This window comes from Bradyrhizobium lablabi (assembly GCF_001440475.1).
In the GTDB taxonomy this organism is placed as follows: domain Bacteria; phylum Pseudomonadota; class Alphaproteobacteria; order Rhizobiales; family Xanthobacteraceae; genus Bradyrhizobium; species Bradyrhizobium lablabi.
In genome coordinates, this window is record NZ_LLYB01000081.1 from 224,515 (window position 1) to 280,540 (window position 56,026).

Here is a 56,026-nt window from a genome sequence, read left to right on the forward strand (position 1 = left end):
CGGATTCATCGCCAACTCCCGAGGACCGGCTGCTGCTCTTTGAGGAGGAAGAGCGTCGCGCTGCCCTCGTCGCCGCCATCAATGCGGCAGCGGAAAAGCTTCCTTCCGATGAACGATTGTACCTTCAGATTGTATTTTCGGCCAATGAGCCGTTGCCAGCACGTGGCATTGCGCGGCTGATGGGTTGTCCGGTCGAGGACGTCTATCGTTTGAAGCAGCGCAGCCAGAAATGGTTAAAAGAAATTACGGTGCAATTGGAAAAGAATTCCGATATGTCCGTCTAAACATGGGTATTGGAATTTTACCCGATGATCGAACGCCCCAGTCACGAACCGGCGTCAGCGCACGCCGAGGACGACGGCCGCTCCGACCGGCTACAGACGCTTGAGCTGCTTCGCGCGAAACTGTCGCGGACCATTTCCGAGGGGGTGGGGCAAGGCTCCGTTGCAGCAGGTCAATGGGGGGAGATCGACAACGCAGAGATCGCCGCGTTTCTCGACGGTTCCCTGCCGCGGGCAGAGTGGGATGCTGTCGCCACGAGACTTGTCAACGACCCGGCGGCCCGCGCGGAGTTGGCCGCGGCGGCGGACCTGCTGGACGAAATCCAGGCGCGGCCTGCGACAGTTCCTGCGGGCTTGATGGTGCAGGCGGCCGATGTTCTTGCTGCGCCGGAACAGAACCGGCCGCAGGTTTCGGCCGTGTCGGTCGCTCCGGTCGCTTGGTACCGACGTTCGGTTGCGTGGTCCGGCGTCGCTCTCGCCGCTCTGGCTGTGATCGCGATCCCGGCTGTCATGAAGATGGTTGGAGACGGCGCACCGATCGCGGTCAGGCCGGACGACGCCGGCGATGCGATGGGCCGCGGAATCGTGGCGACTCCGTCCAGTCCGGCCAAGAAGAAAGATGCTCAGTCGTGCGTTGACGCGAACGAACAGGCCAGGAAGTCGACACCCGATAACACGGGAAGCGACCGCGGTACTGTAACCGAGCATCCTCGAGGCGAGGCGCCCACCAAAGACAATGATCCATGCGGGCCAAAGCCGGTGGGCGCCGACAAGCAAGAGCGCCCCGCTTCCGCAAGACCGAACTGACCTGAACTCGACGCTTCAAGTCGTCCGGACCGCATCTCGGTTATGGCCGGTAGGTTGTGATCCGATCACAAGGACGAGAGGGAGACGTCGCAATCGTTGGCGACGGACCAAAAGTGAAAGTCTGTCCGTCTGCTCCAGTGTTGCGTCCAAACTCACACCTTGCAAAGGAGAAAAATTAATGCGCCACACAACGACGAAAGGTGCGATCAGCTCACGCTTGAGTATGCGCGGAGCGCTGCCGATGTTGCATGCGGCAGGTGCTGTTCTGCTCGTCATTGCCGTCGCCGGGCCTGCACGTGCGCAGAGCACCGGTATCGCTGCCTGCGACGACTTCTTGACAAAATACGATACCTGCGTGACGTCGAAACTTCCGGAGGCGCAACGTGCGACCTACAAGGCGCAACTCGACCAGACGCGCAAGACGTGGCTCGACATGGCCAAGAACCCGTCAACGAAGCCAGCCATGGAACAGAGCTGCAAGCAGACGATGGACGCGATGAAGGCATCGCTGCAAACCTTCGGCTGCACGTTCTGATGTAGCTGCACAAGAAGGCGTGGGGCATCCGTTCGTCCCATCCTTCGATGGCCTGGAGGTCATCCCACTAGAGCACGATCCGAAAACACCCGCCCCGCACTTTGTTGCGGGGTGGGATATTGGTTTTCCCTTGCGAGAATTGCGGTTGCGCGGAGATCACGCTCAGGCAGCAAGCCAAAGCGTGATGACAATCCTGAATCCGCCGCGCTATTGGTGCAAGATGAGACGAGTGCTTCCGACGAACGGTCTCGAAAGCAGGGGCGTGCGCAGGGAAATGTTACGACCGTGATGGTCGCGACTGCAGCGACTATCTCGCTTATCGCGATTTGATTTCCCGGCAGCGGGCCGCGCGCAGTCCTGTCAAGGCGTCGCGCTGCAGCAGTATCGGACAAGCATTGCCAAGGTAATAGCTCTCGCCGGCCTCGCGCGCGACCTGCGCTACTACTGCGGTGCCGAGTGTGTTCCAGCAAGCTTCCGTGAGCGCTCCCGCTGCCTTGGCCTCATTCCAATCGGGGGGGCGGCCGAGCGCGGCAATGACGGCGTCCGTCAGGTCCGGATCCGCACAGACCGCCGCATTCGCTTCGGCCGGCGCCTCGATCGCGATGGCGAAAAATGGCGTGGCGGCGGAGCGGTTGAGCTTGCGTCCGACGAGACGGGCGGCGTCACGCGCGAGGTCGACGCGCACCATACCAACGTTCTTGGGCGTTGTGCGCACGAAGCTCTCCAGTTGCCGGCGGCAATCGGCGGCGTAGGCCTGCTCAAGGCAGTCGCCGAACGCGGACAGGCCGATCGACGTGCGCAGGGCCAGGAATTTCGGGTTGTCGTTCAGGATCGGAAAGGTCGTGGCATAGTGCTCGAGCGCCGCAAGCCGATCGTCAAATGGATGCGGCGACGTTGCAAGCGGAGTTAATTCGCCGATCGCGGCTTGCTCGGCCAACGAAGCCCAATGGGCGTCGCGCGCCGTCGGCCTCACCTTTGTCAGGTGGCCGCGGAGCTCGCTCCAGCTCTTCGCGGCCGCCAGCGCGTCAAGCTCGGCGGTCTCAGGATCGGCCGGGGAAGCCGGCACTGCCTCGGTGGCGCGCTTGTCGACGTCGGAGAGCAGAGCCGTGGTCTGTGGTGGCGGTGGGTCGGCAGGTGTGAGGCGTCCGCTTGCGTTGAGCACGATTTCGCCAACAACCTGATCGTAGTAGGCCGGCGTTTGGTCGCGACCAACGCTCGCCGCCAGCTGCCGGACCTCGAGTTGCAGGCGCTTGGCAATCTGCACCAGCGTCAGGTCCTTCTCCGCCAGCCGGAGTATCAGGTTGCGCGTGAACACGGAGTTTGAGGCGCGCTCGGTGCTGGATAGCCGGTCAAGCGCGGTCTGCTTGGCGCCGGCGGAGAACATGATGAACACGCCTTCGGCGGGCGTCATCGCGGCGAGGCCGCCGCTGCCCTTGAGCCCGCGTCCGCCCGGCCGCTCGAACGGATTGTTACGGCAAGCGTCGAGCACGAGCACCACGGTGCGGGCGCCGCGCCCCTGCAGCCGGTCGATGATCCGGCCGGCTGGAATTGCGGAATCGCGGATCAGCTCTTCCTGTCCCTCGCGGACCTCCGGGATGTCCGTCGGCAGCAGGTAGTTCTGGCCCTGGATCTCGAAGCCGTGTCCAGCGAAGAAGAACAGCGCGGTGTCGCCAGGCTCGATCGCCTTGTCGAAGGCGAGCATGGCCTCGCTCATGGCACGGCGCGACTGGTTCTCTACGGAAATCACCGAGAAGCCGAGCTTGCGCAGTGCGGTGCCGACCGCGCGCGCGTCGTTGACGGCGGTCTGCAGCCTTGGAATGTTCTCATAGGCGTTATTGCCGACCAGCAGGGCAACGCGTTTCTCCGCGCGCGCGGTTGTGGCGAAACCTATCGCGACGCTCAGCGCGAGGATCGCAAGGCACAGGTGTGTTCTTGGCATGAATGTTCTCGTCGATGCTGTGGCGGGCTCATGGAGCGGCGGTCTGGTCCGGTTGGCTAAACTGTTTGGTGGTTGAGCGCCATCATCCGTCAACTCATTGTTGGTGAGCTCTGTGGCCGGATGATGTGCATGCTCCGGGTCGGCATGCTGGCCGCGAACTTCATCATGGGCCCGTAACGGACGTTGAGCACAGCAAGTAATGAAAATGGTCCAGATTGCTGATGGTCACGCTGATGACGAGCCGAGACGCCCCCACCGGCAGGCAAGGGGCGCGATGCGTTCAAGATGAATCGTCATCGCGCCCTAGCTTATTGTTGAGCATGATCTTTTCGGAAAATCGGTACCAATCGGGGTCCGACGGGCGTGATTTTCCGGATCATGCTCTAGGCGATACGATAGAGAAACGTAGCGACGATCGTCCATAGGCCGAGAACGATCGCGGCATAACCGAGCACGGTTTGATAGGGGACAATGGCAGCGCGAATCTGCTCGCCGCGCTGTGCCGCTTCAACGCTGCGGTTGAGAATGTACTTCGTCAGCAAGGCATAGCCGAGCAGCAGGCCGAGCGAGGCAATCAGCAGGCCGGTCGCGAGGTAGGTCAACCACCAGACAGGCACATAGCTGAACCAGTTCAGGTTGATGATCGCGCTGATGATGATCCAGGCGCCCCAGAGGCAGGTTATGAATCCGAACCATCCCTGGTAAGGTACCATCATTTCGATATAGGCCTTCGCGTCCGGACGCCTCGCGACGATGCTCGAAGCAGCCGCAAGGGCGCCGAGCGCAAGCAAAACCAGCCCAGTAATCAGACCCGACATTGGATTCCTCTCTTTCTTGACAAGATAGCGCACCAAATTGCGGTGATATTTCAAGACAGCCTGCGGCCGTCGCCACCACATCACGATAGAGAGACGGACCGGCGTAGATTTTTCTCCGCGTCGGCTGCTGTAAATTTGTGCCCCAGGTAAAAGATTCAGCTACAGGAGGTCACCGATCGCAGACTTGAGGCGCGCCGAGGATGGCCGCCCTGTAACCGCCTCCTTCGCCTTGACCTCCACGATCAGCGCGTCGTCCGCCAGCTTGACGTCAACCTGGTCGGCGTCGCGGATGACGACGCGCCGCAATTTCGCCGCGATGATCTCGCGTGCGATCGGTGAGGTGAGCATCTGCTCCAGCGTGCTTCCGGTGACCGCGATTGCGTCCGCCATGGCGGACCAAGCGGCGGAGTCATCGGACAGGCGCGGCGCGTCGAGCGAGATCGTGAGCGCCGGGGCGCCCGCGCCCCTGAGCTTGCGCCCGAGGGACTCGGCCTCGGTCTCGGCCTGCTCCTTCGTTGCCTTCTTGACGACGAGCGGCTCGGCTTCCTGGTCGCGATACGCGTCGGCCGAACCGCCCGACAATTTGTCGCTGAATACCAGGATGCGGCCCGTTTCGTAGATCCGAAGAACCGAGACGCCGTCATCGCGCTTGAGGGTGATCGAATTGTATGGAGCCGGCTCGGCGGTCACGGCCAGGATTTCGTCGGAGCCGTCGAAGCGCAGCTTGATCGGCGTTCCCATGCGGTCGATCACAAAGCCCATCAATCCGGTGCCGGTGCTGTAATGGCCGATGCGAAGCTGTGGGCCGTTCTCTGCGGCGAGGTCGCCGTGGCTGATGATCAAGGTGAGGGCGGCGCCGACGATCATTCGGAAACGTCCGGACATGGTGGACCTCACAGCATCACGACAATCCGCGGGATGCGGTATTGCTGATAAGCGCAGGGAGAAGTGAGAAATAAATGCGGAGTTTTTGCGGCCGACACTCACGTTGAGTAGGGCGCATTCATTGTTCAAAATGCTTCAATCAAGATGCATCACTCCAGGTGCTGCGATGACGCAGGAAAATCGCCGCCACTGTCCGTCTATCCCTAGGTCAGTCACAATGGCCGGACGCCGTGCTCGCACGGGATGCGCGCATGTACATCTAATTCGGAGTTGGCAGCTATGAATATCCACGTCGGTCTCGCCCTCGTCGGGCTCACGATCCTCTCCTCGGTAGCGTTTGCGCAATCGCTCAAGGACAAGGAGTATTTCGCGGACCAGGAGAAGTATCTCACGGGAGAAGCCACCACCACCAACGAGCGGTGCGGCAACAGTCTCACAGCGAAGTTCGATTGGTCGAAGCCGCCGACGCCGGAAGATCGGAAGACCTACAGCGCCTACGGTTACTGCGGCGTAGCTCTCGAAGCCGTGCGGCGCGTCTGTGACTCCCAGGCCGGCAAGGAAGCCGTCAAACAGAAGATCAAAAGCCTGACTTGCCGTTTTGGAACGCAGCGCACGGTTGCGCTCAAGGATGGCACGATCGAGTACGAGGTCAATTTCAATTCGAGCAACGACGCCGACTACGTGTTCGAGTATCTACAAAACAATTTGTAAGCGCCTTCGAGTCCTGGTGCGCCCAACAACCATTGCTGGATCGGGGGCGAGCCGCCCCCGATGTTGCGCCGCCCCGATTTGAAGCCAGAGTTTGCCAAGACGATCAGGCGTCGGTCGGACGATCAAGCAGCCCATCCAGTTCGCCGAGCGCCTGTCGCATTGTTTCCACCAGATCCAAAGCAACAGGCGAGGGGCTGCGTTGTGCAGGAAAAACGGCAGCAAATTCGAAATCGATGCGCGGCAGGAAGCGACGCACGACGACGCTGCGCGTTGCGAACTCTTGAGCGGTGAAGGGATCGCAGATCGCAACCCCGAGCCCGGACGATACCAACCCGCACATGATCTCCGACAGCGCGGTCTCGACTCGCAGCACGCGGCGGACATCGTCGCGATTGAAGGCCTGGTCGATCAGGTGCCGGCCGGTTGAGCCAGCCGATAGCGAAATAAATGTTTCGCCCTCGAAATCGCGCGGCTGCAAAACCTCCTTTGCCGAGAGGCGATGTCCGGCGGGCAGAACCGCGACGCGTGCCGGCGCCGGCAGTCGCAGGCTGGACAGGCCGGAATGGGCGATCGGCACTTCGGCGAAGCCGACGTCGCACTGGTCGTTCAGCACCCAGTCGACGACAATCGGCGAGATCACGCCGAAGAAGGCGAGGTTGAGGTTGGGCCGTTCCTTGAGGAAGTGCCCGGCGAGGCGCGGCAGATAACCGTTTGCGAGCGCCGGCAATGCTGCGATCCGCAAGGTGCCGGTGCGGCGGCCACGGATCTCTTCGGCCGCCGCCGAAATGCGTTCGAGGCCCACAAAGGAGCGCTCCACTTCCGTGTAGAGTGCGATGGCCGCGGCGGTCGGCACCAGTCCAGTGCCGCGCCGCTCGAACAATTCCATCTTCAACAGCGCCTGGAAGTCACGCAGCAACCGGCTCACCGCCGGCTGCGTCACTGCGATTAACTTCGCCGCCTCGGTCACGCTGCCGGTCAGCATCACCGCGCGAAAGGCTTCCACCTGCCGCGAATTAATCCGCGCCATTCCCCGACCCCGTTCATAACATTCAGGCATGTAGAACGTGCCATTATTCATTGGACGACGGAAGGGTTCGTTGCGATCTTTTTCATCAACGCTGGAGACAGCCCGTTTTTTCGGCAGATTGGGATCAGAAGCCCCTTGGCCGCAAAGGCGGATGTGCTTCAGCGGCAAGATCGTCAGCCTTGCCCCGGTATTGGAGATCGGTCACCCCATGAAATCTCTCAGCGTTCTGACAGCGGTCAGCATCGCGGCGCTCCTCGCGGTTCCGTCGGTCGTCTCGGCCCAGCAAAAGACCCTCTATGTCGCCGGTTATGGCGGTTCGTTCGAGAAGACGATCCGCGACGAGGTGATCCCGGCGTTCGAAAAGGCGAACGGCGGCGTCAAGGTTGAATATGTCGCCGGTAATTCGACCGACACGCTGGCCAAGCTGCAGGCGCAGAAGGGCAACCAGCAGATCGATGTCGCCATCGTCGACGACGGTCCGATGTACCAGGCTATTCAGCTCGGCTTCTGCGGCAAGCTCGATGGCCTGTCCGCCGACCTCTACGATACGGCGCGTTACAAGGATGATCGCGCGGTCGCGATCGGCATCGTCGCCACCGGCTTGATGTACAACACCAAGGTGTTCGCCGAGAAAGGCTGGGCGCCGCCGACCTCCTGGAACGATCTCAAGGATCCGAAGTACCAGAAGCAGCTCGTCATACCGCCCATCAACAACACCTACGGCCTGGAAGCGCTGTTGATGCTTGCCCGGATGAACGGCGGCAGCGAGGCCAATGTCGACGCCGGCTTCAAGATCTTCAAGAATGAGATCAATCCGAACGTGCTGGCCTATGAGCCGTCGCCGGGCAAGATGACCGAGTTGTTCCAGTCCGGCCAGGCGGTGCTGGCGGTCTGGGGCACGGGCCGCGTGCAGAGTTTTGCCAACACCGGCTTCCCCGTCGACTTCGTCTATCCGAAGGAAGGCGCGGCCACGCTGCTGGCCAGCGCATGCCCGGTCGCCAAGCCCAACGCCTCGCCGCTGGCATCGAGCTTCGTCAAGGCGCTGCTCGATCCGAAGATCCAGCTCGTGTTGCTGAAGGATTATGGCTACGGCCCGGTGCTGAAGTCCGTCGTGGTCCCGCCGGAGCTCGGCAAGATGGCGCCGATCGGCGAGCGCGCGGCGAAGCTCTATAATCCCGACTGGACGGTCATCAACGAGAAGCGCGAGGAATGGACCAAGCGCTGGAATCGCGAGGTCGAACGCTAGCTGATCGTAGCACCGGAACAGCACCATGGCCTATCTCGAGCTCGATCGCGTCGCAAAACAGTTCGGGGCGCAGACTGTCGTCGACGACTTCAGCCTTGCGGTCGGCAAGGGCGAGTTCGTCTCCTTCCTCGGTCCATCCGGTTGCGGCAAGACCACGACGTTGCAGATGATCGCGGGTTTCCTCGATCCGTCGCGCGGTGCGATCCGCCTGGAGGGGAGGGACCTGACGGCGGTGCATCCGGCCAGGCGCGGGCTCGGTATTGTGTTCCAGAGCTACGCGCTGTTCCCGCACATGACGGCGGCGGAAAACGTCGCCTTCGGCCTCGAAATGCGGCGGGTGCCGCGCGCCGAACGCGCCGAGCGCGTTCGGGCCGCGCTCGCGATGGTCGGTCTCGCCGGCTATGAGGAGCGTTATCCGCGCCGCATGTCCGGCGGCCAGCAGCAGCGCGTCGCGCTCGCCCGGGCACTCGTGATCCGGCCAAGCGTCCTGCTGCTCGACGAGCCGCTGTCGAACCTCGACGCCAAGCTGCGCGAGGGCATGCAGATCGAGTTGCGCCAGATCCAGCGTACGCTCGGGACCACCACGATCCTGGTCACGCACGACCAGAACGAGGCGATGTCGCTGTCCGACCGGATCGTGGTGATGAGCCAGGGCCGCATCGAGCAGATCGGCACGCCGCAGGAAACATACGAACAACCCGCCTCGGCCTTCGTGTCGCAGTTCCTCGGCAAGACCAACGACTTTGCTGCGACCATCGATCGCACGAATGCGTCCGCGCGGCTGGTCGCAGGCTCCTGGAGCGCGCCGGCGCCGGCCGGATTTAGCGGGCCTGTGACGATCAGCATCCGCCCCGAGCGGATCGGCTTCGGCGATGCTGGTCTGGCCGCGAAGATCGTCACCCGCATCTTCCAGGGCAATCACTGGCTGTTCCAGTGCGAGAGCGAATGCGGTCCGGCAATCGTGATCCGCCAGAACGACGGTCAGACGCAGCCTGCCGAAGGTGACGCGGTTCGCCTTGCCTGGCGGGTGGACGATATGAGCCTGCGCGCCGGAGGCGCCGCATGAGCGCGGCCGCCGACACGGCTGCGGCAAACGCCGCGGCGACGGCGGATGCGCCGACTGCGCGCGCGCCCTGGGCGCTCGCGGCGCCCGCGCTGATGCTGTTCATCGGTGTGCTGGTGATTCCGCTGGCGATGACCGTGATGCTGTCGTTCCACGACTGGGGCCAGTACAAGGGCATCGAGCCGGTCTTCATCCTGAAGAACTGGCACGAGATCGCGACCGATCCCTATTACGCCGAGATGTTTTGGCGGACGTTCCGCATCGCAGCTCTGACCACCCTGATCACCGCGGTGCTCGGCGCACCGGAAGCCTACATTCTCAACCGCATGAGCGGGCGCTGGAAGAGCTTCTTCCTGCTCGTGATCCTCGGGCCGCTCCTGATCTCGGTGGTGGCGCGCACGCTCGGTTGGGCGCTCCTGTTTGGCGGCAACAACGGGCTCGTCAACAAGCTGCTGATGTCGCTCGGGCTGATCGGTTCGCCGTTGCGCTTCATGTTCACCGAAACCGGCATGGTGGTCGCGCTGGCGCATGTGATGATGCCGTTCATGGTGCTGTCGGTGTGGGCCGCGCTGCAGCGGCTCGATCCGCAGATCGAGAATGCCGCGCTGTCGCTCGGCGCCAGCCCGCCGACCATCATCCGCCGCATTGTGATGCCGCAGATCATGCCGGGCGTGTTGTCGGGGGCGATCATCGTGTTCTCGCTCTCGGCCAGCGCGTTTGCCACGCCCGCGATCATCGGCGGCCGCCGGCTCAAGGTCGCGGCGACGCTGGCCTATGACGAGTTCCTCAACACGTTGAACTGGCCGCTTGGCGCCGCGGTCGCGACCTTGTTGCTCGTCGCACTGGTGCTGATCGTCGTCGGCAGCAACGCGTTGATCGAGCGGCGCTATGCGGAGGTGTTCCGATGAGACGGAACGGCCCGCTCGCGCTGACCTTCCATGCGATCTTCGTCGTCATCATGGTGGCGCCGATCGCGGTGGTCTGCCTCGTCGCCTTCACGCCGGAAGGCTACCTGTCGCTGCCGACCAACGGCTTCTCGCTACGCTGGTTCAGGGCGATTGCGAGCTATCCCGAATTCGTCCACGCCTTCTGGGTCAGCCTTGGCCTGGGCGCGCTGTCTTCCTTCGTGGCGCTCTTGTTCGCGGTGCCGGCCGCGCTGGCGATCGCGCGATATAAATTCCGCGGTCGCGACGCGCTCGCGGCGCTGTTCCTGTCGCCTTTGATGATTCCGCATGTCGTGCTCGGCGTCGCCTTCCTCCGCTTCTTCACGTCGATCGGGATGGGCGGCAGCTTTGCGGCGCTGCTGGTTGCGCATGTGATCGTGGTGTTTCCGTTCGCGCTGCGGCTGACGCTCGCGGCGGCCACCGGCATGGACCGTTCGATCGAGATGGCGGCGATCTCGCTCGGCGCCGACGGCTGGACGTTGTTCCGCCGCGTGACATTGCCGTTGATTTTGCCGGGCGTCATCAGCGGCTGGGCGCTCGCCTTCATCCAGTCCTTCGACGATCTGACCATGACCATCTTCCTGGCCGCACCCGGCACCGAAACGTTGCCGGTGCGCATGTTCCTCTACATTCAGGACAACATCGATCCGTTGGTGACGTCTATCTCGGCCACCGTCATCGCGATCACCATGACCGCGCTCATTCTGCTCGACCGCTTCTATGGGCTCGACCGCGTGCTCGCCGGCAAGAGCGACACGGGACGATAGGAGAACCCATGCACAGGGATTATGACGTCGCCGTCGTCGGCGGCGGGCTGCTCGGCTCCGCCATCGCCTGGGGTCTTGGCCGGCTCGGCAAGACGGTTGTCGTCCTCGACGAAGGCGATATCACCAAGCGCGCCTCGCGCGCGAATTTTGCGCTGATCTGGGTGCAGAGCAAGGGTCTCGGCATGCCTGCCTATACCGGCTGGACCGTGCGGGCGTCGGAGTCCTGGGGCAAGCTCGCCGCCGAGTTGCAGGCGCAAACCGGTCTCGACGTGTGCCTGCAGCAGAATGGCGGCTTCCATCTGACGCTCGGCGATGACGAGTTCGAGCAACGCGGCCAGCTCGTCACACGCATGCACAACCAGGTGGGCGCGGCCGACTACAGGATGGAGATGATGTCGGCATCCGAGGTGAAGAAGAGGCTGCCACTGATCGGCCCCGAGGTTTCCGGCGGCAGCTTTTGTCCGCTCGACGGCCACGTGAATTCGCTGCGCACGTTCCGCGCCTTCCACACCGGCTTCAAGCAGTTCGGCATCGATTATTTCCCGGAGCGGGCGGTCTCGGCGATCGCCCTTGATGGTGGTGAATTCAGCCTGGCGACGCCGAAGGGCGAGATCCGCGCCGGCAAGGTCGTGCTCGCTGCCGGGAATGCCAACCAGACGCTGGCGCCGATGGTCGGACTGTCGGCGCCGATGGGCCCGACCCGCGGCCAGATCGTGGTGACCGAGCGCACCATGCCGTTCCTGCCGCATCCCTTGACCACGATCCGCCAGACCGACGAGGGCACGGTGATGATCGGCGACAGCAAGGAAGACGAGCTCGACGATCGCGCGCTGAAGCATTCGATCAGCGCCGTGATGGCGGATCGCGCCCAGCGGACGTTTCCGCATCTGGCGCGGCTCAACGTCGTCAGGAGCTGGGCCGGCATCCGCGTCATGCCGCAGGACGGTTTTCCCATCTACGACCAGTCGGAAAGCCATCCCGGCGCATTCGTGGCCTGCTGCCATTCCGGCGTGACGCTCGCCTCCAACCACGCCTTCGAGATCGCGCGCATGGTTGCGGCGGGCGCACTTGAGTCGAAGCTGGTCGGCGCCTTCTCGGCGAGCCGTTTCGAAGGTCGCCGCGCCGCGAACAGCAGCGGGTATTGATGACATCAGGCAACGAGCCAACAGGCATCCCAATGTTCAAACGATCCGATCAGGATAAACGCCCATCCGTGCAGATCTTCGTCGATGGCGCCGCCATCGCCGCGCGCGAGGGCGACACCGTCTCTGCCGCGCTGCTGGCATCCGGCCGTGACGTGCGCCGCGCGACCGCGGTGAGCGGCGCGCCGCGTCTGCCCTACTGCATGATGGGCGTGTGCTTCGACTGTCTCGTCACCATCGATGGCGTCGGCAACCGCCAGGGCTGCTTGGTGCCGGTCGCCGAGGGGATGCAGGTCGAGATCCAGAAGGGCAAGCGGGAGATCGGACGATGAGCACGCCCAAGCGCGAAGCTTACGATGTCGTGGTAATCGGGGCCGGGCCTGCCGGGCTCGCCGCCGCTGCGACCGCCGCCGAGGCCGGCCTGTCGACGCTGCTGCTCGATGAGAATGCAGGTCCCGGCGGCCAGGTGTTTCGCGCCATCGCATCGACACCGGTGACCGAGCGCGCTCAACTCGGTGCCGATTACTGGGTCGGCGCTGATCTCGTGAAGGCGGTGCGCGCAAGCGGCGCCGAGATCATCCAGCGTGCGACGGTCTGGAGCCTCGATCGTCATATCGAGATCGGCGTCTCCGTCGGCGGTGTCTCGGCCTTCGTCAAGGCGCGGCGCGTGATTCTTGCGACCGGCGCGCTGGAGCGGCCGTTTCCGATTCCCGGCTGGACGCTGCCCGGCGTGATGACCGCGGGTGCGGCGCAGACGATGCTGAAGTCGTCGGCGCTGGTGCCGGACGGCCGCACTGTGATCGCAGGGCAGGGGCCGCTGCTCTGGTTGCTCGCAGCGCAGATCCTGCGCCTCGGCGGCCGCATCGGTCGCATCCTCGACACCACCGAGCGCCGCAACTACCTCGCCGCTTTGCCGCATGCCTTCGCCTTTCTGACCTCGCCCTATTTCGCCAAGGGCCTTGCCCTGATGCGGGAGGTGCGGGCGAAAGTGCCGGTCGTATCCGGCGTCGGCGAACTCTCCGCCGCCGGCGACGGTCAGCTCGCAACGGTGACTTATCTGGCCGGTGGACGGCGCGAGACGATGCAAGCTGATTTGCTGCTGCTGCATCAGGGCGTCGTGCCCAACGTCAATCTCGCGATGGCGGCCGGTGTCGAGCATCGCTGGGACGAGTCGCAACTGTGCTGGTCGCCGGTGCTCGATCAGAACGGCAATTCGTCGATCGACGGCATCGCGATCGCCGGCGATGGCGCTGGGATCGGTGGCGCCGGAGCTGCGGTGTTTCGCGGCTACATCGCGGCACGCGCCGCGGTCGAGGCGCTTGTGCCAGCATCGGCCGCCAAGCTGACGCCGATGGCGGAATTGCGGACGGGCCTGGTTCACGCCGAGCGTGGCCGCGCCTTTCTCGACACGCTGTTCCGCCCGGCGCCGCAGTTCCGCATTCCCTCGGGCGATACCGTCGTCTGCCGCTGTGAGGAGGTCACCGCGAAGGACATTCTCGAGGCGGTCGCGATCGGCGCGACCGGGCCGAACCAGCTCAAGGCCTATCGCCGCACCGGCATGGGTCCGTGTCAGGGCCGGCTGTGCGGTCTCACCGTCACCGAGTTGATGGCTGAGGCGCGCGGCAAGAGCCCGCAGGAGATCGGCTACTACCGGCTGCGCGCTCCGGTGAAACCGATCACGCTGGCCGAGCTTGCCGCCGTCGCCAAGACCGAGGATGACGTCAAGGCGGTGGTGAGGGGATGACGAAACGCGTGGATGCGATCGTCGTCGGCGGCGGCATCCATGGATGCTCGACCGCGCTGCATCTCTGCCTCGCCGGCATGGAGCCGGTGCTGATCGAGAAGGACTATGCCGGCCGGCACGCCTCCGGCGTCAACGCCGGCGGTGTTCGTCAACTCGCGCGCCACATCCCCGAGATCCCGCTCTCGATCCGCTCGATGGGAATCTGGGAGCGGATCGAGGATCTCCTCGACGACGATTGCAGTTTCGAGAGCCACGGCCAGGTCCTGGTCGCCGAGAACCAGGCCGAGCTGGAGGTCTGCCGCTCTCGGGTTGCAGAGTTGAACGCGCTCGGCCTCACCCATGAAGAACTGATCGACGCCGCCGAGCTCAAGCGGCTTGTGCCTGCGGTGGCCGACACCTGTCCCGGTGGCGTAGTTTCGCGGCGCGATGGCGCAGCCAATCCCGCGCAGACCACGACGGCGTTTCGACGCAAGGCGGCCACGCTCGGCGCCACGGTCTGCGAAGGTGTGGCCGCAAGCAACATCCGGCAGCTTGACGGGTTCTGGCATGTCGACGTCGGCGCGGACAGTTTTGCCGCGCCAGTGCTCGTCAATGCCGCCGGCGCCTGGGCCGGACAAATCGCCGCTTCACTCGGTGAGCCGGTCCCGGTCGAGACCGTGGCACCCATGCTGATGATCACCTCGCGTGTGCCGCATTTCATCGATCCCGTCGTGATCCTGCGCGGCCGAAAACTGTCCTTCAAGCAATTCGCCAACGGCACTGTGCTGATCGGCGGTGGCCATTTGGCGACGCCGTATCAGGATCGCAACGAGACCGTGCTGGATTGGCGCAGCCTCGCGGTGAGTGCGCGCACCGTGTTCGAGCTGTTTCCGGTCATGCGCGGGGCGACGATCGTCCGCGCCTGGGCCGGCATCGAGGCGCGGATGAAGGACGATCTGCCGGTCCTTGGGCCGAGCGCCCGTCACAAGGGCCTCTATCACCAGTTCGGCTTTTCGCTGCATGGCTTCCAGCTTGGCCCCGGCGCCGGCGCCGTGATGGCGGAGCTCATCGTCAATGGCGGCACCCAGACCCGGATCGGCGATCTCGGTATCGACCGTTTCCATCCCTCCACGCTCTAGGAACAAGAGGATATCATGAGCATCATCCGCAACATCCGCACTCCGATCATGCACCGCGCCGTCGAAGCCAACGGCTTCGTCTTCATCGGCGGCACGATCGCCGACGACACCAGTGTCTCGATGGGTGAGCAGACCCGCAACATCCTCGGCAAGATCGCGGGCTATCTGAAGGAGGCGGGGACGGACACGTCACGCGTGGTCAGCGCATCGATATTCGTCACGGATCTCACGAAGAAGAAGGAAATGGACGCGGCCTGGGTTGAGTTCTTCGGCGACAATCTGCCGACACGTGCAACGGTCGGCGTAGCCGATCTCGGCGGCAATGCGCTTATCGAGGTCGTGGTTACCGCGCTCAAAGGCTGAAGCAACAGTGTCCCTCTGGGCTAGTTCTGTGGACTAGAAACTCAAGACCACAAGTTCCAACGCAAGCCGCAACGCAGCAATTGCAAGGGGTGGCTTGACGGCCTGTCTTGGTCATCCTATTGGTCTTACCAAGGTAAGATCAATAGGATAGGGGATGGAGATCAAGCGAACAGCCGAGGGCGAAAAGGGCTTCGAGAAGGTTTTTGCCTTTCTGCGCAAGCGTCTGATCGCGGGTTCGCTCAAGCCTGGCGACCGCTTGATCGCCGAGCGCGAACTCGCGAGCCAACTTGGTGTCAGCCGACCCATCGTCCGCGAAGCCCTGCGGGCGCTCACCATGCTGGGCATTGTAGAAATCCGCGATCGCATCGGCACCGTGGTCACGCGCCCGGACATTTCCGTCCTCAACGACTTCTTCACTTTCGCGCTCGCCCAGCAGGCCGGCATGGTGGACGACGTGATGCAGGCCCGCATCGCGATCGAATGCCAGGCCATTCGACTTGCCTGCGAGCGCGCAAGCATTACGGATTTCGAGCGGCTGCAGCGCGAGCTGGCGCGCATTGCGGAAACGATCGATGAGGCGGATGCCGGAGGGATTGCGGACTTCGAATTCCATCGCGCGATCGTGCTGGCATCCCGATCTGAGACGTTAGTCGTGCTGCACAATTCGATGGCCGGCCTGCTTACACAGTTCCATCGCACACGCCGCGAACTGGTTCAGGCCTTCCCCTCGATGAAGACCTACTTGATCGACGATCACAGGCGCATCTTTGAAGCTGTGGTCGCGCGGGATCCCGAGCGGGCGGACGCGACCCTGCGAAAGCATTTTGAGATCGGCGATGAATACAGAAGGCGCGCCGTCGTCGGCGAGAAAGAGAGCCGCAAAGTTTCGCGCTGAACGGAAATAGACCCAACTAACAACAATAAGACGAGCGGGAAAATGGGACGGGATGGCAAGGGGAGCGTAGGCTTCATCGGCATTGGTGCGATGGGCCGGGAGATGGTGCGCAACCTGCTGAAAGCAGGGTATGCGGTCAGCGCCTTTGATATCAGTGAGGCCGCGGTCGCGGATGTCGTGAAAGCGGGCGCCATTGGCGCGCAGAACCCGGCCGAGGCCGCACGAAACTCTGACATCGTCATCACCATGCTGCCCGACACGCCGCATGTCGAGGCAGTTATCTATGGCGAGCCCGGCCTCCTGAAGTCGCCGCCCGCCGGCAGGCTGATCGTGGACATGAGCACGATCTCGCCGGTCGCAGTCCGCAGCATCCACGCAGATTTACAGAAAATCGGCGTGAGCTTCATCGATGCGCCCGTTTCCGGCGGACCGCTCGGTGCGAAGAACGCAGCCCTCTCGATCATGGCCGGCGGCGAGCCCGAGGCATTCGCCAAGGCCGAACCATTCTTCCAGGCGATGGGAACCACGATCACGCATGTGGGGACCAGCGGTGCCGGGCAAACGGTCAAGCTCTGCAATCAGCTCATCTGCGGCATCAACATTCAGGCGATTTGCGAAGCGCTCGCTCTGGGGCGGGCTTCCGGCGTTGATCTCAACTTGCTCCGCCGCGTGCTGCTGGGTGGCTCGGCTGCATCCTGGATGCTGGACAAGCTCGGCCCGGCCATGATCGAGGGCGATGTTGCCGCCGGCTTTCGCATCGACCTGATGCTCAAGGATCTGCGGCTGGTGCAGGAACACGCCCAAGCACTGAGTGTGCCGTTGCCGGGAACCGCGCTCGTCACCAGCCAATATATCGATGCGCGGGCACATGGCGAAGGCGCGAACGGCAATCAGGCGCTGTTCCGCGTCTACGATCGTATAACCAACCAGGTTACCGGCTGATCCTTTCGCGATGGGCATCGAACTCGATTTTCCCGCAGTGCTGGAGCGATGGCCGAATTTTCTCGGCGGCGCCATCCTCACGCTCGAACTCGCGTTCTTCGCAACCGTGCTGGGTGCCTTTCTCGGCACGCTCGCAGCCGTGGGTCGCCGCTCACATAGCTTACTGATCGCGCGCACTTGTAAAGTCTATGTCGAAGCGATCCGCAACACGCCGTTGCTGGTCCAGATCTTCCTGGTCTATTTCGGCCTCGCCAGCATCGGTCTGAAGCTATCAGCCTTCACCGTCGCGGTGGCCGCGCTGACGATTAATGTCGGCGCTTACACCGCGGAGATCATGCGCGCAGGCTTCGACGCCATTCCACGCGGGCAGCTCGAGGCGGCCGAGGGGCTCGCCCTCTCGCGCCTCCAGATCTACTGGCACATCATCCTGCTGCCGGCTGTCGAGAGGGTATATCCGGCGCTCACCAGCCAGTTCGTGCTGCTGATGCTCGCATCCTCGGTCTGCTCGCAGATCTCCGCCGAGGAACTCACGGCCGTCGCCAACTACATTCAGTCGGACACCTATAGGGCGTTCGAAACCTACATCATCATCGCCGTCCTCTACATTTTTCTGTCGCTTGTCATGCGCGCCGGATTCTGGGGACTTGGCTTCGTCCTGTTTCCGCGCCGACGCCGGCTCGGCACGCCCTTGTGAGGTGCGGAATGGGCGGACATCTCAATTTCAATCATCTGCTCTTCCTCGGCCATGGTGCGCTGTGGACGATCGGGCTTTCGCTGATCGCACTCGGCGGCGGAGGCCTCGCCGGCTTCGTGATTGCGCTCGCACGCGTTTCTCCGCTCAAGTCCGTCCGCCTCCTCAGCGCCGTCTATGTGCAGCTCATTCAGGGGACGCCGCTGCTTGTCATCCTGTTCCTCGGCTATTTCGGGCTGGCCGCAGTGGGATTCCAGCTGTCACCGCTTGCCGCTGCTGGAGCTTCGCTCACCCTCTACGTCGCCGCCTATCTCGGCGAGATCTGGCGCGGCTGCATCGAATCCGTGCCGAAGCCGCAATGGGAAGCGGCGGAGGGTCTTGCGCTGAGCCGGACCCAGCGGATGATGAAGGTGATCCTGCCACAGGCGATCCGCATCGCAACGCCGCCAACTGTCGGGTTCATGGTGCAGATCATCAAGAATACCTCGCTCGCCTCGGTTGTCGGCTTTGTCGAGCTGATGCGCTCGGGACAGATCGTCAACAACTCGCTGTTCGAGCCGTTCGCGATCTACGCGATCATCGCCGTCGTCTACTTCGCCATGTGTTATCCCATTTCGTTGTACAGCCAGCGGCTGGAACGACGCATGGGACGTGGCAAGTTCAACCTCGCTCCGGCCTGACATGCAGCAAGACACTCCCGCCACATCGATCGTGTCGCTCCGCGACGTGCAGAAAAGTTTTGGCTCGCTCAAGGTGCTCGACGGCGTCAGTTTCGCTGTCGAACGCGGCGAGGTCCTTGCGATCATCGGCAGGTCCGGTTCCGGAAAGAGCACGGCCTTGCGCTGCATCGATCGCTTCGAGAGGGTCGATCATGGTGAAATCGTCGTCTGCGGGCACAGGGTCGATTCTCCCGACGTCGATCTCCGGGCGTTACGCCAGGATGTTGGCATCGTCTTCCAGAGTTACAACCTGTTTCCGCATCTCACCATCGAGCAGAACATCACCCTCGCGCCTTGCTCCGTGAAGCGAATGGCCTTGTCGCAGGCGAAAGAGCTGGCGCGCAAGGTGCTGGCGCAGGTTGGGCTGGAAGAGAAACTTCACGCCTATCCCGAACAGCTTTCAGGCGGCCAGCAGCAGCGCGCCGCGATCGCCCGTTCGCTCGCCATGCAACCGAAGGTCATGCTCTTCGACGAGGTCACTTCCGCGCTCGATCCCGAGCTGACGGCCGAGGTGCAGAGGGTGATCGAGCGGCTGGCGGCCGAGGGCATGACGATGGTGATGGTGACCCATGAAATGGGCTTTGCGAAAAGCATCGCAGACCGGATCGTCTTCATGCACCGGGGCAAGGTTCACGAAACCGGGCCGGCCTCGATCCTGACTTCCCCGACGACGCCGGAGCTCGCTCAGTTCGTCGGAACCGGCGACCTGAAATCATAAAACAGGAGAGGAGAACCAAGGATGAAGAACAGAAAATTCCTCGGCGCTGCCGTGTCGGCATGTTGCCTTTTCATGTTGACGGTACAGCCGGCGAGGGCCGACCTGCTCGACAGCATCATGCAAGCAAAGAAGATTCGCATCTCGACGGACCTCGCCATTCCGCCGTCCGGCATGATGGATGGCAGCATGAAGGCCACCGGCTCCGATGTCGAAGTGGCCCAGTTGCTCGCCAAGGATTGGGGCCTTGAACTCGAATTCATCCAGACGACCGGCGCGACGCGCATCCCCAACGTACTGACCGGCAAGGCTGACATCATCATCTCGACATTGTCGGTCACCGCCGAACGGGCCAAGGTGATCGATTTCTCCAATCGCTACGCGACACTGCAATCCGATATAGGTTGCCTGAAGTCGCTGAATGTGAAGGATTGGGCGGACCTCAAGGACAAGACGGTGGGCGTCGCGCGCGGCACAACGCAGGATACGACCTTGTCGAACATGAAGGACAAGGAGCTGAAGATCGCGCGCTATGATGACGACGCCACTGAGGTAACCGCTGCAGTTTCCGGGCAGGTCGATTGCGTCGGCACATCGGCCACGATTATCAATCAGATCGGGGTCAAGAATCCCGCCCGCATCTTCGAGTCGAAGATACCGCTCGCTACGTTCGACCTCGCCGTCGGTTTGAAGAAGGGCGAGCCGCGACTCATGGAAAAGCTCAACGGCTGGATTGCCGAGAATATCAAGAACGGCAAGCTCAACGCCATCTACAAGAAATTCCACGGGGTCGAATTGCCGGCCGATATGCGTGGTTGAACGAAACAGTGCCGTGACAGCCGGCAATGGCTGTCACGGCCCCAAGAAAATGGAAAAGGAAATCGTATGCGCCTCGTCATAGGGTCGGACCACGCCGGCTGGCCGCTCAAGCAAACCGTTATCGACCATATCCGCGAGCTCGGTCACGAGGTCATCGACGTGGGGTCCTATGACGACAAGCCGGTCGATTTTCCGGACATTGCGCGCGCGGTGGCGAAGAAGGTGACGTCGGGCGAGGTCGCGCGTGGCATCATGGTGTGCGGCACCGGCGTCGGTGCTTCGATTGCCGCCAACAAGATGAAAGGCATCCGCGCTGCGGTCTGCCACGACGTACACTCGGCGCATCAAAGCGTGGAGCACGACGACGTGAACGTCATGTGTATCGGTGCCCAGATCGTCGGTTCCTGGCTCGCCAAGGATCTGATCGCGGCATACCTCTCGGCCGAATTTTCGACCGACGAGGATTTTCGTCGCCGGGTCGAAAAGCTTCGCGTCATGGACGAGGGAGGTTAGGTCAGGGATCCACCTTACGTGATTCTGGCCTTCTCGCTTAACATCGATCTGGTCGCCAGTTGACGTTCAACGTGAGGAGTCCCAAGCCAGGCGCATCAACACTCAGGAAGCATCTTGGTCCAGCGAGCGGCTCGCCTGCCGGATTTCATTCAGGAATGCCTTGGCCAGGCGCGACAGAGGCTCTGCCTCAGACCACAGCATATAGGCCACGGCCGCGGTCTTGGGCGCAAAAGGCCGGACGATGAGATCGTGGCTGCCGCCTTGGCTTGGCGAAAACGGATCGACGACGGCAGCGCCCACCCCGGCGGCCGCGAGCACGCAGGCGGTGTTGCAGTATCGGACCTCGACGGTCGGCTGAAACGGCGCGCCGGCCAGCGCGAAAGTCTCCCGCACGGCTTCGCCCAATCGCGTTCCGCGCTCCAGCCCGATGAAAGGAAGGCCGACGAGGTCGGCGGCGGAAATGACGGGACGTTCGGCCAACGGATGTTTCGGCGGCAGCACACAGACCATTTCGCCGGAATGAACCACCTCATGCGCAATGCCCGGGTGGTGCGACAGACCAAGCGCGAAACCGAGTTCTGCAACCCTGCTCAGTACGCCTTCGATGATTCCCTCATAGCGCCGTACGTCGAAGAACATTCGTGTCTGCGGACGGCGGCGCAGGAAGCCTGACAGAGCGGGCGGAATGATGCTGTAGGCCAGCGGCGGGGTCGCGACGATCGACAGATGTCCCGAGCGGCATTCCCTCAAGTCACGCACGCGGTTCTCGAGTTTCGCGTGCAGTGCGAAGATCGCATCGCTTTCCTTGTACAGCGCCATCGCTTCGGTGGTCGGGAAAAGCCGGTTGTTGACGCGCTCGAACAGCGCGAAGCCAGCTTGCGCCTCCATCGCCTTCAGCGCGTTGCTGATCGCCGGCTGCGATAGCGCCAGCTCGTCCGCGGCCGCAACTGTCGTCCGGTGACGAATGACCGCACGCAGGATTTCAAGCTGGCGTAGGTTCATATAAGCCCGAGTTATTTTCTTCCCGAAAATATCATAGCACGAATGATTGCATTTGGCGTCTCGCACTTGCGTAATGACGCACGCAATTGCGTGCCGCTCTCGTCGGGGTCATCCGCCCAATGAGGCAGCAGTCCGCATAGATTGGAGGCAATGTTGACCCGAGTCCTTCGTGCTGCGGCCGCTCAGATGGGGCCGACGCAAAAGGCGGATACGCGCGAGCACACGCTCGAGCGGATGCTGAACCTCCTGGAGCAGGCCGCCACGCGTGGCGCGAAACTGGTGGTATTCCCTGAATTGGCGTTCACCACGTTCTTCCCGCGCTGGCTCATCGAAGGCGAAGCGCTCGATCACTACTACGAACAGAGCATGCCGAACCCGGCGGTGCAGCCCTTGTTCGATCGCGCCAGGGTACTCGGCGTCGGCTTTTATGTCGGTTACGCCGAACTGACCTCGGACGGTCAGCGCTTCAACTGTTCGATCCTCGTTGATGGCGCCGGCACGGTTCTCGGGCGCTACCGCAAAGTGCATTTGCCCGGCTCGGTCGAGCCGCGGTCCGACGCGCGCTACCAGCAGCTCGAAAAGCGCTATTTCGAATATGGCAATCTGGGATTTCCGGCTTTCCGGGCGGGCCCGGACTGGCATCGCGCCATCATGGGCATGATGATCTGCAACGATCGCCGCTGGCCGGAAGCCTGGCGCGTTCTTGGCTTGCAGGGCACCGAGCTCGTCTGCATCGGCTACAATTCCGCGGCTTACGATCCAAACGGCGGCGTCACGGAAGATGCAGCGCTGCGCACTTTCCACTCGACGCTGGTCACTCAGGCCAATGCCTACATGAACGCCACCTGGGCGATCTCGGTGGCGAAGGCGGGTGAGGAGGACGGCTCCGGATTGATCGGCGGCTCCTGCATCGTTGACCCGAATGGCCGGATTGTCGTGGAAGCAAAGACGCTCGCGGATGAAGTTCTCGTCGCCGATCTCGACCTCGATCTCTGCCGCCAGGGCAAGGACAAGATGTTCAATTTCGGCGCCCATCGACGGCCGGAGCAATACGCCTTGATCACCGAACGCGCGGGCGTCGTCGAGCCGGCCGCGGCGACGACGAGGGAGCTGATATGAGACGTATCTCGATTTCTGCCGGTCTTGCCGCACTTGCCGCCATTACAACGGCGCATGCCGCCGAACTGCCCGATGCCATCAAGCAGGCGGGCGTATTGCGGCTCACGGTCAACTCGACCTACGCGCCGATGGAATATCGCGATCCCGCGACCAACCAGCTTGTCGGGCTCGACATCGATCTCGCCAACGAGCTTGCGAAGCGGCTGAATGTGAAGATCGTCTGGAGCGAAACACCGTTTGCCGAACTGATCCCGTCGTTGCAGACCAAGCGCGCGGATTTCATCATCAGCGGTATTTCCGATCGCAGCTCGCGGCGCGAGACCGCTGACTTCATCGACTATCTGACCACGGGTCCGCAGTTCTTCGTCCTGACCGAGAATGCCGCAAAGGCCGCGATCGATCTCTGCGGCAAGAAGGTCGGAACGACGCGAAGCACCAGTTTCCCGGTCGAGATCGAGAAGTGGAGCAAGCAGAACTGTGAGGCGAGCGGAAAACCCGCCATACAATATGTCCCGGGCGAAAACAGCATCGATGTCCGCAACCAGCTCAAGCAGGGCCGCATCGATGCCGCGGTGCAGGGCAGCGAGACACTGCCATACGCCCAGCAACAGGAAGTCGGAAAATACCGCGTCGTAGGCGAGCCTTTCGCTGTCGGCTATCAGGGCATCATGTTCCGGAAGGACGATGCGGCGCTGCGCGAGGTGGTGACAGAACATCTTGCCGCGATGATCGCTGATGGCTCCTACAAGAGCATTCTCGACAAATACGGGCTCGGCACGCATGCGGTGGCCCAGCCCTTGATGAACGCGGCCACGCAATGAGCAACGCAGCCACGCTTGCTGGAGGCTTCCCCGATCTTTCGAAGCTGCCCGTCGCGCGCCAGGCGCACTGGATGCGCTGGTTCACCGCGGCTGCCATTGTCGCGGTGCTTCTGGCGATCGGCCGAGCGTTCGCCAACGGCCAGATCGAATGGTCCTATGTCAGCCGCTTCCTGACGGCGCCGGTGATCCTGCAGGGAATCGTCAACACGATGGTGATGGCGGTGCTCGCGATGGCGCTCGGCATCTTTCTCGGTATCGTCGTCGCGATCATGAGGCTCTCGCCCAATCCGGTGCTGAAGTCGGTCGCTCTCGGCTATACCTGGTTGTTCCGGGGCACGCCGCTGATCCTGCAACTGCTCCTGTGGTTCAACATCGCTCTGGTGTTTCCGACCATCGGCATTCCGGGCCTGTGGTCGGCGCGGGCGGTCGATATCATGACGCCGTTTCTCTCCGCGTTGCTCGGCCTCGGCATCAATCAGGGCGCCTACACATCCGAAGTGATGCGGGCGGGCATGCTGTCGGTCGACGCCGGACAATATGAGGCCGCGAAGGCGATCGGCATGGGGCGGCTGCGCGCGCTGCGCCGGATCATCCTGCCGCAGGCGATGCGGGTGGTGATCCCTCCGCTCGGCAACGAGTTCATCGGCATGGTGAAAGCCACCTCGCTCGCCAGCGTCATCCAGTATCCGGAGCTGCTGCACAGTGCCGAGAACATCTACTACGCCAATTCGCGCGTGATCGAGCTCCTGATCGTCGCCGGCCTCTGGTATCTGCTCGTCGTATCGATCCTGACGCCCTTGCAGATGCTGCTCGAACGGCGCTTCGCGCGCGGCTTTTCGCAGACGGCACGATGACCCAGCCCCTCGTCGCAATTCGTTCCGTCAGCAAGACGTTCGGAGAGTTCGAAGCTCTCAAGCAGGTCTCGCTGGATGTATCGGCGGGGGAGGTGCTGTGCCTGATCGGCGCGTCGGGATCGGGCAAGACGACGCTGCTGCGTTGCATCAATCAGCTCACGCCGGTCGATAGCGGCGGCATCTGGCTGGATGGCGAACTGCTGGGCCTGCGCGAAGAGGGCGGACGGTTGCACCGGCTGACGGAACGCCAGATCGCGCGGCAACGGTTGAAGACCGGCATGGTGTTTCAGCGCTTCAACCTGTTTCCGCACAAGACGGCGCTCGAAAACATCACCGAAGGCCCGGTGCAGGTGCAAGGCCGCGACCGGCAGGAAGCGCGAAGCGAGGCCATGGAGCTGCTCGCGCGCGTCGGGCTGACGGCGAAAGCCGATGCCTATCCCTCGCAGCTCTCGGGCGGGCAGCAGCAGCGGGTGGCGATCGCCCGCGCGCTGGCCATGAAGCCGATGCTGATGCTGTTCGACGAACCGACGAGCGCGCTCGATCCCGAGCTGGTTGGCGAGGTGCTCTCGGTCATGAAGGAGCTGGCCCGGAGCGGAATGACGATGTTGGTGGTGACGCATGAACTCGGCTTCGCGCGCGAGGTCGCGGACAGGGTCGTCTACATGGACCACGGCGCCATCGTGGAGTCTGGATCTTCGAGGGACGTCCTCGGCGCGCCCCGCGAGGCGCGCACGCAGGCTTTTCTCTCCGCAGTGATTTGAATGAGGACGCTTCGATCATGAAACGGCTCTTTGCCATCGCGTTGATTTGCACCGCCACGTCGGCCATGGCGGTCGAACTGCCTCCGGAGATAGCGAAACAAGGCAGCCTCCGGGTCGCTATCGTGCCAAACTATCCACCGTTGGAATTCAAGGATCCGGCCACCAACACCCTGACCGGCTTCGACGTCGAGCTCGGAGAGGTGCTTGGGCGAAAGCTCGGCATCAAGATCGCCTGGCAGGAAACCAGTTTCGACCAGATGATGCCCGCCATCACCAGCGGGCGAGTGGACGCAATCCTGTCCGGTATGACGGACCTTGCAAGCCGGCAGGACAGCGCGACTTTCGTCGACTACCTTCGCAACGGGCCGCGCTTCTTCGTCCAGCAATCGCGCGCTTCGGAGTTCAAGGACACGACAGCGTTTTGCGGGAAAAGGGTCGGCGCCAGCCGCCGCACGTCCTTCCCGAAGCTGATCGCCGCCTGGAGCGACACGCATTGCGGCGGCAACCCGGTTAACTTCGTCGGCACCGAAGGTTCGGCCGATGCTCGCACTCAACTCAAGCAGGGACGGATCGATGCTGCCGTCCAGGGCGGCGAGACGCTTCCCTACATGATGGACCTCGAGCCGGGCGCCTATGTTCCGATCGGCGATGTTTTCGCCGTCCAGTTCACCGGGCTTGCCCTGGGCGTCAAGGAGAAGGTGCTTCAGCAAGCGGTCGTGGAAGCCCTCGATGCCCTGATTGCGGACGGCTCTTACCGTGCCCTGCTGACGAAATGGAAATTGACCGACTACGGCGTGGAGAAGGCAACGATCAATGCTGGACAGTAAAGCACTCGCGAGCATTCCGCTCATCCCCGCGAATACGGCTCCGCCGGCTCCGGACTATCCGTGGCCCAAGCCTTATACTTCCGCAATGTTTCTCTCGTTTGACGTCGACGCGGAGAGTGCCTGGACCAGCAAGGACGCGCTGCATTCCCAGCGCCTCATCACGATGAGTTATGGCGGCTACGAGGCGCGCGTCGGTACACCAAAACTTCTGGAGCTGCTCGATCAGCTGGACCTGAAGGCAACGTTCTTCGTCACCGGCTGGTCGGTGGACGCGCATCCGTCGATGGCCGAGGCGATCCTCAAGGCAGGCCATGAAATCGGCCATCACGGCTATCACCATCTGCTGCCGGATCCCGGCGATCCCTGGATCGAGGAGGAGCTGGAGCGGGGTTTCGAGGCGCTGAAGCGCCGGCTCGGCGTCAAGCCGATCGGCTATCGGGCGCCTTACGGCGAGTTTACCGAAGAGTTGCGCGCGGCGCTGGTGCGCCACGGCATCGTCTACACCTCGTCATTCCGGGACGACGTGCGGCCTTATCGCCATCTCCTTGCCGACGGCAGGCCTGGCACGATCGAGCTTCCGGTGACGGCAAGTTACGACGACTGGATGCATGGATTGTCGGCCCGCTTCAGCCCGCGGTCGATCTTTCCGAAGGAGCATGTGCTCTCGATCTGGAAGGACGAGCTCGACGAGGTCAGGGATTGGGGTGCGATGGTGACGACGGTGCTGCATCCGCAGTGCAGCGGCCGTCCCATGCGGCTTCGCCTGCTGCGGGAGTTTCTTACCTATGCCAAGTCCTGCTCCGATTTGTGGATCACGACGGGAGAGGCGATCGCGGCGAATTTCCAGTCTCACGAGACGGCCGCCGCGAGCCGCGCCGATCAGGCGTCACGATAAGGAAACGTTTCATGCCGATTTCCCGCCGATCATTGTTGCGTGCCGCAGCGGTCGCGCCCGTATTGGCATTGCCGGCAGCCCTGCGCGCCCAATCGCAGACGACGCTGCGTTTCGTTCCCGTGATCGACCTGGCCTTCGTGGATCCGATCTATGCCACCGCACAAGTCACGCGAAACCACGGCTTCATGGTCTACGATACGCTCTACGGCATGAATTCGGCGCTCGAGGTCTCGCCTCAGATGCTGTCCGGTCATGTCATTTCCCAGGATCAGCGGCAGTGGGATCTCACACTCCGCGATGGCCTGTTCTGGCATGATGGCGAACGCGTGCTGGCGCGCGATTGCGTCGCCAGCATCCGCCGCTGGGCGGTTCGCGACGGGTTTGGGGCCGAGCTGATCGCTGCCACCGACGAGTTGTCGGCGCCCGATGATCGGACCATCCGGTTTCGGCTGAAGCGTCCGTTCCCGTTGCTGCCCCAGGCCCTTGGCAAGGCTGCCGTCCATGCGCCGTTCATGATGCCCGAGCGACTGGCGAGCCAGGATGCTTTCAAGCCGATCACCGAAGTTATCGGCAGCGGTCCCTTCCGCTTTGTCGCAAACGAACGTACGCAGGGCGTGCAAAACGTCTATGCACGATTTGAACGCTATCAGCCCCGTCAGGACGGCAAGCCGGACTGGACCGCCGGCCCGAAGATCGTACACTATGACCGCGTGATCTGGACCACGATGCTAGACGCCGGGACGGCCGCCGCCGCGCTGCAGACCGGTGAGCAGGATTGGCAGGAGACGACGCCGCATGATCTGCTGCCGGTGCTCAAAGCCACAGGCGACATCACGACCCGGGTTCTCGATCCGCGCGGCTACACCTGCATGCTTCGCGTCAACCATCTGCAGCCGCCGTTTGACAATCCCGCCATTCGCCGGGCGCTGCTCGGGGCGATCAACCAGGCCGACTTCATGACGGCGGTCGCGGGCAATGATCCGGCCTATCAGTTCTCGCCGATCGGCTTTTTCGCGCCTGATACGCCGATGGCGAGCGATGTCGGCCTCGATGTCTTTCGCGGGCCGCGCGACACCGCGAAAGTCAAGGCCGAGTTGAAAGCTGCGGGCTATAATGGCGAGAAGGTCGTTCTGCTCGTTCCTACCAACTCCGCCGCCCAAAAGCCGCTCGGCAACGTGGCTGCCGACATGCTGCGGAAAGTCGGCATGAACGTCGAATTCACGGCATTGGACTTCGCAGTCGTGCTGCAACGGCAGCAGAAGAAGGATCCGATCGGCCAGGGCGGCTGGAATGCCGCGGTCGGCAACTGGCAGGGGATCGATTGGCTCAATCCGGCCGCCAACACCAATTTGCGCGGCGAGGGCAACGCGGCGGGCTGGTACACGAGCGAGAAAATGGGGGCGCTGCGAAGCCAGTGGCTGGCAGCTACCACGCTCGCGGAGCAGCAGCGGATCTGTCGCGACGTCCAGGCGCTGGCATTCGAGGAAATTCCGTACTTTCCGATCGGCCAATACAAGCAGCCGACCGCCTATCGCAAGAGTATCACCGGTATCCTCGACGGCACGGCCATCTTCTGGAATGTGCGGCCCGCATGAGTACAACAGCGATTTTCGGCAGCTATGTGTTGTCACGGCGCGATGGCGCGCAGGAGGTGCTACGCGATCATTGGGTGGTGCTTGAGGGCAAGAAAATAGCCGCGGTCACGCGTGACAGGCCTGCCGCCAGCGAGGTGTTCGACAGGCCGGGCCGCTTTGTGCTGCCCGGCCTGATCAACATGCACAACCACTGCTTCAGCGAAGCCGTCGCCCGGACCCATACGGAAGACGGTAACGGCCGCCGGAACAACCAGAGCATCGTCTATACGGTGCTGCTGCCTTTGACCAAGCGCGGCGCCGACATGCTGTCACCGGCGGAACGGCTTGCGATCGCTCGGCTCGGCATACTTCAGTTGCTGAAGGGCGGCGCCACCACGGTGATGGAGCCGTTTCGCAACACCATCCCGGAGATGTTCGACGCTGCGGAGGAGATGGGCATCCGCTTCTATGGCGCTCCTTATCTGTTCTCCACCTCGGATGCCAAGGCCGGCCCGGACGGCGTGGTGCGCTATGCCGGCGACGACGGCCAGGCCGACATGAACACCTGGAATGCACTGTATCAACGTTGGAGCGGACGCGGCGATGGGCGGATCGGCCTTGCGATGAGCCCGCACGCGACCGACACCTGTGGCCCGGATCTCTTGAAGGCGTGTGCGGCCCGCGCGCGCGAACTCGATGTTCCCATCACGACCCATGTCGCCCAGAGCGCGGCCGAGGTGGCAACGATCGGCAGCCGCTATGGTGGCCGCACGCCGGCCGAATATCTCGACTGGCTGGGCCTGCTCGCACCGGACCTTCTGGCCGCGCACTGTATTGCAAGCTCCGACAGCGATTTGAAGCTGATGGCGGCGCGAGGTGCGACGGTGCTGAACTGTCCGCGCGTATTTGCGCGCTCGGGTGTCACAGCCGCCTTCAGCCGGTTTGCGGCGCACGGCGTCAGGACCGTGGTCGCAACCGACGGCTACAACATGGATCTGCTCGGCGAACTGAATGCTGCGTCGATGATCTCGAAGATCGCATCCGCCCGGGCGGAAGTTGCAAGCGCGCCGGAACTGATCGAGTCGGTCACCGCCACCACGGCTTCATTACTCAAGCGGCCGGACCTCGGGGTGATTGTCCCGGGGGCAACCGCCGACCTTACCGTCGTCGACCTGACCCATCCGCACCTGCAACCGTTGTTCGATCCGAGGCGCGGCCTGGTCGCGCTCGCGAACCGCGCCAATGTCGATCAGGTCGTCGTCGATGGACGCGTGCTGATCGATGCCGGCCAGTATGTCCATCGCGATGAGACCGCCATCACTTCAGCAGCAACAGCGGCAATCGGCAAGATCTGGGATTTGCCGGAAGCCCAGGCAGCCTTCAATGGCTGAAGACTCGCTCGTGTGCCCGTATCTGTACGCTAGGAGATGACATTGCCGTTCGATCTGGTTCTCCGAGGCGGACGGGTGATCGACCCTTCGCAGAAGCTCGACGCCGTGACGGATGTCGCCTTCGCCGGCGGCAAGGTAGCCATGATCGGGAAGGAGCTGAAGGTCGATGCCGGAACCGACGTGCGGGACGTGTCGGGCTACATCGTCACGCCGGGTCTTATCGATTTGCACACCCACGTCTATTGGGGCGGCACCTCGCTCGGCATCGATGCCGAAGAATTCTGCCGCACCTCCGGCGTCACCACGGCGGTCGACACCGGCAGCGCCGGCCCCGGTAACTTCGTCGGCTTCCGCAAGCATGTGATCGAGCCGAGCCAGGTCCGCATTCTCGCCTATCTGCATGTCTCGCATGCCGGCATCTACGGCTTCTCGCACCGCGTCATGGTCGGCGAGAGCGAGGAGATGCGGCTGATGAACCCGATCGATGCCGTCGCGGTGGCTGAGGCCAACCGCGACCTCATCGTCGGCATCAAGGTGCGGGTGGGGCTCCACGCCTCGGGCACCTCGGGGATCGCGCCGCTTGATATCGCGCTCGAGGTCGCCGGGCAGGTCGGCATGCCGCTGATGGCGCATATCGATCACCCGCCGCCGAGCTACGAGGAGGTGGTCGCGCGGCTGCGCCCCGGCGACGTTCTCACCCATGCGTTCCGGCCGTTTCCCAACACGGCGACGACCGCCCAGGGCACGGTGAAAAAGGTGGTGCTGGACGCGCGCGAACGCGGCGTGCTGTTCGATATCGGCCACGGCAAGGGCTCGTTTGCTTTCAGGACCGCGCGGGCGATGCTCGCCAATGGATTCTATCCGGACACCATCTCCTCCGACGTCCATGCCCTCTGCATCGACGGCCCGGCCTTCGATCAGGTGACGACCATGTCCAAGTTCCTGTGTATGGGCATGCCGCTGCCCGACGTGATCGCGGCTTCGACGGTCAACGCGGCGATGGCGCTGCGGCGTCCCGAACTCGGCAGTCTCAAGCCGGGCAGCGTTGGCGACGCCAGCCTGATCTCGATCGCGCAAGGCCAGCACGACTACGTCGATGCCGTCGGCGAGCACCTGATCGGCGACCGCAAGATTGTGTCCGAAGGCGTCGTGATTGGCGGCCGTTGGTGGCACCCGAAACCATCGTCGAAATTCAAGCAGATCGTGGGCTAACCCGATGTCATTGCTCAACAATGTTCCCTCGTTCGTAGCCGACGATCTCGGCGCAGCGAGCAGGGCGCTGGCATACCGCTTGCAAGCACAAGGAGGCTGATCGCTATCGGTTTGACTGCTCCCTTTCGCCTCAATCGGGGTTGAAGCTTCGGCGGAAGAACTGAGCGTAACCGCCTTAACAAGTTCGAGACTGGGAGAGCTCTATGGATCGCAGGACTCTTTTGAAAGCCATCGCCGGTGCAGGGAGCCTGGCGGCGACGGGCGGCCTTTCGATGCCGGCCCTTTCGCAAGGCGCCGCGGCGCGTACCCTGCGCTTCGTGCCGCAGGCCAACCTCGCGAATTTCGATCCGGTGTGGGGTACCCAGTATGTCGTGCGCAACGCGGCGGCGATGGTGTGGGATACCCTCTACGGCCTCGACGCCACGCTGCAGCCGCAGCGCCAGATGGTCGAGTCCGAGGAAGTGACCGACGACGGTCTGACCTGGACCTTCCGCCTGCGGCCGGGACTGAAATTCCATGACGGCGAGCCGGTATTAGCCAAGGACGTGGTGGCGAGCCTGGCGCGCTGGTCGGTTCGCGATCCCATGGGTCAGATGATCAAGGCGATCCAGAACGAGCTGACCGCCGTCGACGACAAGACCTTCAAATGGGTGCTGAAGCAGCCTTATCCGAAGATGATGCTGGCATTGGGCAAGAACAGCACGCCCTGCGCCTTCATCATGCCGGAGCGCATGGCGCAGACCGATCCGTTCAAGCAGATCACCGAATATGTCGGCTCGGGCCCGATGAAGTTCGCGAAGGGCGAGTGGGTGCCCGGCGCCAAGGCGGTGTTCGAGAAATTTTCCGATTACGTGCCGCGACGGGAGAAGGCGTCCTGGCTCGCCGGCGGCAAGCAGATGCTGATCGACCGGGTAGAGTGGGTGGTGATCCCCGATCCTGCCACGGCGGCCGCTGCACTGCAGAACGGCGAGATCGATTGGTGGGAAAATCCGATTCCCGATCTCGTGCCGGTGCTCAGGAAGAACCGCAACATCAGCGTCGATATCGCCGATCCGCTCGGCAATATCGGTGCCTTCAGGATGAACCACCTCCATCCGCCCTTCAACGACGTGAAGGCGCGACGTGCAGTGCTCACGGCGCTGAGTCAGGAAGACTATATGCGGGCGCTGGTCGGAGACGATAACGCGCTCTGGAAGCCGCTGCCCGGCTTCTTCACGCCCGATACGCCGCTCTACACGGAAGAGGGCGGCGAGATCCTGAAGGGCAAGCGCGATGTTGCAGCCGCCAAGAAGCTGTTGGCCGAGAGCGGCTATACGAACCAGCCGGTTACCTGCGTCGTGGCACAGGATCAGCCTATCACCAAGGCGCAGGGCGATGTCACGGCCGATCTGCTGAAGAAGATCGGCATGAATGTCGATTTCGTCGCGACCGATTGGGGCACGGTCGGTTCGCGCCGCGCCCAGAAGACGCCGCCGGGGCAGGGAGGTTGGCAGATGTTCCACACCTGGCACGCCGGCGCGGACTGCATCAGTCCTGCCGCCTACAACGCCATCCGCGGCAACGGCGACAAGGCGTGGTTCGGCTGGCCGACCAGCGAGACCGTGGAGAAGGAAGTTACGGCATGGTTCGACGCCAAAAATATCGATGAGGAGAAGGCGGCGGTCAAACGCCTCAACAAGGCCGCGCTCGAAGACGTCATCTATGCACCGACTGGCTTCTTCCTAAGCTACACCGCGTGGCGCAAGAACATCTCCGGTGTGACGAAGGGGCCGCTGCCCTTCTTCTGGGGCGTGTCGAAGACGGCGTGACGATGCGGTGAACCATCATGGTCTCGTATATCTTCCGGCGCATTCTCTCGACCATGCCCGTAATGGCGATCGTCGCGCTGTTCGTCTTCAGCCTGCTCTATATCGCGCCGGGCGATCCGGCGGCGGTGATCGCGGGCGACCAGGCGAGCCCCGCCGACGTGGAGCGCATTCGCCAGGCCCTCGGTCTCGACCGGCCGTTTCTGGTCCAGTTCGGGGATTGGGTCTGGCGTATTCTGCACGGCGATCTCGGCACCTCGATTTTCACCAACCTGCCGGTCAGTTCGCTGATCGCGCAGCGCTTGGAACCGACGCTCTCGCTGATGGCGATTACCCTCGTCCTCACGATTCTGGTCGCAGTGCCGCTCGGCGTGGTGGCGGCGTGGAAGGCGGGAAGTCTGGTGGATCGCACCATCATGGCGTTCGCCGTGTTCGGCTTCTCGCTTCCCGTCTTCGTGGTCGGATACGTCCTCGCCTATCTGTTCGCGCTGCAGTTCGATTGGCTTCCCGTGCAGGGCTACACGCCGCTGGTCGAAGGCCTCTGGCCATGGCTGGAGCACCTGATCCTGCCGGCGTTGGCGCTCGGCTGCGTCTACATCGCGCTGATTGCTCGGATTACCCGGGCCGCGATGCTGGAGGTGCTGCAGCAGGATTATGTCCGCACCGCCCGCGCCAAGGGCCTGGGGCAGGGCAGCATCCTGTTCGTCCATGCGCTGAAGAACGCCGCCGTTCCGATCGTCACGGTGATCGGCATCGGCATCGCGCTGCTGATTGGCGGCGCGGTGGTGACCGAAAGCGTGTTCGCCATCCCGGGTCTTGGCCGGCTGACGATCGATGCGATCCTGCGGCGCGATTATCCGGTCATCCAGGGCATCGTCCTGTTGTTCAGCTTTCTCTATGTGCTGGTCAATCTGATGGTTGACGTCACCTACACCCTGGTTGACCCGAGGATCCGCTATTGACCGTTTCGACCACCAATACTGTGCCGGTGCCGCCGGGCCTCGTCATCGCGCCGCAACTGCCGGATCTGCTGGCCACCGTGGAGATCCGGCGTGGCGTCCTCGGCTTTCTGCGGAATCATCCGGTCGTCGCGATCGGCGGCGCCTTGCTGCTTTGCCTCGTGTTGATCGGCATCTTCGCGCCCTATCTCGGGACGGTCGACCCGACCGCGCTCGCACCCGCCAAGCGAACGCGCGCACCTTCGGCGGACTTCTGGTTCGGCACCGATGCGCTCGGCCGCGACATCTATTCACGCGTGCTCTACGGGGCGCGGGTCTCGCTCACCGTGGGCCTGTCGGTGGCGTTGCTCGCCTCACTCGCGGGTCTTGCCATCGGCTTGGTGGCCGGTTTCGTGCGATGGGCGGACGGCATCCTGATGCGGTTCATGGACGGGTTGATGTCGATCCCGCCGATCCTGCTTGCGGTCGCACTGATGGCGCTGACACGCGGCAGCGTCGGAAACGTCATCCTGGCCATCACTGTCGCCGAAGTCCCGCGCGTGACGCGCCTAGTGCGCGGCGTCGTGCTGTCGCTGCGCGAGCAGCCCTATGTGGACGCGGCCATCGCCTCCGGCACGCGAACGCCGATGATCATCCTGCGCCACATCCTGCCCAACACGCTGGCGCCGATGCTGGTTCAGGCAACCTATATCTGCGCCAGCGCCATGATCGTGGAGTCCATCCTCTCTTTCATCGGCGCCGGCACGCCGCCCACCATTCCCTCCTGGGGCAACATCATGGCCGAGGGCAGGGCGCTGTGGCAGGTAAAGCCCTTCATCGTGTTCTTTCCCGCCGCCTTCCTTTCCGTGACCGTGCTGGCCGTCAACCTGGTTGGTGACGGTCTGCGCGACGCGCTCGATCCACGAATGGCCAAGGGCCTGTAGATGGCGTTGCTCGAAGTCCAGAATCTGCAGACTCATTTTCGTACCCCCGAAGGTATCAACCGTGCCGTCGACGGCGTCTCCTTCCATGTCGACGAAGGGGAGACGCTCGCCATCGTCGGGGAGTCCGGCTGCGGCAAGTCGGTCACGTCGATGTCGCTCATGCGGCTCATCCCGGAACCTCCAGGCAAGATAGCGGGCTCGATCCGCTTCCAGGACAAGGATCTGCTGCAGCTCTCCGAGCACGAGATGCGTGCCATTCGCGGCAACGACATTTCGATGATCTTTCAGGAGCCGATGACGAGCCTCAATCCGGTGCTGACCGTCGGCCGCCAGATCGGCGAGACGCTGCGCATGCATCAGGGGCTGGACAAGCAGGCGGCATTGGCGCGCGCCATCGAGATGCTGACGCTGGTCGGCATTCCGGAGCCGGCGCGTCGCGTGCGCGAATATCCGCATCAGCTCTCCGGCGGCATGCGCCAGCGCGTGATGATCGCGATGGCGCTTGCCTGCAACCCAAAACTCCTGATCGCCGACGAGCCGACCACGGCGCTGGACGTAACCATCCAGGCGCAGATCCTGCGCCTGATGCTGGACCTCAAGCGCCGCGTCGGGGCGGCAATCGTTCTGATCACCCATGATCTCGGCGTCGTCGCCGAAATCGCCGAGCGCGTCATGGTCATGTATGCCGGCCGCAAGGTTGAGGAGGCGCCGGTGGCCGAGCTGTTCCGCTCGCCCCGTCACCCCTATACGCAGGGCCTGCTGGGCGCGGTGCCCAAGCTCGGTTCGTCGCTCAGCGGCGCGGCGAGACGCCTCGCCGAGATCCCGGGCCAGGTGCCCAGCCTCAAGAAGCGGATCGACGGCTGCGTTTTCGCAGGACGATGTGCCTTGGCTACCGATCTCTGTCGTGAGGTCGCGCCGGGTCTCGAACAGAAGGCTCCCCGCCACATCGTTGCCTGCCATTACGCGCCGAGGGGGGCTGCCGCCGCATGAGCGCCCCGCTGCTGCAGGTCAACGACCTCAAGAAGCATTTTCCGGTTCGTGGCGGCCTGTTCAGCCGCAAGTCGAACTGGGTTTACGCCGTGGACGGTGTATCCTTCGAAGTCGAACGCGGCGAGACCCTGTCGCTGGTCGGCGAGTCCGGCTGCGGCAAGTCGACGGTGGGGCGCGCTATCCTGCGCCTGTTCGATATCACCGCCGGCCAGGTGGTGCTGGATGGCCAGCGTATCGACGGTCTTTCACCACGCAATCTGCTTGGCATGCGCCGCCGCGTGCAGGTCGTGTTCCAGGATCCGTTCTCCAGCCTCAATCCGCGCATGCGGGTGCGCGATATCCTGGCCGAGCCGATCCGGAATTTTGGTCTCGCCAAATCGTCCGCCGAGCTCGAGGCGCGTGTGTTGGCGTTGATGGACACCGTGCGCCTGCCGCGCGATGTGCTGGATCGCCGGCCTCACGAATTCTCCGGCGGTCAGCGCCAGCGCATCGGCATCGCCCGCGCACTGGCCGCGGAACCCGAACTGATCGTCTGCGACGAGGCGGTCTCCGCGCTCGACGTTTCGGTCAAGGCGCAGATCGTCAACCTGCTGCAGGATCTGCAGCGCGAGTTCGGCCTCGCGCTGCTGTTCATCAGCCACGACCTGGCGATCGTCGAGCACATGACGCACCGCGTCGCCGTCATGTATCTCGGCAAGATCGTCGAGATGGCGCCGAAGCAGACAATCTTCAGCGCACCGAAGCATCCCTATACCAGAGCCCTGCTGTCGGCCGTACCGGTGCCGGAGCCTGGCGCTACACGCAGCCCGACAGTTCTGAAGGGCGACGTGCCGAGCCCGATCAATCCACCCAGCGGATGCCGCTTCCACACCAGGTGCCCGTTCGTGTTCGATCGCTGCCGGACGGAAGAACCGGAATTTCGGTTGGCCGGAGATGGAGAGTGGGTGGCGTGTCATCTCGACGCGCTGCCGGAACTGCCGGGTCCACCTGGTGATCCGCGGCCGGTGCCGCCGAATTCGACACCGGTCGAATGAGGACTGCATGCAGAGCAGACATGCATCATGCTCCGGATCATCTCCGGAATTGACTCCGGTGAAGCGGAAATTCCTAATGATCAATCCCGAGTAAGACCAGAACTGAGAAAGTCGCCAAATCCCAGGTTGTATCGTTCGCGTGCGGCGCAGCCTTCACTCAAGAGCCTTCGGGGAATTATTTCATGCGCGTCGTCAATGTTGCCGCGGCCCAGTTGGGTCCAATCCAGAAAGCCGAGAGCCGACAGGCGGTCGTCAAGCGGATGATCGACCTGATGGACGAGGCCAAGGCCAAGGGAGCCGACCTGATCGTCTATCCGGAGCTGGCGCTTACGACATTCTTTCCGCGCTGGTACATGGAGGATCAGGCCGAGGTCGATGCCTGGTTCGAGCGCGAGATGCCGAATGCAGCGACGATGCCGCTGTTCGAACGCGCCGCGCGGCATCAGATGGCGATGAATTTCGGCTATGCGGAGATGACGCCCGACGGGCATCATTTCAACACCTGCATCCTCACCGACAAATCAGGCAAGATCGTTGGCAAATACCGCAAGGTTCACCTGCCGGGCCATGCGGAGTTCGACACCAAGCGCGCCTTTCAGCATCTGGAGAAGCGCTACTTCGAGCCCGGCGACCTCGGCTTCAACGTGTGGCGGGCGCTGGGCGGCATCTTTGGCATGGCGATCTGCAATGACCGGCGCTGGCCGGAGACCTATCGCGTCATGGGCCTGCAGGGCGTCGAGATGGTGCTGATCGGCTACAACACGCCCTCCGTCAATGCGGAGAAGAGCGAGGAGGGGCCCGAGAAGCGGCTGTTCCATAATCGTCTCTCGGTGCAGGCCGGCGCGTATCAGAATTCGACATGGGTCGTGTGCGTTGCCAAGGCCGGCGTCGAGGACGGTCATCCATTGATTGGCGGCAGCCTCATCGTCAATCCCGATGGCGAGATCGTCGCCGAGGCCAAAACCGAAGGGGACGAACTGCTGGTGCATCCTTGCGATCTCGATGCGACCACCTTCGGCAAGGAAACCATCTTCAACTTTGCGCAGCATCGCCGCATCGAGCACTATGGCCTGATCTCTAGCCGCACCGGTGCGGTGCCGCCGCCGGAAACGTGAGAAGCGTGGCAGGCACAGATATGTCCGGCATCTCCTTCCGCGACCTCGCCCCGCACGATCGCTACAAGCTGCTCTGCGGCGTGGTCGTGCCGCGGCCGATTGCGCTGGTCACGACGCTGGACGAGAATGGCACGGTCAACGCCGCGCCTTTCAGCTTCTTCAACGTCTTCTCCGAAGATCCGCCGCTGGTCGTGCTCGGATTGCAGCACAAGCCGGATCACAGTCCCAAGGACACCACGCGCAACATCCGTCGCAACGGCGAATTTGTCGTTCACATGGTGGATGAGGCGCTGTCGAGCGCGATGAATGCCTGTGCCGTCGACTTCCCGTCCGGCGACAGCGAGGTGGCGGCGACCGGGCTGGCTACGCTAGCTTCGGTCGATGTCAGGGTGCCGCGGCTGGCTGCGGCACCCTTTGCGCTCGAATGCCGGCGCGAGGTCGTGCTCACCTTTTCGCCCGACCGCGAGCTTCTGGTCGGCGAAGTGCTGCGGCTTCACGCCCGCGACGGATTGGTCGACGAGGCCAACATGTATATCGATCTCGAGACCTACCGGCCGATCGGCCGCCTGTTCGGCAATCTCTACGCCACCCAGCGCGATACGTTCGCGATGGCGCGCGAGAGCCATGCGCAATGGCTGGCGCGAAACGATGTGGCAATGGAAGACCGGATGAGGGAAGCCTAGTGACGCGAGAACTGTACCACACCCAGGGCCATCGCCACCGCGGCCTGCGTCGGGTCGATCACGGGAATGCCGAGCGCATCTTCCAGCGGTTTGCGATGACGCGCCATGCCGGCACAGCCCATCACGATGGCGCCGGCGCCATCCTCGTCCTTCAGCGCGCGCCCCACCTCGATCATCCTGACCAGCGTGCCTTCGCCGGACGCCGTTTCCGCCACGCTCATGTTGAGCGGTCGTTCGGCGGTCAGCCGGTCCATCAATCCCATCTGCCTGAGATAGCGCAGGTGCCGCCGGATCGAACGCTGGGCGATGGCAATGACGCCAAAATTGTCCGCCCGCGCCAGCGCCGTGAGCACGCCGCATTCGGCGATGCCGAACACCGGCCGGTCGGTGCCTTCACGGCAAACATGCAGGCCCGGATCGCTATAGCAGGCAATCACGAAGGCGGCCGAGCTATTGTCGCTCTCGATGAGCCGGCGCAGCGGCATTGTCACGCCATCGACATCGGCCTGACTCTCGATTCCGTAAGGACCCTCGGCCAGCGTCTCGCAAACCAGTTCCGGACCGCTCGCGAAATCGAGCGGCTTCAATGCCTCCTCCAGCCCTTGCGTAACCAGGCGGTTGGAGTTGGGATTGATGACGAGGATGCGCGGCCGGGACATGATGGTTTTCCTGCGAGATCAGACATTGTCGCGAGCTGGAAAGAAGCAACGATCGTGCCGCCAGCGCAAGATCAATTGTTGGACAGCACGGGGAGCGTGGCGCACAGGCTGAACTTCCTTACGGTGCAGACATATCACGGAGTGTTCCATGACTGAACCCGCCTACGACCTCATCATCCGCGGCGGACGCGTCGCGACCGCAACCGACGTCTTCGAGGCTGACGTTGCCATTTCAGGCGAGGCCATCGCCGCGATCGGCCGCGGACTTGGCTCGGCCAAGCGCGAAATCGACGCGCGCGGCAAATTGGTTCTGCCCGGCGGCGTCGATAGCCACGCCCACATCGAGCAATTGTCGGCTGCGGGCATCATGAACGCCGACACGTTCGAAAGCGCCACGGTTTCGGCGGCGTTCGGCGGCACCACCACGGTGATCCCGTTTGCCGCACAGCATGTCGGCATGAAACTGCCGCAGGTGGTGGAGGATTATCATGCGCTCGCCAAAAAGGGCGCGGTGATCGACTACGCCTTTCACATGATCATCGCCGATCCGACCAGGGAAACGCTGGAGGAGCATGTTCCGGCGCTGATCCGGCAGGGGCACGCGTCGATCAAGATCTTCATGACCTACGACCGCCTGAAGGTCGACGACGAGCCGCTGCTCGACATCCTGCTCGCGGCGCGTGAATCCGGGGCTATGTTGTGTGCCCACGCCGAGAACCACGGCATCATCGCCTGGATGGTGAAGCGGCTGCTCGCCCGCGGCTACACCCAGCCGAAGTACCATGCCATCAGCCATGCCCGGATATCGGAAGCGGAGGCTTTCACCCGGCTGATCGGCATGGCGGCCCTGATCGATCAGCCGATCATGATCTTCCATGTCTCGACGGCCGAAGGCGCAAAAGTCATCCGCGACGCCCGGGGGCAGGGCCTGAAGGTTTTTGCGGAAACCTGCCCGCAATATCTGTTTCTCACCGCCGACGATCTCGACAAGCCGGGCGCGGATGGAGCCAAGTGGATGTGCAGTCCGCCGCCGCGTCGCGTTTCCGATCAGGAAGCGCTGTGGCAGGCGCTTGCGCTCGGCGACCTGCAGACGGTTTCGTCCGACCATGCCCCTTATCGCTTCGACGAAACCGGCAAACTGCGCGCCGGCCCCAACCCCAATTTCAAGCAGGTTGCGAACGGGCTTCCGGGACTGCAGGTGCGCCTGCCGCTGCTGTTCGACGCGATGGTGTCGAAGGGGCGTCTGGGACTGGAAAAATTCGTGGAGTTGACCGCAACGGCGCCGGCCAAGATCTACAATCTGCATCCACGCAAGGGCTCGATTGCCGTCGGCGCCGATGCCGACATCGCGATCTGGGATCCGCAACGCGAAGTGACGCTGCAGGACGAGATGATGCAGGATCTGACCGGCTATACGCCTTTCGCCGGCCGCAAGCTGCGCGGCTGGCCGGTCACCGTGCTCTCGCGCGGACGCGTTATTGTCGCTGACGGCAAGCGTTCGGTGGAAGCCGGCTCCGGCCGCTTCCTTGCACGCAGCGGCGGCGAGGCGGCGAAGCCGACCGGCCGGCTCGTGGCCGACATGGACCCGTCGCAGAATTTCGGTGCGAAACTGCTGTGAGCGCGGACCCAAACCGATGAAGGTCGTCATCTTCGGCGGTACCGGTTTTATCGGCCTGAATCTGGCGGCGACGCTGCTCGCGCGTGGCCATCACGTGACGCTGTACGACCGCAAGCAACTGCCGTCGGGCGCGCTGCGATCCTTGGCTGATTATGGGGAACGGCTCAAGGTTGTTCAGGGCGAGATCACGGATGAGGACAGGATCGAGGCCCTCATCGCCGAAGGCTGCGATGCGATCGTACTTGGGGCCGCGATAACGGCCGGTGAGCACCTTGAAATGACGGCAACGGAGAGCATCCTCCAGATCAACGTGCTGGCACAAATCCCGATCCTGAAGGCGGCGATCCGCTATCGCGTTCGTCGGGTTGTCAATCTTTCTTCGGCGGCCGCCTATGGCAATGCGGGTCAGCGCCATCTTCTGTTGGATGAAGAGACGCCCTGCGAACCGGTTTCGTTTTATGCCCTCAGCAAATTCATCTCAGAGCGTTCGGTAGCACGACACGCCGAACTCTGGGACGGTGATTTCCTCAGCGTGCGGCTGAGCGCCGTGTTTGGTCCCTGGGAGCGGATCGGCAAGGTGCGCGATACGCCGAGCCTGCAATTCCAGATTCTCGCGGAGTTCAGTCGCGGGATGCCGGCGATCCTGCCGGGGCCAGGGGTCAAGGACTGGCTCTATGCTCCCGACGCGGCTGAAGCCGTGGCGCTGCTGCTCGAGGCAGAGCGACCACGACATCGGCTCTACAATATCTCAAGCGGTGCCGCATGGTCGGCACTGCAATGGGGCGAGGCGTTCGCGGCCTTGCATCCCGGCTTGCAGTGCCGGCTGGCGGCACCTGGAGAGAAAACCCTGATCAAGCTGCACGGGTCCGATCGTGCGCCGCTTTCGGTCGAGCGCATGGCGCAGGAGTTCGGCTGGCGCGCGCGGTTTGGCTGTGCCGAGTCCGCTGCCGATTTGAGCGCCTGGTGGACGCAGCATCGGGAAGGGATGTGACATGCGACTGGAAGGGCGGACCGCGGTCATTACAGGAGCAGGTTCCGGCATCGGCCGCGCCAGCGCGCTGTTGTTTGCGACAAACGGCGCCCATGTCGTTCTGGCCGATCGCGATGCCGCCGGCCTGCGGGAGACGATGGCGGGTATTCGCGAGGTGAGCGGTGGGGGGTCGACGCATGTCGGCGATGTCGGCGACGCCGACTTCGCGAATGCGGTGGTTGCCGGCATCGTGGCGCAGCACGGCAGGCTCGATGTGTTGATGACCGCCGCCGGCTTTTCCTGCGGCGGTACGGTGCTGACGACCGATCCTGCCGACTGGGATGCGGTGTTCCGCACTAATGTCGGCGGCACATGGCTGTGGTCGCGCGCCGCCGTGCCGCAGATGCAGCGGCAGGGCAGGGGTTCGATTATCACGCTGGCGTCGCAACTCGCCATTGCCGGCGGCAGGGGCAACAGCGCCTATATCGCCGCCAAGGGTGCGATCATCAGCCTGACGCGAACGATGGCGCTGGACTTCGCGGATGATGGCATTCGCGTCAACGCCATTGCGCCCGGCGCCATCGACACGCCGATGCTCCGCCGCAGCTTCGCCCGTCATGCGGATCCGGAGCCTGTGCGTGAAGCGTCCCGAAACCGCCACGCCATGAAACGGTTTGGCAGAGCGGAGGAGGTTGCTGAAACGGCCTTGCATCTTGCCAGCGACGCGTCCTCGTTCACAACCGGCACCGTGATGGTGGTCGATGGCGGATGGCTGGCAGCATGAGCGGCGCGCTTACAGCATTGGAAGCACAAGTTCGTGCCGATCTTGCCAGGACCGCACATCCAAAATCGGCGTGGCTCCGCGCGAGGTCCGGGCCGGGCGGCAAGCCGGCGCTGGACGTTCTCATCGTCGGCGCCGGCCAGTCCGGCATCGCGACCGGCTTCGGATTGATGCGGTCGCAGGTCACCAACATCCTGGTGTTGGACAAGGCGGAAGAGGGACGGGAAGGCCCGTGGCTCACCTATGCCCGCATGCCGACGCTGCGCAGCCCGAAGGATTACACCGGCCCCGATCTCGATGTGCCGAGCCTGACCTACCAGTCCTGGCACGAGGCCCGCTTTGGCAGCGAAGACTGGCAAGATCTTGATCTGATCCCGCGTGGCCTCTGGGCCGAGTATCTGCTCTGGCTCCGACGCGTGGTGGAAGTGCCGGTGCGCAATGGCTGCGAGCTGTTGGAAATTGCGCCGGCCGCCGGCGGGCTGCTTGCTGCCATGGTGAAGAGCGCGGGCGGTGTTGAAACGCTTTATGCGCGCAAGATCGTTCTGGCGACCGGCCAGGAAGGCATGGGCAACTGGATGGTGCCAGAGCCGCTGCGCCGTCTGCCGTCCACCTTTGTCGCGAATACGGCCGACGACATCGATTTCGCGGCGTTGCGTGGCAAGCAGGTTGTGGTGATCGGCGCCGGTGCATCCGCGTTCGACAATGCGGCGACGGCGCTCGAAGCAGGTGCGAGTGAGGTGCGTTTGCTGTGCCGCCGCGCGGAAATTCAGTTGATCCAGCCCTACCGCTGGCTCACCTTTCGCGGCTTCCTGCGCCATCTCTGCGACCTCGATGACGCCTGGCGATGGCGCTTCATGCGCGCCATTCTGGAAATGCGCGAGGGATTTCCGCAGGCGACCTATGACCGCTGCGCGCGCCACGCCAATTTCTCGCTGCATGAAGGTGCCCCGGTCGAGGCTGCGCGTGAGGTCGGCAGCAGGGTTGAACTGCGCACACCGCGCGGCAACTTCACCGCGGATTTCATCATCTGCGCCACCGGCATCGACATGAATTTTGCCGGCCGGCCGGAGTTGAACAAGTTTGCCGGCAACATCGCGACCTGGGCCGATCGCTACCAGCCACCGCCGGAGGAGCGCAGCGCCAGTCTCGGCCGCTTTCCCTACCTCGCCGATGACTATGCATTTGCAGAGCGTGTTCCGGGCGAGACGCCCTGGATCTCCGACATCCATTTGTTCGCCATCGCTTCCACGATGAGCTTTGGTCCCTCGGGATCGTCGATCAACGCGATGACCACGGCGGTACCCAAGCTGGTGCACGGCCTGACGCGCGGACTGTTTCGCGCTGATATCGAGCAGTACTGGGCTGCGTTCAACGCATATGATGTGCCGCAGGCGGTTGTCGCCCGGCAGACGGAAATTGCAGGAAAAGCGGGATGATCGCGAATATGATGGAGCCGATTTGCCGCGCTGGTTTAGGCCGTTATTCGGCGACATTGGCGCATTACTTGCTTGGATTTTAGCGGCTTCTCTCAGGTGTTCTGGTTGAAATTCAAGGGAAAAAAAGCATGCAACCCACCTCCTTCAAAACGATGTTTCGCGCAACCGCTGTCCTGGCGCTGTTGCTCGCCGCCACCGGGCCCTTGCAGGCGCAAACCCGGGCCGAGACGCTGCGCTACGTGACGGGGGCGTCGGTCAATACGCTCGATCCCAACATTCCCGGGGCCACCCGCGAGTCTTTTGCGCTCAGTCTCAGCACCTACGACCGGCTGGTCTCCTTCGGCCGCAAACAGCTCAACGGCAAATGGGTGTTTGATCTCGACAAGATCACGGGGGAATTGGCGGAATCCTTCGACGTCAGTCCGGACGGGCTGAAGATTACCTTCCGCCTGCGCAAGGACGCCAAGTTTCAGGACGGCTCGCCGGTGACCGCCGAGGATGTCAAATGGTCGCTAGATCGCGCCGTTACCGCACCGGTCCTTGGCAAGAACCAGTTGCTCACAGGCTCCTTGACGTCAGCCGACCAGTTCAAGGTGATCGATCCGCACACCTTCGAGGTGACACTGCCAAAGCCCGACAAGCTCGCGTTGCCAAATCTCGCCGTCGTCTATCCGATCATCATCAATTCAAAACTCGCGAAGGCGCATGCGACGGCAGAAGATCCATGGGCGCTGGCCTGGTTGAAGGAGAATACGGCCGGCAGCGGCGCCTATGTGATCGAGAGCTTCAAGCCGGGCGAGCAGGTGATCGTCAAGCGCAACGAGGCCTGGAACCGTGGCACGACCGACAAGGCGGCGTTCTTCAAACGGATCATCATACAGTCGGTGCCGGAGCCGGCAACGCGCGCCAATCTGGTCGAGCGTGGCGATGCCGATCTCGTCATCGATCTGCAGGCCAGCGACGTGCAATCGCTCGAGGCCAAGGCCAAGCTCAAGGTGATCTCGACCCCGCAATACAATGCCGTCACCTTTGTTTCGATGAACAACCAGATCCCGCCGTTCGACAACGTCAACGTACGCCGCGCCGTTGCCTTTGCGCTGCCGTATGACGACATGTTCAAGGCCGCGTTGTTTGGCCGCGGTGCGCCATTGTTCGGCGCAACCTGGGAGGCCGGCAAACCGCCCAATGGCGGCTATCCGATCCCGCAGCCGGTCAAGGTCGACCTCGACAAGGCCAGGGAATATCTGAAAGCCGCAGGCCTTCCGGAGGGATTTGCGACGACGTTCAGTTTCAATGTCGGTCAGGCTTCGACCGCCGAACCGATGGCGGCGCTGGTGAAGGAATCGCTCGCCAAGATCGGTATCAAGGTCGATATCCAGAAGCTGCCGGATGCGCAGATGTCGACGCAGATCAACGAGAAGAAGCTTCCCTTCTTCACCGAGGGCATCGTAGCCTGGCTGCCCTCGACCGATTATTTCTACCGCAACTTCTACATTGGCAACCAGCGCTGGAACTACAGTTCGATCAACAATCCCGAACTGACGGCAATTGCGCAGGAAGCCCGTTTCGAGCCCGACAAGGCCAAGTATGAGGAAGCCGGCCTGAAGCTCAATGCGATCCATTTCAGCGAGATGCCGCAGATCCCGCTGTGGCAGCCTAACCAGGACGCGGTCATGGCGCCATCGCTGGAAGGCTACACCTACCAGTTCCACCGTCAGGTCGATTATCGCGACCTCAGCCGCAAATGAACTAACAAAGTGAAATAGCAGCACGTGAATCAGCAGCAGGTGATCGGCCGGACCGTCAGGGGCACCTTGGGCGCGACGATGGCGCGGGCAGGGAGGCGCTTCCTGTCCTCGCTGCCGGCGCTCTTCGGCGTGCTGGTCTTCACCTTCCTGCTGATGCGGGTGCTGCCTGGCGATCCCGCGGTTTTCTTCGCCTCCGGCCCGAACGCCAGCAAGGAGGACGTCGAGCTCATCCGCAAGCAGATGGGTCTCGACAAATCCATGCCGGAGCAACTGGCGCTTTATCTCTACGACGTCGGTCGCGGCAATCTCGGCCGCTCGATGATGACCGGCCAATCGGTGACAAAGGATTTGCGCGAGCGCTTGCCGGCATCGCTGGAGCTCACCTTCACCGCGCTCCTGATCGCGCTGGTGTCGGCGATACCGCTTGGCGTGCTGGCGGCGCTGAAACCGGGCTCCATCATCGACCATGGCGTGCGATTGTTTTGCGCACTCGGCGTTTGCGTGCCGACCTTCGTGTCGGGGCTGCTATTGATCTACGTGTTCTATTACCTGCTCGGCCTTGCGCCCGATCCAACCGGCCGGGTCGACGTCTTTACGTCATTGCCGCCGTCGCGAACCGGCTTCCTGATGATCGACTTCCTGCTCGCTGGCGATATCGAAGGTTGGTGGGCGGCGCTGAAGCAGTTGATCTTGCCGGCGATGAGCATGGCGTTGTTCGTGATCGCGCCGCTCGCGCGAATTACTCGTGCGTCGATGCTGGTCTCGCTCGGCAGCGATTTCGTGCGCACGGCGCGTTCGGTCGGGCTTTCCAGGCGGCATGTCGTCGTCACCTATGCGCTGCGCAACGCCATCCTGCCGGTGATCACCATCGCGGGCATCGTGTTCTCGACCATGCTCGGCGCCAATGTGCTGGTGGAGAAGGTCTTCTCCTGGCCCGGGGTGGCATCCTATGCGCTCGATGCGTTGCTCTCGTCCGACTACGCACCCGTGCAGGGGTTTGTGTTGCTGATGGCGAGCCTGTTTGTCCTTGTCAATCTGACCGTCGATGTCTGCTACGGCATCGCCGATCCCAGGGTTTCGATCGAATGACCAGCACCGCACTTCGTCATTCGATCTGGATCCTGCGCGGAAACCCGCTGACCGGCGTCGCCGCAGCCGGCGTCCTGTCGTTGATCTTCATCGCGATCTTTGGGCCGTGGATCGTGCCCTACGATCCGATCGCATCGAACGTATCGCAGGCGCTGTTGCCGCCCAGTGCCGAGCATCTCGCCGGCACCGATCAACTCGGCCGCGACGTCTTCAGCCGCCTGATCGTTGCGGCACGGCTCGATCTCGCCATCGCCGTCTCGGCGGTCAGTCTGTCCTTTGTGCTTGGCGCCGTCGTCGGTTCGTTCTGTGGCTATGCCGCCGGCCGGCTGGACCGCACGGTGGGCCGGTTTGTCGACGTCATGATGGCCTTTCCGCTGTTCGTGCTGGCGATGGCGATGGTCGCAGCCCTCGGCAACCGGGTCGAGAACATCATCATCGCAACCGCCGTCATCAATCTTCCCTTCTACATCCGCTTCGCGCGCGCGGAAGTGAATGTCCGCCGCAATCTCGGTTGGGTGGAAGCGGCGCGTTCCTCCGGTGAAAGCCACATCTCGGTGGTGCTGCGCTTCCTGCTGCCGAACATTCTGCCGGCGATGGCGGTGCAGATGTCGCTCAACCTCGGCTGGGCCATTCTCAACGCCGCCGGACTTTCCTTCATCGGCCTCGGCGTCAAGCCGCCGACACCGGAATGGGGCATCATGGTCGCCGAAGGCGCGCGCTTCATCTCTACCGGCCGATGGTGGCTGGTCGCGTTTCCGGGGCTGGCGCTGATGCTGGCCGTGTTGTGCTTCAACCTGCTTGGCGACGGGATGCGGGATATTCTCGACCCCCGGATGCGGACATGACCCAGCCGCTGCTGAAAATCGACAACCTTCACGTCACGTTCTCGACACGGCGTGGACTTGTCGAGGCGGTCCGTGGGGTGACGCTCGCGGTCGAGCCGGGCGAGATGCTCGGTCTCGTCGGGGAGAGCGGTTCGGGCAAATCCGTGACCGGCTTTGCGACGACACGGTTGCTGGACGCCGCCGGCCGGGTCACCGCGGGCGAGATCCTGTTTCGCGGCCAGGACGTCACGAAACTATCCGGCGACGACCTCCGGCATCTGCACGGCGCCGCCATGTCGATGATCTTCCAGAACCCACGGTCGGCGCTCAATCCGATCCGCGCGGTCGGCCAGCAGATTGCAGACGCGATACTGACCCATAAGCGGATATCGAAGCAGGCAGCCCATGCCGAGGCGCTGGAGCTCTTGCGCGCGGTTCAGATCCGCGATCCCGAACGGCGAATGGCCGCCTATCCGCACGAACTCTCTGGCGGCATGTGTCAGCGCGTGATGATCGCGATTGCGATTTCCTGCAATCCCGCTTTGCTGATCGCCGACGAGCCGACGACCGGCCTCGACGTCACCACGCAGAAGGTAGTGATGGACCTGCTGGCCGATATCGCGGCGGCGCGCGGCATGGCAACGATCCTGATCACGCATGACCTTGGCCTCGCAGCCCGCTATTGCCGCCGCATCGTGGTGATGGAGCGGGGCCGCCTGGTCGAGGAAGCCGCGCCCACCACGCTCTTCAACCATCCGCGGCATCCCTACACCAAGCGTCTGGTCGCCGCATCGCCCACCGCGCATTCACGGATCGAGGATCTGGTGACGGAGGAGGAGCGGGGACCGTACGCCGAAATCGTCAGGAAACCGAAGCTGCCTCAGGCGCCGGGCACGCCGCCGCTCCTCGTCGTGCAAAAGCTTGCCAAGCGTTTTGACCAGGGCGCTGCAGCGGTCGCCGATTTTTCGATGACGATAGCTGCCGGCGAGAGCGTCGGGCTGGTCGGCGAATCCGGATCCGGCAAGAGCACGACGTCGCGCATGATTTGCCGGCTGATCGATCCGAGCGAGGGCGACATCGTGTTCGATGGCCAATCGATCGGCCATGTCCCGTCGCGGGATTTTCACCGCTCGCCGTTCCGCAAAGACATCCAGATGGTCTTTCAGGACCCGAACGAGAGCCTCAACCCGCGCTTTACGGCCCATGACTGTATCGCCCATCCGCTGAAGCGGCTGGTTGGTTTGCGGGAAGGCGACGCCTTGCGGCAGCGCGTGGAAGAATGCGCGCAGCGGGTGGGATTGCCGCTGGATCTGTTGCCGCGTTTCCCGCACCAGCTTTCCGGCGGCCAGAAGGCCCGCGTCGGCATCGCCCGCGCCATCGCCTGCCGGCCGCGTCTGCTGGTGCTGGACGAGCCGACGGCTGCGCTCGACGTCTCCGTGCAGGCGGTGGTGCTGCAACTCCTCGACCGGTTGCGGCGCGAGGACAATCTCGCCTTGCTCTTTGTCAGCCACGACCTGAACGTCGTTCGCATGCTCTGCGAGCGAACGATCGTGCTGCGCAACGGCGTTATCGTTGAGGAGGGAGACAGCCGGGCGCTGTTCGACAATCCGAAGACCGACTACACACGCGAGCTGGTCGAGGCGATCCCCCATATCGAGATCGAAACGAAGCTTGCCGCCGCAGCGCTTTGAGATGGCTTCCGCGTCCAGCCACCTGCGCATCGATCGTCGTACCAGCGACTACAAATTGTGCAGACCCAGCTAAAAAGTGCAGCAGTTGGCGCAGGCTGCTCCTAGTCAAAAAGGGCAGCAGCGCTGTCGCGGTTGGCGTTACCTGCGACAATGCGCTGCATCATGTCGATGAACAGCGCCTGTTCCCGCGCCGATAAGTCACCCAGCGTGGCGCGATGTGCGGCCCGTGCCGAGGTTTCGATTTTGGCGAGAAGCGCCGCGCCGGCCGCCGTCAATTTGCACAGCCGGGCACGGCGGTCTTCATGATCGATGGCTCGTTCGACAAGGTTGCGGGCTGCCAGTCGCTTCAGCGCGCCGGTTGTCGTGGTCCTGTCCAGCGCAATATCGGCCGCCAATGTGGTCTGATCGGCGGCTTTCCGCACTGCGAGCGCGGAAAGCAGGCTGTACTGCAGCGGCGTCATCTCGAATTCGCTGCATGCCTCATGGAACAGCGCGACGTGAATCTGGTGCAGCCGGCGGATCAAAAATCCCGGCCGTTGTGACAGCGGCCACGGGCGGTGTTTGATTTCGCCGCGACGCTTTTTCACTTTCCCCAATGCATTCTCCCAGCTCCCGGAATATCGGCGCGACAATCGCAGATTCGGTCGGCGCCGCCACCGTCAGATCATGGCATGAAGTTTGCTCTTGTAAAATACGAAGTATGCTTCGTATTCTGACGACGGGCGAAACAAGCCCCGCCAAGGCGAAAGCAGAGGGAGATCGTTCATGTCAGTCAGCGCCACCTTCGACCAGCTTCTGCGCGGCGGCCGCGTGATCTGTCCGGCCTCAGGCATCGACGGGATCAGGGACGTCGCCATTCGCAACGGCAAGATCGCGGCCGTGCAGCCGGACATTCTGCCGACGAGTGCCAGGGAGGTGATCGATGTGACCGGCAAGCTGGTGTTGCCGGGTCTGATCGATACGCACGCGCACGTCTATCAATATGTCACCGGGCGCTTTGGAATGAATGCCGACATGGTGGGCGTCCAGTCCGGCGTGACGACGCTGGTCGATCAGGGCGGTCCGTCATGCATGACGTTGCCGGGTTTCCGGCATTTTGTCGCCGAGCCGGCGAAGTCGCGCGTCTATGCCTTCCTGTCGGCGTATCTGGTGGGTGGGCTCGAGGGTCATTACTACCCCAATCTCTACAGCCCGGATGGTGTCGATATCGACGCCACGGTGAAATCCGCGACGGCCAATCTCGATCTCGTTCGCGGCATCAAGGCCCATGCGGAGATTGGTGGCTTCGCGCGCTGGGGCATTCGCGTCATCGAAATGGCGGCCGAGATCGGTCGCCGCGCCGACCTGCCGGTTTACGTGCATTTCGGTCAGCTCTGGGGCCTGCCGGAGAGCGGCACCAACGGCGAGGACGTGGATACGATCCTTGCGCGCGTCATCCCGCTGCTGCGGGAAGGCGATGTGCTGGCGCATCCGTTCACGCGCCATCCCGGCGGCTTCGTCAACCGCGAGGGCGAAGTGCATCCGGTGATTCAGGCGGCGCTCGATCGCGGATTGAAGGTCGACGTCGGTCACGGCAGCCATTTCTCGTACCGTCTCGCCAGGAAGGCCATTGCCGCCGGCATTATTCCCACCACGCTCGGCGCCGATATCCACGGTTACAACACCCACGTGCCGGCGCCTGCCGGCACGCCCGAGCAGCATGAGGATGACGAGAACCATCCCTTCGCCGGCCAGGCCAAGTTCAGCCTTGTGCAGGCGATGAGTTCGATGATGGCGCTCGGCCTCACGCTCGAACAGGTGGTGCCGATGGTCACGTCGAATCCCGCCAAAATGCTCGGCCGGGCTGACGAAATCGGTGCGCTCAAGGTGGGCCGAGACGCCGACGTCTCGGTGATCTCGGAAAAAGCCGGCAGGTTTGTCCTCGCTGATAACGAGAAGAACGAAGTCATTGCAGAGCGTCTGCTGCAGCCCGCGTTCTGTCTCCGCGCCGGTACCAGATACGAAGCCGTAGCGTCGATTTTGCCGCAGGCGGTTGCGGCGTAGGAGGTCAGCGTCAGCGCGATTGGGGAGAGCGGCAAGGTGCGCAACGAGCGCGATTTTTCCTCCGCAGATGGAGCAGGCGCCGGACAGGGCGTCGGCGCCCGGCTGCCGCGCAAGGAAGACGATCGCTTGATGCGCGGCCGCGGCCAATTCGTGGCGGACATCCGCCTGGCCGGACTGCAGGACGTTGCCTTCGTGCGCAGCCCGCTGGCGCATGCGCGAATACGCGCAATAGATGTGCCTGAGCGCTATCGCGCCAACGTCTTCACGGCCGCGGATCTGACCGGCGTCAATCCGATCCGCGCCGTATCCGGTCTGCCCGGCTTCAAGATTTCCGAACAGCCGGTGCTGGCAGTCGGAAAGGTGCGCCAGGTCGGTGAACTCGTCGCCATGTGCGTCGCGCCGACGCGTGCGGAAGCGGAGGACATCGCAGCGGCCGTCACGCTCGATCTCGAGGAACTTCCCGCCGTCCATGACATGCGGAAAGCGCGCGAGGCCGGCTCGGCGCTGGTGCACGAAGAATGGGTCGACAACGTCTTCCTCGAAACCAATTTCGAGGTCGACATCTCATCCGCGCTCGATGCGCCGATCAAGGTGACTCGCGAGATCTCGACCGCGCGGCAGTGCATGTCGCCGCTTGAAGGGCGCGGCGTGGTCGCGACCTTCGATCAGCGCCTCGATCAGCTCACGCTCTATTCCGCGGCGCAGATGCCCCACATTACGCGGAGCGGTCTGGCCGAGTGCCTCGGTATGGAGCAGGGCCGCATTCGCGTTGTTTCGCCCGACGTCGGCGGCGGCTTCGGTCACAAGGGAATTTTGCTTCCCGAGGAAGTCTGTCTGTCCTGGCTGACGATGCACCGCGGCCATCCGGTGCGGTGGACGGAGGATCGCCGCGAACATCTCACCGCGAGCTCAAACTGCCGCGAGCATCACTACAGGATCACCGTCTATGCTGACCGGGACGGCCGGTTGCGCGGCATCGATTGCGAGGCAACCGTCGATTCCGGCGCCTATTCCTCCTATCCGTTCTCGGCTTGCCTTGAGGCCGCGCAGGTCGCCAGTATCCTGCCCGGGCCCTATTTGATGCCAGCCTATCGCTGCCGGACTTTCTCGGTTGCCACCAACAAATGTCCGATCCTGCCGTATCGCGGCGTGGCCCGCTCCGGCGTTTGTTTCGCGCTGGAACTGATGCTTGACCTCGTTGCCGTGGAGGCGGGCCTCGAACCCGGCGAAGTGCGCCTGCGCAACCTCGTGCGCCCGGAGCAGATGCCGTTCGACAACATCACCAAAAAGCATTTCGACAGCGGCGACTATCCCGAAGCGATGCGTCGCGCGCTGGCGTCCATCGACGTCGAGGGGGTACGTGCGCGTCAGCGCAACGGCGAGATGGACGGCCGGCGGATCGGCGTCGGCGTTTCGATCTATTGCGAGCAGGCGGCGCACGGGACGTCGGTCTATTCCGGCTGGGGCATCCCGATGGTGCCGGGCCATGAACAGGCATCCGCACGATTGACACCGGACGGCGGCCTTGAACTCCGCGTCGGCGTGCATTCCCACGGGCAGAGCATGGAGACGACCCTCGCCCAGGTCGCCCATGAGATGCTGGGCGTCGACACCGCCAAGGTGCGCCTGATACTTGGCGACACCGCGATGACGCCGTATTCCACCGGCACCTGGGGCTCGCGTTCGATGGTGATGGCGGGCGGCGCGGTCGCAGCCGCCTGCCGTGAACTGGGCGAGCGCGCCAGGCGCATTGGCGCGAAGTTGTTGCAGCATGATCCGGATGCGGTGGTGCTGCAGAACGGCGAGGTTCGCGGCGTCAACGGCAGCGTTACCTTGCGGGAAATCGCGCACACCTGGTATCGGCGGCCGCAGGATTTGCCTGTTGACGTCGACCCCGGCGGGCTGGAGGTAACGTCCGGCTACAAGCCGCAGCGCGATTCCGGGACCTTCAGCTATGCCGCGCATGCCGCGCTCGTCGCGGTCGATTGCCAGTTGGGAGAGATCGAAATCCTCGACTACGTCATCGTCGAGGACGGCGGCACGCTCGTCAATCCGATGGTCGTGGACGGCCAGATCTATGGCGGTCTGGCCCAGGGCATCGGCACCGCGCTGTACGAGGAGATGCCGTTTGACGCGGCAGGACAGCCGCTTGCGACCACGCTGGCGGATTACCTGCTGCCGGGTCCTACCGAGGTGCCAGCGCCGCGTCTCGATCACATGGAGACACCATCGCCCTATACGCAATTCGGCATGAAGGGCATCGGCGAGGGCGGCGCCATCGCGCCACCGGCCGCGATCGCCAATGCCGTCAACGACGCCTTGCGTCCGCTTGGCGTCGAACTGATGCAGTCGCCGATTACGCCCTACCGTGTCGTCGAGGCGATCCTCGCCAGGCGCGACGCAGAAAGGCCGGCGGCATGAAACCGGCGCCGTTCGGATATGTACGTCCGCGCGATCTGCCTGCCGCGCTTGCCGCGCTGGGCGAGCCCGAAGTTTCGGCCAGGATCATCGCCGGCGGCCAATCGCTGGGTCCGATGCTCAACCTGCGGCTCGTCGAGCCGCAATTGATCGTCGACATCACGGGCCTTGCCGAACTCAAGCAGGCCGAGCGCTGTGGCGATGAGCTCGTGCTTGGCGCATGTGTCACCCATGCCGACATCGAGGACGGACGCGTCCCTGACGTCACGGGCGGCGCCATGCAGCGCGTCGCCGGCAGCATTGCTTATCGCGCTGTCCGTAACCGCGGCACGGTCGGCGGATCCCTCAGCCATGCCGATCCGGCGGCAGACTGGGTATCCGCGCTCGCGGCCTTTGGCGCAAAATTGACGCTGCGAAGCCTTGCAGGCAGCCGCACGCTCGCAATGGAGGCGTTCGTCGTGGGCGCGCTCGAATCTGCGTTGCGTGCAGGTGAGATCGTGGAAACGATCCACATTCCGGTGATGCCGGCTTCGGCACACTGGGGCTACTTCAAGGCCTGTCGCAAGCCGGGCGAGTTCGCACATGCGATCGGCGCGGTCATGATCGATCCGAGTGCCGGAACGGCCCGTGTCGTGATCGGCGCGATCGATTCAGCGCCGATCCTCATTGCCAATCCGGCCGAGTTGTTCGGTGGACGGATCGGTGGCGACTACAAGGAACGGTTCGACGCGCGTGTGGCGGACGCCATTCTGGCAAAGGCCGGCGTCGCCAGCCCGGCTCATCGGCATATTCATGTCGGCGTGCTGCAGCGCGCGGTGCGAGAGGCGGCGGCATGAGCATGGTCGCGCTCACCGTGAATCAGCGCGCGGTACGGACTCCCGCGGAACCGCGCACCAGCCTCGCCGATTTCGTTCGAGACAAGCTCGACCTGACCGGGACGCATCTCGGTTGCGAGCATGGCGTCTGCGGGGCCTGCACGGTGTTGGTTGACGGCGTGCCGGCGCGTTCGTGCATCACTTATGCGGTCGCTTGCGAAGGCGCCGACATCACCACCATCGAAGGCCTCGACAAGGATGCGGTTACATCGGAGCTCCGCGCGGCCTTCACCCGCGAGCATGCGCTGCAATGCGGCTACTGCACGCCAGGAATGCTGGTCTCGGCGCGTGACCTGGTGCTTCGCCTGCCGCAGGCGGATGAGCGCGCGATCCGGATCGGTCTGAGCGGCAATCTGTGCCGATGCACCGGTTATGTCGGCATCGTGCGGGCGGTTCAGTCCGTGATCGAAGCGCGGCGCGCGCGCGGCGTGGCAGCCGAGCCGGACGGAGGGCGGAAGATCCTGGGCCCCGCCGGTTCAGGCCGAAGCGAGCATGATGGCCCGGGCAGGGCCGAACGCGTGCGGCCGGCAGAGCCAGCACCGCCGGCCACGCCGGTTGCTTCGATCCCGGACTTCACGCCGACCGCCGTTTTTACCCAGCAGTTCAGCGTCGCTCACCCGCCTGCGCAGGTCTTTGCGATGTTCGACGACATCGCGGCAGTGGCGGCCTGCCTTCCCGGTGCGTCGCTGACGGCGCCGCCTGATCCGGCGCGCGTCGAGGGTGCTATCCGCGTCAAGCTTGGCCCGATTGCCGCGACATTCTCCGGCTTTGCCCGGGTCGAACGGAATCCCGCCGACATGTGCGGCCGCATCGTCGGCATCGGCAACGACCGGCGCAGCCGGTCGACGACCCAGGGTGAAATTCAATACCGGCTGGTGCCGACGGGTGAGGGCGCGGCAACGCGTGTCGAACTTTCCATCGGATATACGCTGACGGGAATGCTGGCCCAGGTCGGAAGACCGGGACTGGTGCGCGATCTCGCCGAGCGGTTGATCGCCGAATTCGCCGGCAATCTCGACCGCCGCTTGTCGGGTGCAGCGCCGGCCGGCGCAGATCCGGTCGAGCTGGACGGTGTGTCGCTGGCTTCAGGTCTTTTGCGTGCGCGGGTCGCGCGTTGGCTTGGTCGTTTCTTTTCCAACAAGGACGGAGCGGCGTGATGGAGCGGTGTTCTGACTGCAAGTTGATCAACAGCGTGAGATTGGAGAACCATATGAAACGGGCTTTC

56 protein-coding genes (2 of these 56 running past the window's edge) are annotated in these 56,026 nt (G+C 63.4%); 49 read left to right on the forward strand and 7 right to left on the reverse strand.

Annotation, left to right across the window (positions count from 1 at the left end; translation table 11 throughout):
- From CQ14_RS22130 to CQ14_RS22140, 3 genes are all read left to right on the forward strand, one after another.
- Positions 1-284, forward strand: partial view of a sigma-70 family RNA polymerase sigma factor gene (locus CQ14_RS22130; protein WP_057859941.1) — the end only. The gene continues 934 nt to the left of window position 1, outside the view; only the last 284 of its 1,218 coding nucleotides appear in the window; its start codon lies beyond the left edge, outside the window; it ends in the stop codon at positions 282-284.
- A gap of 24 nt (positions 285-308) precedes the next feature.
- On the forward strand, positions 309-1,088 hold the full coding sequence (locus tag CQ14_RS22135; RefSeq protein WP_156435269.1) for a hypothetical protein: 780 nt from the start codon (positions 309-311) through the stop codon (positions 1,086-1,088).
- Between the two features lie 178 nt (positions 1,089-1,266).
- Positions 1,267-1,623 (forward strand): hypothetical protein, encoded by a 357-nt coding sequence (locus CQ14_RS22140; protein ID WP_156435271.1) that lies wholly within the window; start codon positions 1,267-1,269, stop codon positions 1,621-1,623.
- 316 nt (positions 1,624-1,939) lie between these two features.
- Here CQ14_RS22140 and CQ14_RS22145 read toward each other — a convergent pair whose 3' ends face one another.
- From CQ14_RS22145 to CQ14_RS22155, 3 genes are all read right to left on the reverse strand, one after another.
- On the reverse strand, positions 1,940-3,562 hold the full coding sequence (locus CQ14_RS22145; protein WP_057859944.1) for a caspase family protein: 1,623 nt from the start codon (positions 3,560-3,562) through the stop codon (positions 1,940-1,942).
- Between the two features lie 383 nt (positions 3,563-3,945).
- A complete protein-coding gene (locus CQ14_RS22150) occupies positions 3,946-4,380 on the reverse strand; it encodes a hypothetical protein (RefSeq protein WP_141688129.1) in 435 nt (144 codons plus the stop codon).
- Positions 4,381-4,539: 159 nt separating this feature from the next.
- Positions 4,540-5,265, reverse strand: a complete 726-nt coding sequence (locus CQ14_RS22155) for a DUF4908 domain-containing protein (protein ID WP_156435273.1) — start codon at positions 5,263-5,265, stop codon at positions 4,540-4,542.
- A 279-nt stretch (positions 5,266-5,544) separates the two neighbouring features.
- Here CQ14_RS22155 and CQ14_RS22160 point away from each other — a divergent pair, with 279 nt between their 5' ends.
- A complete protein-coding gene (locus CQ14_RS22160) occupies positions 5,545-5,976 on the forward strand; it encodes a hypothetical protein (protein WP_057859947.1) in 432 nt (143 codons plus the stop codon).
- A 103-nt stretch (positions 5,977-6,079) separates the two neighbouring features.
- Here CQ14_RS22160 and CQ14_RS22165 read toward each other — a convergent pair whose 3' ends face one another.
- Positions 6,080-7,003, reverse strand: a complete 924-nt coding sequence (locus CQ14_RS22165) for a LysR substrate-binding domain-containing protein (protein WP_057859948.1) — start codon at positions 7,001-7,003, stop codon at positions 6,080-6,082.
- 208 nt (positions 7,004-7,211) lie between these two features.
- Here CQ14_RS22165 and CQ14_RS22170 point away from each other — a divergent pair, with 208 nt between their 5' ends.
- The 16 genes from CQ14_RS22170 (at position 7,212) to rpiB (ending at position 20,684) form a co-directional block, all read left to right on the forward strand.
- A complete protein-coding gene (locus CQ14_RS22170) occupies positions 7,212-8,249 on the forward strand; it encodes an ABC transporter substrate-binding protein (protein ID WP_057860025.1) in 1,038 nt (345 codons plus the stop codon).
- A 25-nt stretch (positions 8,250-8,274) separates the two neighbouring features.
- Positions 8,275-9,315, forward strand: a complete 1,041-nt coding sequence (locus tag CQ14_RS22175) for an ABC transporter ATP-binding protein (protein ID WP_057859949.1) — start codon at positions 8,275-8,277, stop codon at positions 9,313-9,315.
- Entirely contained in the window at positions 9,312-10,220 is a 909-nt protein-coding gene (locus CQ14_RS22180) for an ABC transporter permease (RefSeq protein WP_057859950.1), read from the forward strand. Before CQ14_RS22175 ends, CQ14_RS22180 begins: the two co-directional genes overlap by 4 nt.
- A complete protein-coding gene (locus CQ14_RS22185) occupies positions 10,217-11,023 on the forward strand; it encodes an ABC transporter permease (RefSeq protein ID WP_057859951.1) in 807 nt (268 codons plus the stop codon). The genes CQ14_RS22180 and CQ14_RS22185 overlap by 4 nt, the downstream gene beginning before the upstream one ends.
- A gap of 8 nt (positions 11,024-11,031) precedes the next feature.
- Positions 11,032-12,168: an NAD(P)/FAD-dependent oxidoreductase gene (locus CQ14_RS22190; RefSeq protein WP_057859952.1), complete on the forward strand. Its 1,137-nt coding sequence runs from the start codon at positions 11,032-11,034 to the stop codon at positions 12,166-12,168.
- Between the two features lie 32 nt (positions 12,169-12,200).
- Complete coding sequence (locus CQ14_RS22195) at positions 12,201-12,497, forward strand: (2Fe-2S)-binding protein (RefSeq protein ID WP_057859953.1); 297 nt, start codon at positions 12,201-12,203, stop codon at positions 12,495-12,497.
- Entirely contained in the window at positions 12,494-13,909 is a 1,416-nt protein-coding gene (locus CQ14_RS22200; RefSeq protein WP_057859954.1) for a (2Fe-2S)-binding protein, read from the forward strand. Before CQ14_RS22195 ends, CQ14_RS22200 begins: the two co-directional genes overlap by 4 nt.
- Positions 13,906-15,027 carry an NAD(P)/FAD-dependent oxidoreductase gene (locus tag CQ14_RS22205; RefSeq protein ID WP_057859955.1) on the forward strand — a complete coding sequence of 374 codons (1,122 nt, stop codon included), beginning with the start codon at positions 13,906-13,908 and terminating at the stop codon, positions 15,025-15,027. The genes CQ14_RS22200 and CQ14_RS22205 overlap by 4 nt, the downstream gene beginning before the upstream one ends.
- Before the next feature lie 15 nt (positions 15,028-15,042).
- A complete protein-coding gene (locus CQ14_RS22210) occupies positions 15,043-15,390 on the forward strand; it encodes a RidA family protein (protein WP_057859956.1) in 348 nt (115 codons plus the stop codon).
- Between the two features lie 154 nt (positions 15,391-15,544).
- Entirely contained in the window at positions 15,545-16,285 is a 741-nt protein-coding gene (locus CQ14_RS22215) for a FadR/GntR family transcriptional regulator (protein ID WP_057859957.1), read from the forward strand.
- A 42-nt stretch (positions 16,286-16,327) separates the two neighbouring features.
- A complete protein-coding gene (locus CQ14_RS22220; protein ID WP_057859958.1) occupies positions 16,328-17,227 on the forward strand; it encodes an NAD(P)-dependent oxidoreductase in 900 nt (299 codons plus the stop codon).
- Positions 17,228-17,237: 10 nt separating this feature from the next.
- A complete protein-coding gene (locus CQ14_RS22225) occupies positions 17,238-17,921 on the forward strand; it encodes an amino acid ABC transporter permease (RefSeq protein WP_057859959.1) in 684 nt (227 codons plus the stop codon).
- Between the two features lie 8 nt (positions 17,922-17,929).
- Complete coding sequence (locus CQ14_RS22230) at positions 17,930-18,598, forward strand: amino acid ABC transporter permease (protein ID WP_057859960.1); 669 nt, start codon at positions 17,930-17,932, stop codon at positions 18,596-18,598.
- Position 18,599: 1 nt separating this feature from the next.
- Positions 18,600-19,355: an amino acid ABC transporter ATP-binding protein gene (locus tag CQ14_RS22235; RefSeq protein ID WP_057859961.1), complete on the forward strand. Its 756-nt coding sequence runs from the start codon at positions 18,600-18,602 to the stop codon at positions 19,353-19,355.
- Between the two features lie 21 nt (positions 19,356-19,376).
- Entirely contained in the window at positions 19,377-20,171 is a 795-nt protein-coding gene (locus CQ14_RS22240; RefSeq protein WP_057859962.1) for a transporter substrate-binding domain-containing protein, read from the forward strand.
- A gap of 66 nt (positions 20,172-20,237) precedes the next feature.
- Positions 20,238-20,684 carry a ribose 5-phosphate isomerase B gene (rpiB, locus tag CQ14_RS22245; RefSeq protein WP_057859963.1) on the forward strand — a complete coding sequence of 149 codons (447 nt, stop codon included), beginning with the start codon at positions 20,238-20,240 and terminating at the stop codon, positions 20,682-20,684.
- Positions 20,685-20,786: 102 nt separating this feature from the next.
- On the opposite strand, the gene CQ14_RS22250 is transcribed toward rpiB, so the two are convergent.
- A complete protein-coding gene (locus CQ14_RS22250; RefSeq protein ID WP_057859964.1) occupies positions 20,787-21,686 on the reverse strand; it encodes a LysR family transcriptional regulator in 900 nt (299 codons plus the stop codon).
- A 150-nt stretch (positions 21,687-21,836) separates the two neighbouring features.
- Between CQ14_RS22250 and CQ14_RS22255 the strand changes: the two genes are divergently transcribed.
- The 16 genes from CQ14_RS22255 (at position 21,837) to CQ14_RS22330 (ending at position 38,649) form a co-directional block, all read left to right on the forward strand.
- Positions 21,837-22,805, forward strand: a complete 969-nt coding sequence (locus CQ14_RS22255; RefSeq protein ID WP_082649979.1) for an N-carbamoyl-D-amino-acid hydrolase — start codon at positions 21,837-21,839, stop codon at positions 22,803-22,805.
- Positions 22,802-23,626 (forward strand): ABC transporter substrate-binding protein, encoded by an 825-nt coding sequence (locus CQ14_RS22260; protein WP_057859966.1) that lies wholly within the window; start codon positions 22,802-22,804, stop codon positions 23,624-23,626. The genes CQ14_RS22255 and CQ14_RS22260 overlap by 4 nt, the downstream gene beginning before the upstream one ends.
- Complete coding sequence (locus tag CQ14_RS22265) at positions 23,623-24,480, forward strand: amino acid ABC transporter permease (protein ID WP_057859967.1); 858 nt, start codon at positions 23,623-23,625, stop codon at positions 24,478-24,480. Before CQ14_RS22260 ends, CQ14_RS22265 begins: the two co-directional genes overlap by 4 nt.
- Positions 24,477-25,241 carry an amino acid ABC transporter ATP-binding protein gene (locus CQ14_RS22270; protein WP_057859968.1) on the forward strand — a complete coding sequence of 255 codons (765 nt, stop codon included), beginning with the start codon at positions 24,477-24,479 and terminating at the stop codon, positions 25,239-25,241. The genes CQ14_RS22265 and CQ14_RS22270 overlap by 4 nt, the downstream gene beginning before the upstream one ends.
- Before the next feature lie 17 nt (positions 25,242-25,258).
- On the forward strand, positions 25,259-26,068 hold the full coding sequence (locus CQ14_RS22275; RefSeq protein WP_057859969.1) for an ABC transporter substrate-binding protein: 810 nt from the start codon (positions 25,259-25,261) through the stop codon (positions 26,066-26,068).
- A complete protein-coding gene (locus CQ14_RS22280; protein WP_057859970.1) occupies positions 26,055-26,963 on the forward strand; it encodes a polysaccharide deacetylase family protein in 909 nt (302 codons plus the stop codon). Before CQ14_RS22275 ends, CQ14_RS22280 begins: the two co-directional genes overlap by 14 nt.
- A gap of 11 nt (positions 26,964-26,974) precedes the next feature.
- Positions 26,975-28,558 carry an ABC transporter substrate-binding protein gene (locus CQ14_RS22285; RefSeq protein ID WP_057859971.1) on the forward strand — a complete coding sequence of 528 codons (1,584 nt, stop codon included), beginning with the start codon at positions 26,975-26,977 and terminating at the stop codon, positions 28,556-28,558.
- Positions 28,555-29,928 (forward strand): amidohydrolase family protein, encoded by a 1,374-nt coding sequence (locus CQ14_RS22290; protein ID WP_057859972.1) that lies wholly within the window; start codon positions 28,555-28,557, stop codon positions 29,926-29,928. Before CQ14_RS22285 ends, CQ14_RS22290 begins: the two co-directional genes overlap by 4 nt.
- A 42-nt stretch (positions 29,929-29,970) precedes the next feature.
- Positions 29,971-31,140, forward strand: coding sequence for an amidohydrolase/deacetylase family metallohydrolase (locus tag CQ14_RS22295; protein ID WP_057860026.1), 1,170 nt, complete (start codon positions 29,971-29,973; stop codon positions 31,138-31,140).
- 203 nt (positions 31,141-31,343) lie between these two features.
- Entirely contained in the window at positions 31,344-32,948 is a 1,605-nt protein-coding gene (locus CQ14_RS22300; protein WP_057859973.1) for an ABC transporter substrate-binding protein, read from the forward strand.
- A 17-nt stretch (positions 32,949-32,965) separates the two neighbouring features.
- Positions 32,966-33,907: an ABC transporter permease gene (locus tag CQ14_RS22305; RefSeq protein ID WP_057859974.1), complete on the forward strand. Its 942-nt coding sequence runs from the start codon at positions 32,966-32,968 to the stop codon at positions 33,905-33,907.
- Positions 33,904-34,827 (forward strand): ABC transporter permease, encoded by a 924-nt coding sequence (locus CQ14_RS22310; protein WP_057859975.1) that lies wholly within the window; start codon positions 33,904-33,906, stop codon positions 34,825-34,827. Before CQ14_RS22305 ends, CQ14_RS22310 begins: the two co-directional genes overlap by 4 nt.
- The gene (locus CQ14_RS22315; protein ID WP_057859976.1) at positions 34,828-35,817 is read left to right on the forward strand and encodes an ABC transporter ATP-binding protein; all 990 of its coding nucleotides are present in this window, start codon (positions 34,828-34,830) and stop codon (positions 35,815-35,817) included.
- On the forward strand, positions 35,814-36,851 hold the full coding sequence (locus CQ14_RS22320; protein WP_057859977.1) for an ABC transporter ATP-binding protein: 1,038 nt from the start codon (positions 35,814-35,816) through the stop codon (positions 36,849-36,851). Before CQ14_RS22315 ends, CQ14_RS22320 begins: the two co-directional genes overlap by 4 nt.
- A gap of 182 nt (positions 36,852-37,033) precedes the next feature.
- Positions 37,034-37,966 (forward strand): N-carbamoyl-D-amino-acid hydrolase, encoded by a 933-nt coding sequence (locus CQ14_RS22325; protein WP_057859978.1) that lies wholly within the window; start codon positions 37,034-37,036, stop codon positions 37,964-37,966.
- 20 nt (positions 37,967-37,986) lie between these two features.
- Positions 37,987-38,649 (forward strand): flavin reductase family protein, encoded by a 663-nt coding sequence (locus CQ14_RS22330; protein ID WP_057859979.1) that lies wholly within the window; start codon positions 37,987-37,989, stop codon positions 38,647-38,649.
- Here CQ14_RS22330 and CQ14_RS22335 read toward each other — a convergent pair.
- Positions 38,646-39,308, reverse strand: coding sequence for an aspartate/glutamate racemase family protein (locus CQ14_RS22335; RefSeq protein WP_057859980.1), 663 nt, complete (start codon positions 39,306-39,308; stop codon positions 38,646-38,648). The genes CQ14_RS22330 and CQ14_RS22335 overlap by 4 nt on opposite strands.
- A 148-nt stretch (positions 39,309-39,456) precedes the next feature.
- Between CQ14_RS22335 and hydA the strand changes: the two genes are divergently transcribed.
- From hydA to nikE, 8 genes are all read left to right on the forward strand, one after another.
- Positions 39,457-40,926 (forward strand): dihydropyrimidinase, encoded by a 1,470-nt coding sequence (gene hydA / locus CQ14_RS22340; RefSeq protein WP_057859981.1) that lies wholly within the window; start codon positions 39,457-39,459, stop codon positions 40,924-40,926.
- Positions 40,927-40,942: 16 nt separating this feature from the next.
- Positions 40,943-41,917, forward strand: a complete 975-nt coding sequence (locus CQ14_RS22345; protein ID WP_057859982.1) for an NAD-dependent epimerase/dehydratase family protein — start codon at positions 40,943-40,945, stop codon at positions 41,915-41,917.
- Position 41,918: 1 nt separating this feature from the next.
- Entirely contained in the window at positions 41,919-42,680 is a 762-nt protein-coding gene (locus CQ14_RS22350) for an SDR family oxidoreductase (protein WP_057859983.1), read from the forward strand.
- Complete coding sequence (locus CQ14_RS22355; protein ID WP_057860027.1) at positions 42,677-44,113, forward strand: NAD(P)-binding domain-containing protein; 1,437 nt, start codon at positions 42,677-42,679, stop codon at positions 44,111-44,113. The genes CQ14_RS22350 and CQ14_RS22355 overlap by 4 nt, the downstream gene beginning before the upstream one ends.
- A gap of 128 nt (positions 44,114-44,241) precedes the next feature.
- Positions 44,242-45,861, forward strand: coding sequence for an ABC transporter substrate-binding protein (locus tag CQ14_RS22360; protein WP_057859984.1), 1,620 nt, complete (start codon positions 44,242-44,244; stop codon positions 45,859-45,861).
- Positions 45,862-45,939: 78 nt separating this feature from the next.
- Complete coding sequence (locus CQ14_RS22365; RefSeq protein ID WP_057860028.1) at positions 45,940-46,950, forward strand: ABC transporter permease; 1,011 nt, start codon at positions 45,940-45,942, stop codon at positions 46,948-46,950.
- A complete protein-coding gene (locus tag CQ14_RS22370; protein ID WP_057859985.1) occupies positions 46,947-47,795 on the forward strand; it encodes an ABC transporter permease in 849 nt (282 codons plus the stop codon). Before CQ14_RS22365 ends, CQ14_RS22370 begins: the two co-directional genes overlap by 4 nt.
- The gene (nikE, locus tag CQ14_RS22375) at positions 47,792-49,465 is read left to right on the forward strand and encodes a nickel ABC transporter ATP-binding protein NikE (protein ID WP_057859986.1); all 1,674 of its coding nucleotides are present in this window, start codon (positions 47,792-47,794) and stop codon (positions 49,463-49,465) included. The genes CQ14_RS22370 and nikE overlap by 4 nt, the downstream gene beginning before the upstream one ends.
- 101 nt (positions 49,466-49,566) lie before the next feature.
- Here the strand turns inward: nikE and CQ14_RS22380 are convergent, their stop codons facing one another.
- Entirely contained in the window at positions 49,567-49,989 is a 423-nt protein-coding gene (locus CQ14_RS22380; RefSeq protein ID WP_245320444.1) for a MarR family winged helix-turn-helix transcriptional regulator, read from the reverse strand.
- A 241-nt stretch (positions 49,990-50,230) separates the two neighbouring features.
- Between CQ14_RS22380 and CQ14_RS22385 the strand changes: the two genes are divergently transcribed.
- The 5 genes from CQ14_RS22385 to CQ14_RS22405 all read left to right on the forward strand — a co-directional run.
- Positions 50,231-51,508: an amidohydrolase/deacetylase family metallohydrolase gene (locus tag CQ14_RS22385; RefSeq protein WP_057859987.1), complete on the forward strand. Its 1,278-nt coding sequence runs from the start codon at positions 50,231-50,233 to the stop codon at positions 51,506-51,508.
- Positions 51,509-51,637: 129 nt separating this feature from the next.
- The gene (locus tag CQ14_RS22390; RefSeq protein ID WP_430650203.1) at positions 51,638-53,929 is read left to right on the forward strand and encodes a xanthine dehydrogenase family protein molybdopterin-binding subunit; all 2,292 of its coding nucleotides are present in this window, start codon (positions 51,638-51,640) and stop codon (positions 53,927-53,929) included.
- Positions 53,926-54,762, forward strand: coding sequence for an FAD binding domain-containing protein (locus CQ14_RS22395; protein WP_057859989.1), 837 nt, complete (start codon positions 53,926-53,928; stop codon positions 54,760-54,762). The genes CQ14_RS22390 and CQ14_RS22395 overlap by 4 nt, the downstream gene beginning before the upstream one ends.
- Positions 54,759-55,958, forward strand: a complete 1,200-nt coding sequence (locus CQ14_RS22400) for a xanthine dehydrogenase family Fe-S subunit (protein ID WP_057859990.1) — start codon at positions 54,759-54,761, stop codon at positions 55,956-55,958. The genes CQ14_RS22395 and CQ14_RS22400 overlap by 4 nt, the downstream gene beginning before the upstream one ends.
- Before the next feature lie 53 nt (positions 55,959-56,011).
- On the forward strand, positions 56,012-56,026 hold the 5' portion of the coding sequence (locus CQ14_RS22405; RefSeq protein WP_057859991.1) for an ABC transporter substrate-binding protein. 1,140 nt of this gene lie beyond the right edge of the window; 15 of the gene's 1,155 nt are visible here — the first part of the coding sequence; it begins with the start codon at positions 56,012-56,014; its stop codon lies off the right edge, out of view.

Excerpts from the sequence above, each read along its gene's own strand:
- CQ14_RS22395 (WP_057859989.1), top strand. The coding sequence starts at position 53,926 with ATGAAACCGGCGCCGTTCGGATATGTACGTCCGCGCGATCTGCCTGCC.
- CQ14_RS22320 (WP_057859977.1), top strand. The coding sequence starts at position 35,814 with ATGAGCGCCCCGCTGCTGCAGGTCAACGACCTCAAGAAGCATTTTCCG.
- CQ14_RS22370 (WP_057859985.1), top strand. The coding sequence starts at position 46,947 with ATGACCAGCACCGCACTTCGTCATTCGATCTGGATCCTGCGCGGAAAC.
- CQ14_RS22150 (WP_141688129.1), bottom strand. The coding sequence starts at position 4,380 with ATGTCGGGTCTGATTACTGGGCTGGTTTTGCTTGCGCTCGGCGCCCTT.
- CQ14_RS22355 (WP_057860027.1), top strand. The coding sequence starts at position 42,677 with ATGAGCGGCGCGCTTACAGCATTGGAAGCACAAGTTCGTGCCGATCTT.
- CQ14_RS22215 (WP_057859957.1), top strand. The coding sequence starts at position 15,545 with ATGGAGATCAAGCGAACAGCCGAGGGCGAAAAGGGCTTCGAGAAGGTT.
- CQ14_RS22305 (WP_057859974.1), top strand. The coding sequence starts at position 32,966 with ATGGTCTCGTATATCTTCCGGCGCATTCTCTCGACCATGCCCGTAATG.
- CQ14_RS22285 (WP_057859971.1), top strand. The coding sequence starts at position 26,975 with ATGCCGATTTCCCGCCGATCATTGTTGCGTGCCGCAGCGGTCGCGCCC.
- CQ14_RS22240 (WP_057859962.1), top strand. The coding sequence starts at position 19,377 with ATGAAGAACAGAAAATTCCTCGGCGCTGCCGTGTCGGCATGTTGCCTT.
- CQ14_RS22220 (WP_057859958.1), top strand. The coding sequence starts at position 16,328 with ATGGGACGGGATGGCAAGGGGAGCGTAGGCTTCATCGGCATTGGTGCG.
- CQ14_RS22180 (WP_057859950.1), top strand. The coding sequence starts at position 9,312 with ATGAGCGCGGCCGCCGACACGGCTGCGGCAAACGCCGCGGCGACGGCG.
- CQ14_RS22230 (WP_057859960.1), top strand. The coding sequence starts at position 17,930 with ATGGGCGGACATCTCAATTTCAATCATCTGCTCTTCCTCGGCCATGGT.
- CQ14_RS22250 (WP_057859964.1), bottom strand. The coding sequence starts at position 21,686 with ATGAACCTACGCCAGCTTGAAATCCTGCGTGCGGTCATTCGTCACCGG.
- CQ14_RS22210 (WP_057859956.1), top strand. The coding sequence starts at position 15,043 with ATGAGCATCATCCGCAACATCCGCACTCCGATCATGCACCGCGCCGTC.
- CQ14_RS22185 (WP_057859951.1), top strand. The coding sequence starts at position 10,217 with ATGAGACGGAACGGCCCGCTCGCGCTGACCTTCCATGCGATCTTCGTC.
- CQ14_RS22315 (WP_057859976.1), top strand. The coding sequence starts at position 34,828 with ATGGCGTTGCTCGAAGTCCAGAATCTGCAGACTCATTTTCGTACCCCC.
- rpiB (WP_057859963.1), top strand. The coding sequence starts at position 20,238 with ATGCGCCTCGTCATAGGGTCGGACCACGCCGGCTGGCCGCTCAAGCAA.
- CQ14_RS22225 (WP_057859959.1), top strand. The coding sequence starts at position 17,238 with ATGGGCATCGAACTCGATTTTCCCGCAGTGCTGGAGCGATGGCCGAAT.
- CQ14_RS22330 (WP_057859979.1), top strand. The coding sequence starts at position 37,987 with ATGTCCGGCATCTCCTTCCGCGACCTCGCCCCGCACGATCGCTACAAG.
- CQ14_RS22360 (WP_057859984.1), top strand. The coding sequence starts at position 44,242 with ATGCAACCCACCTCCTTCAAAACGATGTTTCGCGCAACCGCTGTCCTG.
- CQ14_RS22235 (WP_057859961.1), top strand. The coding sequence starts at position 18,600 with ATGCAGCAAGACACTCCCGCCACATCGATCGTGTCGCTCCGCGACGTG.
- hydA (WP_057859981.1), top strand. The coding sequence starts at position 39,457 with ATGACTGAACCCGCCTACGACCTCATCATCCGCGGCGGACGCGTCGCG.
- CQ14_RS22205 (WP_057859955.1), top strand. The coding sequence starts at position 13,906 with ATGACGAAACGCGTGGATGCGATCGTCGTCGGCGGCGGCATCCATGGA.
- CQ14_RS22195 (WP_057859953.1), top strand. The coding sequence starts at position 12,201 with ATGTTCAAACGATCCGATCAGGATAAACGCCCATCCGTGCAGATCTTC.
- CQ14_RS22345 (WP_057859982.1), top strand. The coding sequence starts at position 40,943 with ATGAAGGTCGTCATCTTCGGCGGTACCGGTTTTATCGGCCTGAATCTG.
- nikE (WP_057859986.1), top strand. The coding sequence starts at position 47,792 with ATGACCCAGCCGCTGCTGAAAATCGACAACCTTCACGTCACGTTCTCG.
- CQ14_RS22155 (WP_156435273.1), bottom strand. The coding sequence starts at position 5,265 with ATGTCCGGACGTTTCCGAATGATCGTCGGCGCCGCCCTCACCTTGATC.
- CQ14_RS22255 (WP_082649979.1), top strand. The coding sequence starts at position 21,837 with ATGTTGACCCGAGTCCTTCGTGCTGCGGCCGCTCAGATGGGGCCGACG.
- CQ14_RS22275 (WP_057859969.1), top strand. The coding sequence starts at position 25,259 with ATGAAACGGCTCTTTGCCATCGCGTTGATTTGCACCGCCACGTCGGCC.
- CQ14_RS22270 (WP_057859968.1), top strand. The coding sequence starts at position 24,477 with ATGACCCAGCCCCTCGTCGCAATTCGTTCCGTCAGCAAGACGTTCGGA.
- CQ14_RS22160 (WP_057859947.1), top strand. The coding sequence starts at position 5,545 with ATGAATATCCACGTCGGTCTCGCCCTCGTCGGGCTCACGATCCTCTCC.
- CQ14_RS22265 (WP_057859967.1), top strand. The coding sequence starts at position 23,623 with ATGAGCAACGCAGCCACGCTTGCTGGAGGCTTCCCCGATCTTTCGAAG.
- CQ14_RS22390 (WP_430650203.1), top strand. The coding sequence starts at position 51,638 with ATGCGCGGCCGCGGCCAATTCGTGGCGGACATCCGCCTGGCCGGACTG.
- CQ14_RS22325 (WP_057859978.1), top strand. The coding sequence starts at position 37,034 with ATGCGCGTCGTCAATGTTGCCGCGGCCCAGTTGGGTCCAATCCAGAAA.
- CQ14_RS22200 (WP_057859954.1), top strand. The coding sequence starts at position 12,494 with ATGAGCACGCCCAAGCGCGAAGCTTACGATGTCGTGGTAATCGGGGCC.
- CQ14_RS22350 (WP_057859983.1), top strand. The coding sequence starts at position 41,919 with ATGCGACTGGAAGGGCGGACCGCGGTCATTACAGGAGCAGGTTCCGGC.
- CQ14_RS22190 (WP_057859952.1), top strand. The coding sequence starts at position 11,032 with ATGCACAGGGATTATGACGTCGCCGTCGTCGGCGGCGGGCTGCTCGGC.
- CQ14_RS22145 (WP_057859944.1), bottom strand. The coding sequence starts at position 3,562 with ATGCCAAGAACACACCTGTGCCTTGCGATCCTCGCGCTGAGCGTCGCG.
- CQ14_RS22260 (WP_057859966.1), top strand. The coding sequence starts at position 22,802 with ATGAGACGTATCTCGATTTCTGCCGGTCTTGCCGCACTTGCCGCCATT.
- CQ14_RS22170 (WP_057860025.1), top strand. The coding sequence starts at position 7,212 with ATGAAATCTCTCAGCGTTCTGACAGCGGTCAGCATCGCGGCGCTCCTC.
- CQ14_RS22335 (WP_057859980.1), bottom strand. The coding sequence starts at position 39,308 with ATGTCCCGGCCGCGCATCCTCGTCATCAATCCCAACTCCAACCGCCTG.
- CQ14_RS22165 (WP_057859948.1), bottom strand. The coding sequence starts at position 7,003 with ATGGCGCGGATTAATTCGCGGCAGGTGGAAGCCTTTCGCGCGGTGATG.
- CQ14_RS22175 (WP_057859949.1), top strand. The coding sequence starts at position 8,275 with ATGGCCTATCTCGAGCTCGATCGCGTCGCAAAACAGTTCGGGGCGCAG.
- CQ14_RS22290 (WP_057859972.1), top strand. The coding sequence starts at position 28,555 with ATGAGTACAACAGCGATTTTCGGCAGCTATGTGTTGTCACGGCGCGAT.
- CQ14_RS22385 (WP_057859987.1), top strand. The coding sequence starts at position 50,231 with ATGTCAGTCAGCGCCACCTTCGACCAGCTTCTGCGCGGCGGCCGCGTG.
- CQ14_RS22400 (WP_057859990.1), top strand. The coding sequence starts at position 54,759 with ATGAGCATGGTCGCGCTCACCGTGAATCAGCGCGCGGTACGGACTCCC.
- CQ14_RS22140 (WP_156435271.1), top strand. The coding sequence starts at position 1,267 with ATGCGCCACACAACGACGAAAGGTGCGATCAGCTCACGCTTGAGTATG.
- CQ14_RS22365 (WP_057860028.1), top strand. The coding sequence starts at position 45,940 with ATGGCGCGGGCAGGGAGGCGCTTCCTGTCCTCGCTGCCGGCGCTCTTC.
- CQ14_RS22280 (WP_057859970.1), top strand. The coding sequence starts at position 26,055 with ATGCTGGACAGTAAAGCACTCGCGAGCATTCCGCTCATCCCCGCGAAT.
- CQ14_RS22135 (WP_156435269.1), top strand. The coding sequence starts at position 309 with ATGATCGAACGCCCCAGTCACGAACCGGCGTCAGCGCACGCCGAGGAC.
- CQ14_RS22300 (WP_057859973.1), top strand. The coding sequence starts at position 31,344 with ATGGATCGCAGGACTCTTTTGAAAGCCATCGCCGGTGCAGGGAGCCTG.